This is a genomic window from Streptomyces sp. NPDC088197 (assembly GCF_044741185.1).
Lineage (GTDB): Bacteria > Actinomycetota > Actinomycetes > Streptomycetales > Streptomycetaceae > Actinacidiphila.
In genome coordinates this window covers 1-56058 of sequence record NZ_JBIUSD010000020.1, presented here as the reverse complement: position 1 = coordinate 56058, position 56058 = coordinate 1, and the positions used below count along the sequence as shown (strand labels likewise).

At 73.4% G+C, this 56058-nt stretch carries 48 protein-coding genes (1 of these 48 only partly in view); 26 read left to right on the top strand and 22 right to left on the bottom strand.

The window, feature by feature from the left end; all coding sequences use genetic code 11:
• Positions 1–212: the start of a nitroreductase family deazaflavin-dependent oxidoreductase gene (locus tag ACIOC1_RS31995; RefSeq protein WP_401314003.1), read on the bottom strand. The gene continues 253 nt to the left of window position 1, outside the view; 212 of the gene's 465 nt are visible here — the first part of the coding sequence; it begins with the start codon at positions 210–212; its stop codon lies off the left edge, out of view.
• Between the two features lie 150 nt (positions 213–362).
• Here ACIOC1_RS31995 and ACIOC1_RS31990 point away from each other — a divergent pair, with 150 nt between their 5' ends.
• From ACIOC1_RS31990 to ACIOC1_RS31980, 3 genes are read left to right on the top strand one after another with little or no spacing between them, the layout of a single operon-like run.
• Positions 363–1145, top strand: a complete 783-nt coding sequence (locus ACIOC1_RS31990; protein WP_401857595.1) for a TetR/AcrR family transcriptional regulator — start codon at positions 363–365, stop codon at positions 1143–1145.
• Between the two features lie 58 nt (positions 1146–1203).
• Positions 1204–2616, top strand: coding sequence for a sensor histidine kinase (locus ACIOC1_RS31985; protein WP_401857593.1), 1413 nt, complete (start codon positions 1204–1206; stop codon positions 2614–2616).
• The gene (locus ACIOC1_RS31980) at positions 2613–3278 is read left to right on the top strand and encodes a response regulator (protein ID WP_391050197.1); all 666 of its coding nucleotides are present in this window, start codon (positions 2613–2615) and stop codon (positions 3276–3278) included. The genes ACIOC1_RS31985 and ACIOC1_RS31980 overlap by 4 nt, the downstream gene beginning before the upstream one ends.
• On the opposite strand, the gene ACIOC1_RS31975 is transcribed toward ACIOC1_RS31980, so the two are convergent.
• Together ACIOC1_RS31975 and ACIOC1_RS31970 are read right to left on the bottom strand one after the other, a co-directional pair.
• Complete coding sequence (locus ACIOC1_RS31975) at positions 3239–3685, bottom strand: DUF6332 family protein (protein ID WP_355343859.1); 447 nt, start codon at positions 3683–3685, stop codon at positions 3239–3241. The genes ACIOC1_RS31980 and ACIOC1_RS31975 overlap by 40 nt on opposite strands.
• A gap of 184 nt (positions 3686–3869) precedes the next feature.
• The gene (locus ACIOC1_RS31970) at positions 3870–5447 is read right to left on the bottom strand and encodes an MFS transporter (RefSeq protein ID WP_401857589.1); all 1578 of its coding nucleotides are present in this window, start codon (positions 5445–5447) and stop codon (positions 3870–3872) included.
• Between the two features lie 87 nt (positions 5448–5534).
• On the opposite strand from ACIOC1_RS31970, the gene ACIOC1_RS31965 reads away from it, so the two are divergent.
• On the top strand, positions 5535–5930 hold the full coding sequence (locus ACIOC1_RS31965; protein WP_355343865.1) for a MarR family transcriptional regulator: 396 nt from the start codon (positions 5535–5537) through the stop codon (positions 5928–5930).
• A gap of 35 nt (positions 5931–5965) precedes the next feature.
• On the opposite strand, the gene ACIOC1_RS31960 is transcribed toward ACIOC1_RS31965, so the two are convergent.
• The 3 genes from ACIOC1_RS31960 to ACIOC1_RS31950 all read right to left on the bottom strand — a co-directional run bounded on the left by ACIOC1_RS31960 (position 5966) and on the right by ACIOC1_RS31950 (position 8728).
• The gene (locus ACIOC1_RS31960) at positions 5966–6709 is read right to left on the bottom strand and encodes a maleylpyruvate isomerase family mycothiol-dependent enzyme (protein ID WP_391164125.1); all 744 of its coding nucleotides are present in this window, start codon (positions 6707–6709) and stop codon (positions 5966–5968) included.
• Positions 6710–6810: 101 nt separating this feature from the next.
• Entirely contained in the window at positions 6811–7224 is a 414-nt protein-coding gene (locus ACIOC1_RS31955; protein ID WP_401857585.1) for an SCO4225 family membrane protein, read from the bottom strand.
• Positions 7225–7381: 157 nt separating this feature from the next.
• Positions 7382–8728: an MFS transporter gene (locus ACIOC1_RS31950; protein ID WP_401857582.1), complete on the bottom strand. Its 1347-nt coding sequence runs from the start codon at positions 8726–8728 to the stop codon at positions 7382–7384.
• A 17-nt stretch (positions 8729–8745) separates the two neighbouring features.
• Between ACIOC1_RS31950 and ACIOC1_RS31945 the strand changes: the two genes are divergently transcribed.
• On the top strand, positions 8746–9978 hold the full coding sequence (locus ACIOC1_RS31945) for an ROK family protein (protein WP_355343876.1): 1233 nt from the start codon (positions 8746–8748) through the stop codon (positions 9976–9978).
• A gap of 772 nt (positions 9979–10750) precedes the next feature.
• Here the strand turns inward: ACIOC1_RS31945 and ACIOC1_RS31940 are convergent.
• Positions 10751–11662, bottom strand: a complete 912-nt coding sequence (locus tag ACIOC1_RS31940; protein WP_401857579.1) for a DUF2797 domain-containing protein — start codon at positions 11660–11662, stop codon at positions 10751–10753.
• A gap of 228 nt (positions 11663–11890) precedes the next feature.
• Here ACIOC1_RS31940 and ACIOC1_RS31935 point away from each other — a divergent pair, with 228 nt between their 5' ends.
• Positions 11891–12211 (top strand): SHOCT domain-containing protein, encoded by a 321-nt coding sequence (locus ACIOC1_RS31935; protein ID WP_401857576.1) that lies wholly within the window; start codon positions 11891–11893, stop codon positions 12209–12211.
• Between the two features lie 286 nt (positions 12212–12497).
• On the opposite strand, the gene ACIOC1_RS31930 is transcribed toward ACIOC1_RS31935, so the two are convergent.
• Positions 12498–13007 (bottom strand): ATP-binding protein, encoded by a 510-nt coding sequence (locus ACIOC1_RS31930; RefSeq protein ID WP_391050183.1) that lies wholly within the window; start codon positions 13005–13007, stop codon positions 12498–12500.
• A gap of 250 nt (positions 13008–13257) precedes the next feature.
• Here ACIOC1_RS31930 and ACIOC1_RS31925 point away from each other — a divergent pair, with 250 nt between their 5' ends.
• Entirely contained in the window at positions 13258–14487 is a 1230-nt protein-coding gene (locus ACIOC1_RS31925; protein WP_401857573.1) for a PLP-dependent cysteine synthase family protein, read from the top strand.
• Positions 14488–14541: 54 nt separating this feature from the next.
• Here the strand turns inward: ACIOC1_RS31925 and ACIOC1_RS31920 are convergent, their stop codons facing one another.
• Complete coding sequence (locus tag ACIOC1_RS31920) at positions 14542–14949, bottom strand: RidA family protein (RefSeq protein WP_401857571.1); 408 nt, start codon at positions 14947–14949, stop codon at positions 14542–14544.
• Between the two features lie 349 nt (positions 14950–15298).
• Here ACIOC1_RS31920 and ACIOC1_RS31915 point away from each other — a divergent pair, with 349 nt between their 5' ends.
• From ACIOC1_RS31915 to ACIOC1_RS31905, 3 genes are all read left to right on the top strand, one after another.
• Entirely contained in the window at positions 15299–15988 is a 690-nt protein-coding gene (locus tag ACIOC1_RS31915; RefSeq protein ID WP_391164131.1) for a molybdopterin-dependent oxidoreductase, read from the top strand.
• On the top strand, positions 15969–16676 hold the full coding sequence (locus tag ACIOC1_RS31910; RefSeq protein WP_401857568.1) for a cytochrome b/b6 domain-containing protein: 708 nt from the start codon (positions 15969–15971) through the stop codon (positions 16674–16676). The genes ACIOC1_RS31915 and ACIOC1_RS31910 overlap by 20 nt, the downstream gene beginning before the upstream one ends.
• 126 nt (positions 16677–16802) lie before the next feature.
• Complete coding sequence (locus ACIOC1_RS31905; protein WP_401857565.1) at positions 16803–18206, top strand: hypothetical protein; 1404 nt, start codon at positions 16803–16805, stop codon at positions 18204–18206.
• A 136-nt stretch (positions 18207–18342) separates the two neighbouring features.
• Here the strand turns inward: ACIOC1_RS31905 and ACIOC1_RS31900 are convergent, their stop codons facing one another.
• Complete coding sequence (locus tag ACIOC1_RS31900) at positions 18343–19188, bottom strand: DeoR/GlpR family DNA-binding transcription regulator (RefSeq protein ID WP_188286022.1); 846 nt, start codon at positions 19186–19188, stop codon at positions 18343–18345.
• 218 nt (positions 19189–19406) lie between these two features.
• Between ACIOC1_RS31900 and ACIOC1_RS31895 the strand changes: the two genes are divergently transcribed.
• Positions 19407–21977, top strand: coding sequence for a hypothetical protein (locus tag ACIOC1_RS31895; protein ID WP_401857562.1), 2571 nt, complete (start codon positions 19407–19409; stop codon positions 21975–21977).
• Here the strand turns inward: ACIOC1_RS31895 and ACIOC1_RS31890 are convergent.
• The 4 genes from ACIOC1_RS31890 to ACIOC1_RS31875 all read right to left on the bottom strand — a co-directional run bounded on the left by ACIOC1_RS31890 (position 21947) and on the right by ACIOC1_RS31875 (position 26713).
• Complete coding sequence (locus ACIOC1_RS31890) at positions 21947–24358, bottom strand: right-handed parallel beta-helix repeat-containing protein (protein WP_355343896.1); 2412 nt, start codon at positions 24356–24358, stop codon at positions 21947–21949. The genes ACIOC1_RS31895 and ACIOC1_RS31890 overlap by 31 nt on opposite strands.
• A gap of 118 nt (positions 24359–24476) precedes the next feature.
• Positions 24477–25106, bottom strand: coding sequence for a hypothetical protein (locus tag ACIOC1_RS31885; RefSeq protein ID WP_355343899.1), 630 nt, complete (start codon positions 25104–25106; stop codon positions 24477–24479).
• A 93-nt stretch (positions 25107–25199) separates the two neighbouring features.
• Positions 25200–26027 carry an MOSC N-terminal beta barrel domain-containing protein gene (locus ACIOC1_RS31880; protein WP_355343902.1) on the bottom strand — a complete coding sequence of 276 codons (828 nt, stop codon included), beginning with the start codon at positions 26025–26027 and terminating at the stop codon, positions 25200–25202.
• A 53-nt stretch (positions 26028–26080) separates the two neighbouring features.
• Positions 26081–26713 (bottom strand): DUF6643 family protein, encoded by a 633-nt coding sequence (locus tag ACIOC1_RS31875; protein WP_355343905.1) that lies wholly within the window; start codon positions 26711–26713, stop codon positions 26081–26083.
• 195 nt (positions 26714–26908) lie between these two features.
• On the opposite strand from ACIOC1_RS31875, the gene ACIOC1_RS31870 reads away from it, so the two are divergent.
• The gene (locus tag ACIOC1_RS31870; protein ID WP_401857557.1) at positions 26909–28237 is read left to right on the top strand and encodes a TerD family protein; all 1329 of its coding nucleotides are present in this window, start codon (positions 26909–26911) and stop codon (positions 28235–28237) included.
• A 69-nt stretch (positions 28238–28306) separates the two neighbouring features.
• Here the strand turns inward: ACIOC1_RS31870 and ACIOC1_RS31865 are convergent, their stop codons facing one another.
• Positions 28307–29464, bottom strand: coding sequence for a glycosyltransferase (locus tag ACIOC1_RS31865; protein ID WP_401857669.1), 1158 nt, complete (start codon positions 29462–29464; stop codon positions 28307–28309).
• A 344-nt stretch (positions 29465–29808) separates the two neighbouring features.
• Here ACIOC1_RS31865 and ACIOC1_RS31860 point away from each other — a divergent pair, with 344 nt between their 5' ends.
• Together ACIOC1_RS31860 and ACIOC1_RS31855 are read left to right on the top strand one after the other, a co-directional pair.
• Complete coding sequence (locus tag ACIOC1_RS31860) at positions 29809–30570, top strand: aspartate/glutamate racemase family protein (RefSeq protein ID WP_391050165.1); 762 nt, start codon at positions 29809–29811, stop codon at positions 30568–30570.
• A 46-nt stretch (positions 30571–30616) separates the two neighbouring features.
• On the top strand, positions 30617–31168 hold the full coding sequence (locus ACIOC1_RS31855; protein ID WP_355343913.1) for a hypothetical protein: 552 nt from the start codon (positions 30617–30619) through the stop codon (positions 31166–31168).
• A gap of 106 nt (positions 31169–31274) precedes the next feature.
• Here the strand turns inward: ACIOC1_RS31855 and ACIOC1_RS31850 are convergent, their stop codons facing one another.
• Positions 31275–32417: an O-antigen ligase family protein gene (locus ACIOC1_RS31850; RefSeq protein ID WP_401857553.1), complete on the bottom strand. Its 1143-nt coding sequence runs from the start codon at positions 32415–32417 to the stop codon at positions 31275–31277.
• 188 nt (positions 32418–32605) lie between these two features.
• Between ACIOC1_RS31850 and ACIOC1_RS31845 the strand changes: the two genes are divergently transcribed.
• From ACIOC1_RS31845 to ACIOC1_RS31825, 5 genes are all read left to right on the top strand, one after another.
• Positions 32606–33115 carry an NUDIX hydrolase gene (locus ACIOC1_RS31845; RefSeq protein WP_401857550.1) on the top strand — a complete coding sequence of 170 codons (510 nt, stop codon included), beginning with the start codon at positions 32606–32608 and terminating at the stop codon, positions 33113–33115.
• A 384-nt stretch (positions 33116–33499) separates the two neighbouring features.
• Positions 33500–36277 carry an AfsR/SARP family transcriptional regulator gene (locus ACIOC1_RS31840; RefSeq protein ID WP_401857547.1) on the top strand — a complete coding sequence of 926 codons (2778 nt, stop codon included), beginning with the start codon at positions 33500–33502 and terminating at the stop codon, positions 36275–36277.
• 343 nt (positions 36278–36620) lie between these two features.
• Positions 36621–38276, top strand: a complete 1656-nt coding sequence (locus ACIOC1_RS31835) for an MFS transporter (RefSeq protein WP_355343925.1) — start codon at positions 36621–36623, stop codon at positions 38274–38276.
• A gap of 195 nt (positions 38277–38471) precedes the next feature.
• Positions 38472–39545, top strand: a complete 1074-nt coding sequence (locus ACIOC1_RS31830; RefSeq protein WP_401313963.1) for a hypothetical protein — start codon at positions 38472–38474, stop codon at positions 39543–39545.
• Between the two features lie 203 nt (positions 39546–39748).
• Complete coding sequence (locus tag ACIOC1_RS31825; protein ID WP_355343930.1) at positions 39749–40006, top strand: hypothetical protein; 258 nt, start codon at positions 39749–39751, stop codon at positions 40004–40006.
• 76 nt (positions 40007–40082) lie between these two features.
• Here ACIOC1_RS31825 and ACIOC1_RS31820 read toward each other — a convergent pair whose 3' ends face one another.
• The 4 genes from ACIOC1_RS31820 to ACIOC1_RS31805 form a co-directional block, all read right to left on the bottom strand.
• Entirely contained in the window at positions 40083–40487 is a 405-nt protein-coding gene (locus ACIOC1_RS31820) for a PTS-dependent dihydroxyacetone kinase phosphotransferase subunit DhaM (RefSeq protein WP_391050151.1), read from the bottom strand.
• Positions 40484–41158 (bottom strand): dihydroxyacetone kinase subunit DhaL, encoded by a 675-nt coding sequence (dhaL, locus tag ACIOC1_RS31815; protein WP_355343936.1) that lies wholly within the window; start codon positions 41156–41158, stop codon positions 40484–40486. Before dhaL ends, ACIOC1_RS31820 begins: the two co-directional genes overlap by 4 nt.
• A 73-nt stretch (positions 41159–41231) precedes the next feature.
• Complete coding sequence (gene dhaK, locus ACIOC1_RS31810; protein WP_401857542.1) at positions 41232–42224, bottom strand: dihydroxyacetone kinase subunit DhaK; 993 nt, start codon at positions 42222–42224, stop codon at positions 41232–41234.
• A gap of 197 nt (positions 42225–42421) precedes the next feature.
• Positions 42422–43909, bottom strand: a complete 1488-nt coding sequence (locus tag ACIOC1_RS31805; RefSeq protein WP_401857539.1) for an LCP family protein — start codon at positions 43907–43909, stop codon at positions 42422–42424.
• Between the two features lie 292 nt (positions 43910–44201).
• Here ACIOC1_RS31805 and ACIOC1_RS31800 point away from each other — a divergent pair, with 292 nt between their 5' ends.
• Together ACIOC1_RS31800 and ACIOC1_RS31795 are read left to right on the top strand one after the other, a co-directional pair.
• Positions 44202–45380, top strand: a complete 1179-nt coding sequence (locus ACIOC1_RS31800; protein ID WP_355343944.1) for an acyl-CoA dehydrogenase family protein — start codon at positions 44202–44204, stop codon at positions 45378–45380.
• Between the two features lie 254 nt (positions 45381–45634).
• Positions 45635–47926 (top strand): tetratricopeptide repeat protein, encoded by a 2292-nt coding sequence (locus tag ACIOC1_RS31795; protein WP_401857536.1) that lies wholly within the window; start codon positions 45635–45637, stop codon positions 47924–47926.
• A gap of 40 nt (positions 47927–47966) precedes the next feature.
• On the opposite strand, the gene ACIOC1_RS31790 is transcribed toward ACIOC1_RS31795, so the two are convergent.
• Complete coding sequence (locus ACIOC1_RS31790) at positions 47967–48950, bottom strand: Lrp/AsnC family transcriptional regulator (protein ID WP_401857533.1); 984 nt, start codon at positions 48948–48950, stop codon at positions 47967–47969.
• A gap of 163 nt (positions 48951–49113) precedes the next feature.
• On the opposite strand from ACIOC1_RS31790, the gene ACIOC1_RS31785 reads away from it, so the two are divergent.
• From ACIOC1_RS31785 to ACIOC1_RS31770, 4 genes are all read left to right on the top strand, one after another.
• The gene (locus tag ACIOC1_RS31785) at positions 49114–50619 is read left to right on the top strand and encodes an MFS transporter (protein ID WP_401857530.1); all 1506 of its coding nucleotides are present in this window, start codon (positions 49114–49116) and stop codon (positions 50617–50619) included.
• A 214-nt stretch (positions 50620–50833) separates the two neighbouring features.
• The gene (locus ACIOC1_RS31780; protein ID WP_401857527.1) at positions 50834–51979 is read left to right on the top strand and encodes an NAD(P)H-dependent flavin oxidoreductase; all 1146 of its coding nucleotides are present in this window, start codon (positions 50834–50836) and stop codon (positions 51977–51979) included.
• Positions 51980–52037: 58 nt separating this feature from the next.
• Entirely contained in the window at positions 52038–53591 is a 1554-nt protein-coding gene (locus ACIOC1_RS31775; RefSeq protein WP_401857524.1) for an acyl-CoA synthetase, read from the top strand.
• A 28-nt stretch (positions 53592–53619) separates the two neighbouring features.
• Positions 53620–54351: an alpha/beta fold hydrolase gene (locus ACIOC1_RS31770; RefSeq protein ID WP_401857521.1), complete on the top strand. Its 732-nt coding sequence runs from the start codon at positions 53620–53622 to the stop codon at positions 54349–54351.
• Positions 54352–54463: 112 nt separating this feature from the next.
• Here ACIOC1_RS31770 and cpt read toward each other — a convergent pair whose 3' ends face one another.
• On the bottom strand, positions 54464–55009 hold the full coding sequence (gene cpt / locus ACIOC1_RS31765; protein WP_401857519.1) for a chloramphenicol phosphotransferase CPT: 546 nt from the start codon (positions 55007–55009) through the stop codon (positions 54464–54466).
• 116 nt (positions 55010–55125) lie between these two features.
• Here cpt and ACIOC1_RS31760 point away from each other — a divergent pair, with 116 nt between their 5' ends.
• Entirely contained in the window at positions 55126–55968 is an 843-nt protein-coding gene (locus ACIOC1_RS31760; RefSeq protein WP_401857666.1) for an endonuclease/exonuclease/phosphatase family protein, read from the top strand.
• Positions 55969–56058 lie beyond the last annotated feature (90 nt).

Sequence of the window (56058 nt, the reverse complement as noted above, 5' to 3'; positions counted from 1 at the left end):
TGGCCTCGCGGGGCCACCAGATACCGCCGGCCCTCGAAGGTCAGCAGATTCACCGGGGTCTGCCGCCACTCACCGCTCTTGCGGCCCCGGACGGCCAGTACCCGCGAACCCCAGACGCTCAAGCCGCGCCGGGTCAGCCAGCCGACCGTGCGATTGAGGACGTTGACGGTGAACCAGCCGGGCTTCTTGACGTGTGCGACCTGCTCAGACATGGCGATCTCTCCGATTTCTCGACTGCTGTCGTGACCGCTGTTGTGAGCGGTGCTCTCGCTTGAGAACAGTGTGCCAGCGCCTCGTGAGAAAAAGCAAGAGCACTGCTCTCTTTCTTGGCTGATGCTCTTGAAGGTGGCACACTGACTGCCATGAGCGTGATCAGAGGAGCCAGGGAACGGGCGAGGATCGAAGTCACCGCGGCCATCAAGGAAGAGGCCAGACGCCAGCTCGCCGCCGAGGGAGCGGCGCGGCTCTCGCTGCGCGCGGTCGCACGCGAACTGGGCATGGTCTCATCCGCCCTCTACCGCTACTTCCCGAGCAGGGACGATCTGCTCACCGCTCTCATCATCGACGCCTACGACGCGATCGGCGCGGCGGCGGAGGACGCCCTGGCGAGCGCGGTGGAGCAGGGCGCGGCACCGGCCGACCGATGGGTCGCGATCTGCCGCGCCGCCGGCGAGTGGGCCGTCGCCCATCCGCACGAGTACGCGCTGATCTACGGCTCACCCGTACCCGGCTACACCGCGCCGCTCGACACCATCGGCCCCGCCTCCCGCGCCGCCCTGGCCCTGTTCTCCGTCGTCCGCGACGCCCACCGCGACGGCCTGCTCACGCAGCCGCCCGGCAATCCGCTCGCCGCCCCCGTCCGCGCCGACGCCGCCCGGCTCGCCGCGGAACTGGCCCCCGATCTGCCGGTGCGGACGGTCGCCGCGCTCGTCGCCGCCTGGGCGCAGCTCTTCGGGCTGATCAGCTTCGAGGTCTTCGGGCAGTTCAACCGGGTGGTCGAGGCCCGCCGTGAATTCCTCGAACTGGCAGCCGCGGGACTGGCCCGCCAGGTCGGCCTCGGCGCCGCCGCGAGCGCCTCGGCGGACACCTCTGACGACATACCCGCGGACGCGTCGGCGACGGACGGCGTACTCCCCGCGAAGTAGTCGCGGTGCCCCCGTACAGCGGACGCCGCCTCCCGGACCGCGGTCTAGCGTGGAACGCATGAGCCACGAGGAGCCGACAGGGCCGCCGCGCCACGGAATCCCGTTCGCGCGGCCCGTCTGGATCCCCGCACTCGCGCTGGCCTTCGTCCAGGTCGTCGGCACCCGCGTGGCATCGGGCCACCAGACCGGCCGGGTCGACCTGGACTGGCTCAGCTACCTGCTGCTGCTCGCGGGCCCGGCACTCCTGCTCCTCCGCCGCCGCGCACCGGTCGTCGTGGCCGCCGCGACCTGCGGCGCGACGCTGCTCTACATCACGCTCGGCTATCCCTACGGCCCGGTCTTCGCCAGCCTCGTCGTCGCCTTCTTCAGCGCCGTCGCCGCGGGCCACAGAAGGGCCGTGCCGGCCATCGCCCTGGTGTTCTTCGCCGGACACACGCTGATCGGCCAGTGGCTCTACCGCTATCTGCCGCCCTCCGGCGACGGCCGCGCGTCCTGGGCGGCGACCTCCGCGGCCGGTGCCTGGCTGCTCGCGGTGCTGGCCGCCGCCGAGCTGTACCGGGTACGGCGCGAGCAGATCGCCAGGGACCGCCGTGAGCGGGCCGAGGCCGAGCACCGCAAGGCCGACGAGGAGCGCATGCGGATCGCCCGCGAACTGCACGACGTGCTCGCGCACAGCATCTCGGTGATCAATGTGCAGGCGGGCGTGGCCCTCGCGTTGATGGACGAGCGGCCGGAGCAGGCGCGGACGGCGCTGGTCACCATCAAGGCCGCCAGCAAGGAAGCGCTGGGCGAGGTACGGCAGGTGCTCAGTACGCTCCGCGCCCCCGGCGAGGCACCGCGCTCGCCCGCACCGGGCCTCGACCGCCTGCCCGAACTGGTCGAACAGGCGGGCTCCGCGGGCCTGAAGGCCGAGGTCACCGTCGACGGCGCACCGGCCCCGCTGCCGCCCGGCGTCGACCTCGCCGCCTTCCGTATCGTGCAGGAGGCGCTGACGAACATCGTGCGGCACTCCGGCTCCCGCGCCGCCCGTATCCGCCTCGGCTACCGGTCCGGCAGCGTGGAAGTGACGGTCGACGACGACGGACCCGCCGTCGCGGGCGGCGAGAGCGGCGGGGGCAACGGCCTGGTCGGCATGCGCGAGCGGAGCGTCGCGCTGGGCGGCACGCTGGAGGCGGGCCCGCGCCCCGACGGCGGCTTCCGGATCCGCGCGCTGCTGCCGATCGTCGCGCCGGGCGTACCGGGCGGCGGCACCGAGGCTCCAATCGGCCCGACGCCCGGACCCTCCGCCCCGGCCGACCGGTCCGAGGGCCCGACCCCACCGGCCGCCCCGCCGACGCCACGCGCCGTACGATCGGGCACGGCCGAGCCGCTAGCGGGGGACCACCGCGCCGACCGGCCCACCCCCGCCGACGGAGCCGCTGAGGCGACCGAGTCCACCAAGGCCGTCGAGGCCACCGAGGAGCGTTCGTGATCCGCGTGCTGCTGGCCGACGACCAGGTGCTGGTCCGCGCCGGATTCCGCGCGCTGCTGGACGCGCAGAGCGACATCGAGGTGGTGGGGGAGGCGGCCGACGGCGAGGAGGCGCTGCGGCTGGTCCGCGACATGACCCCCGACGCCGTGCTGATGGACATCCGCATGCCGCTGACGGACGGTCTCGCCGCCACCCGCCGGATTACCGACGACCCGGCGTTGTCCGAGGTCAAGGTGGTCATCCTCACCACCTTCGAACTCGACGAATACGTCTTCGAGGCGATCCGCGCCGGAGCCTCCGGCTTCCTGGTGAAGGACACCGAGCCGGAGGAACTGCTGCGCGCGGTAAGGGCGGTGGTGGAGGGCGACGCGCTGCTGTCGCCCGGTGTGACCCGACGGCTGATCGCCGAATTCGCCGCTCGTTCCAAGGAGCCCGCGCAGGCGGTCGGCCTGGACCAACTCACCGAGCGGGAAAGGGAAGTGATGGCGCTGGTCGGCATCGGGCTGTCCAACGACGAGATCGCACGTCGCCTCGTCGTGAGCCCGCTCACCGCCAAGACGCACGTCAGCCGCGCGATGGTGAAACTCGGGGCGCGCGACCGGGCCCAACTGGTCGTGATGGCCTACGAGTCCGGGCTCGTCCGGCCCGGCTGGCTGGGCTGACCCGACGTCACCGACCCACCGCCCGAAGGCGAACGGCCGGCCTCCGTACCCCACTGGGCCCCCGTATCAGGACCGGTTCCGGTGCCCGACTCGGCGCCCGCGCCCCTCTCGGCGCCCGCGTCCGCGCCGACCGGTGCCCCGGGTAACGGAATCCGCTCGTGCAGCGCGTGCCCCCGCTGCTCGAAGCGGCGGAGCGTCAGGGCGACGCGCCCGCAGAAGGCGGCCGCCGCGACGATCACCGCGGCGGTGAACCACCCTTCGCGGGCCGTGCCGTGGGCCTCGTCCGCCATGACCGGGCTCACCACCGCCAGAAATCCGACCGCCGCCAGCACGGCGCCCGACACCATGGCGAAGACCATTTCGACTGTGATGGCGTCGCGTTCCGCTTGCGTACGGCTTCCGCGCATCCCCCGCCCCTCCCGTCGCAATCGCGATGCGGCCAAGTCTGCCATGGCACGACCGGCCCCGCGCGATGCCTTTTCGCGCGGGGCCGGTCGTCAAGTGCCCGGATCACCATGGGAGTCGGAGGACGCCGGAAGGGACGCGGGATGGGAATCGGACAGTCGGCCGAGCGGTCGGCCGACCGGGTGATCAGTCGCGCACGGCGACCTGTTCCGATTCGTCGGCCGCCTTGGCGGAGCCCGCGGAACCGGCAGACCCCGTGGCAGCCGCGGAACCGGCGGCGCCGGACCGTCCCGCGCCCCCGTTCTCGAAGTCGGCCGAGGACGCGACCAGGATGCCGTAGGACGCCTTCCTGCGGGTGAACAGCCCGGACAGGGTCAGCAGCAGGCCCACGAGACCGATGCCGGTGACGACCCACAGGCCGGGCCGGTAACTGTCGAGAATGGCCTGCTTGTTCGCCGGGTGATCGCCGCCGGCTGCGGTGACCACCGCGGTGACCACGGCCAGGAAGATGGCGCCGCCGACCTGGAAGGAGGTGTTGAGCAGCCCGGAGACCATGCCCTGCTCATGGTCCTTGACGCCGTTGGTGGCCTGGATGTTGAGGGACGGGAAGGCCAGCGCGAAGGCGGCGCCGAGCAGCAGCATCGACGGCAGGATGGCCGCCGCGTAGTTCGGGTCCAGATTGATCCGGAGGAAGAGGATGTAGCCGATGACCAGCGAGGTGAAGCCGACGGCGATCACCCGTGGCGTGCCGAACCGGTCCACGATCGGGCCCATCCGGGTGGACAGGACGGCCACCAGTGAGCCCGCGGGCAGGAAGGCGAGCGCGGTGTGCAGGGCGCTCCAGCCCAGCACGTTCTGCATGTACTGCGTGACGAGGAACTGGAAGGCGACGTACGAGCCGAAGAAGGTGGCGCCGCCGAGGTTGGCCCTGATCTGGCTGGACGAGCGCAGGACGCCGAGCCGGATCAGCGGGGACGAGGAGCGGTGTTCGATGGCGACGAAGGACGCCAGCAGGACGGCGACGGCGGCGAAGGAGACCAGCGTGCGGGCCGAGGCCCAGCCCGCCTCGGACGCCGAGACCACGGTGAACACCAGCAACAGCATCGAGGCCGTGCCGGTGACGGCGCCCGGCAGGTCGTATCCGCGGCCCTTGCCGCTCTCGCGCGGGCTCTTCGGGATGAGCTTCAGACCGGCGGCGAGGGCGATCAGCGCGACCGGCGCGGGCAGCAGCATCGTCCAGCGCCAGCCCGCCTCGGTGAGGAAGCCGGAGAGCACCAGACCCATGGAGAAGCCGGTGGCGCCGCAGCTCGAGTAGATGGTGAGGGCGCGGTTGCGGACCGGGCCCTCGGCGAAGGTCGTGGTGATGATCGACAGTCCGGCGGGCGCGGTGAACGCGGCGCTGAGGCCCTTGATGAAGCGGGTCGCGATCAGCAGTTCACCTGAGTCGACCAGGCCGCCGAGCAGTGAGGCGACGGCGAAGACGCCGAGCGCGATGAGGAAGACGCGGCGCCTGCCGAGCAGGTCGGCCGCGCGGCCGCCGAGCAGCAGCAGGCCGCCGTAGCCGAGGATGTAACCGCTGACGACCCACTGGAGCGAGGACGTGGAGAGGTCGAGGTCGTGGGCGATCGAAGGCAGCGCCACGCCGACCATCGACACATCGAGTGCGTCGAGGAAGAGCGCCGCGCAGAGCACCAGGAGCGTGCCCCACTGCAGGGCACTCCATCGCTCCTCGGTGCGGGGGACGGTAGGAGACGGAGAGGTCATGGAGGCGAGACTTACATGCGCACGCATTCAATGCAAGCGCATTTAATGTCCGTGCATGAAGGGTTCGCTTTCTGCTACCGTGCAGACATGACCGGCGACAAGGGTGAGCGGGCGCTCGTGGACGAGTGGCGGCAGATCCTTGCCGTGCACGCGCGCACGGCATGTGAACTCGACCGTGCGCTGCACCAGTACGGGCTCGGCGCCAGCGACTTCGAGGTGCTGGACCTGCTCGCCTCCGGCGACCCCCAGGACGGCGGCTGCACCTTCCGCGTCCAGGAGCTGGCCGACCGCGTCCACCTCAGCCAGAGCGCGCTGTCCCGGCTCGTCGCCCGGCTGGAGAAGGACGGTCTCGTCGACCGCGGCATCTGTAGCGAGGACCGCCGGGGCGTACGCGTCGGCCTCACCGAGACCGGCCGCGCCCGTTACGAACAGGCCCGCCCCTGCCACCGCGCCGTGCTGGAACGGATGCTCGTCCAGAGCTGACCCCGTTCGTCAATCCGCGGGCCCCGGTCCGTTCGTCAGGTGATCTTCGCCGTCCGACGCCACAGCTCCACCAGCGCGTCGTCACCCGTCACCGACAGCCGCTCGTACGGCCCGCGGTTCCACAGCGCCAGATAGAGGTCGGCCGCCGAGCCGGTGACGGTGCAGTCCGCCTCACCGGGCGCGTCGCGCTCCGCGGTCGGGGCCTCGGACGAGAGCCGCAGCAGCCACTCGCGGGCGCCGCCCGGCACGTCGGCCGCCCGGACCCGCAGCGTGCGCGGCCGGTCGGTGCGGAGCCTGGCCCGCCGCCTGGCCTGGAAGCCGGTCAGCAGCTCGTCCACGCCGTCCGCCGCGAAGCCGGTGGCCACCGGGGACGGGTCGCGGCCCAGCGCCGCCTCCGCGTCGATCCGGTGGATCGTCGTCTCATGGGCCTGGCGCCGCGCCCAGAAGGCCAGCGGCGAGGGCGCCGCCAGGAAGAACCAGCACGTCAGATCGGCGGGGGCGGCGACCAGCGCTTCCGTCAGCCGCCGATGCGTACCCCGGTACCAGTCCACCAGCTCCGGGTCGTCGGGCACCGCCGGGTCCAACGGCTCGCGTTCCATGCGGCCTTCGGCGACGTACCCGGTGGCCCAACGGTGCACCGCGCCGGTGTGCGCCAGCAGGTCGCGCACCCGCCAGCCGGGACACGGCGGCACGGGCGCGTCGAGACCGGCGCCGCCCGCCGCGTCGGCGAGCAGCGTGCCCTCGTCGCGCAGCGTGTCGATGAACTCGGCTGTCTCCATGCTCCCCGTCCGCCTCCCCGTCCGCTGATCGCTCTCCATGCGCGGATTCTCGCAGGACGGTCACCGTGCGGGCGAGGGAGTAAACGGGGCCGGCGGCCCGCTCAGCGGGTGGGCCGGGCGCCCGTCTCCGCGGGCGTCGAGCCGTCGGCGGAGCGCTCGCCCCTGGTGTCGGCGTGGCGGCGGGCGTACCGGGCCGCGTAGCCGAGCAGTACGGCGTTGAGCGCCGCGGAGACCAGCGCGGCCACGACGGTCAGCGTCCAGCCGGACCAGCCGAAGGCGGTGCCGCGGGTGTCCATGCCGCCGACCGCGGCGAAGGGCGCCCAGATCAGCGGCGTCCACGGCAGGGTCAGCAGCACCAGCAGGACGGCGGTGAGCGAGGCGTTGCGGTGCGAGAAGACCGCCGTGTCCAGCAGCATCAGCGCCAGCGCGGCGCCGACGACGTACAGATAGCCGCGGGAGATCCGTTCCCGGTGCAGCGGGCCGGTGGCGGTGGTCAGCCAGGACGGTATGCGCATCGCTCCTCCTTGCGGTTCCGAACCCGTACGGTTCCGGCCCGTGAGGCTCCGACGCCTTCGCCCCGCCCGGTCTCCGGGCCCTACGCTTCCGGCAGTGGATCTCGCGGCCGGGGACCAGCATGCCGTGATACGTGGCGGTGAGCGCCTGTTCCGTCGGTCACTTCTCGGCGCGCGCGGCGCTGTTCCGTACGCCGTAGGCGATGGCCGCCGCGACCGCGGCCAGGGCGGAGACGGTGGTCAGCGCGGTGGGCAGGCCGACGGCGTCGGTGAGGAAACCGATCGAGGGCGGGCCGAGCAGCATGCCGCCGTAGCCGAGGGTGGAGGCCGCCGCGACGCCGCCGGGGCCGGTCAGTTCGCCCGCCCTGGCCATGGCGGTGGGGAAGAGGTTGGCCAGGCCGAGCCCGGTGACGGCGAAACCGGCCACCACGACCGGGGTCGACGGCGCCAGCGCGCCGATCAGCATCCCCGCGGAGGCGGTGAGGCCGCCCAGCACCAACGCCCGTGTCTGTCCGAGGCGTTCGATCAGCGCGGTACCGGAAAGGCGGCCGAGCATCATCGCGCCCGCGACCGCCGCGTAACCGGCCGCCGCGATGCTCGACCCGCCATGCAGATCCTGCTCGATGTGCAGCGGCCCCCACTCGGCGAGCGCGCCCTCGCCGTACGCGGAACACGCCGCGATCAGCCCGAAGAGGAGGACGATCAGCCCCGTCCTGGCAGGCTTGCCGGGCGCGGTCTTCGCGACGGGCGCGTGCACCGGGTCCGTCGCCGTCGCGGTGACCGCGTCGGCAGGTGCCGCGACCGTACGGGCCGGGCCGTCCGCGAGCGGCGGTTCCGTACGGGCCTGTACGGGTCCGACCGTCTGGCGTGCCGCGACCGCCGACGGCTGCCGCAGCGGGTGCGCCAGCAGGACGCGTCCGGCGAGGAAGACCGTCAGCAGGCCGATCGGGGTGAGCAGCAGCAGGTGCGTGGCGGCCGACAGGTGCGGTGCCAGCAGGCCGCCGAGCCCCGCGCCGAGCAGGCCGCCCATGCTGTATGCCGCGTGGAAGCTGGACATGACCGGGCGGCGCATGGCCGCGACCAGGTCGACGGCGACGCTGTTGATCGCCACGTTCATGCCGCCGTAGGCCACCCCGAACAGCAGCAGGACGAGGCCGAGGGCGAGTGCCGAGTGCGTCCTCGGGGGCAGGGCGATGCTCAGGGAGAGGAGGATGCCGGTCAGCACCGTCACCCGGCGGCTGCCGAAGCGGCGGCAGAGCCGTCCGGTGAGCACCATTGTGGCGATGGCGCCGACGGAGACACCGAGCAGCGCGAGGCCCAACTGACCGGCGGTCGCGCCGGTCTGGGCCTTGATCGCGGGAATGCGGACGACCCACCCGGCGAAGAGGAAGCCGTCGACGGCGAAGAAGACGGTCAGGGCGACGCGCAGGCGGCGTAGGGCAGGAGAGGGTGGGGGAGTGTGGTGGGATCGGCCGAGGGCCGTCCCTATTTTGTTTAGCGTCGGCACAAAGTCAGAATAGAGGGGTGACACAGATTCGGACAAGGCTTGAGAGGGGTCGGGGCGCGCTCGGCCCGGCACTCTCCCTCGTGCACACCGGCCGCGCGGCGACCCGCGCCCTGCTCACCGCGGAGCTCGGAGTGACCCGCGCCACCGCCGGGGCGGTGGCCGCGGAGCTGGAGGCGCTGGGACTGATCCGGGTCGACACCCGGCCCACCGGCCCCTCCGGCGCCCAGGGCCGTCCCTCGCACCGGCTCGACGTGGCCCCCGGCGGACCGGTCGCGCTCGCCGCCCAGGTGCACGCCGACGGATTCCGGGCCGCGCTGGTCGGACTCGGCGGCGAGATCGTCGCCACCGCGCCCGGCTCCATGACCGTGCACGCCGACCCCGCGCATGTGCTCGCCGCGGTCGTGGAGGCCGGAGCGGAGCTGCTGAGCGCGTCGGGACGGGTCTGCGTCGGCGCGGGCCTCGCCGTACCGTCCGCCGTCGCGGAGCCCGAGGGCACCGCACTCAACCCGCTGCACCTCGCGTGGCCCGCGGGCGCCCCCGTACGGCAGGTGTTCGCGAGCCAGATCGCCCGCGTCGGCATCACGGGACCCGACGGCGACCCCGTCCCCTCCTTCATCGGCAACGACGTCAACGTCGCCGCGCTCGCCGAGCACCGGCACGGCGCGGGACGCGACGCCCAGCACCTGCTCGTCGTCGCCTCCGGACACCGCGGTGTCGGTGGCGCCCTGGTCCTCGACGGCCGTCTGCACACCGGCAGTTCAGGGCTCGCCCTGGAGGTCGGCCACCTCACCGTGCTGCCCGACGGACGCCCATGCCACTGCGGCAGCCGCGGCTGTCTCGACGTCGAGGCCGACCCGCTGGCCTTCCTCGAAGCGGCCGGTCGCGCGCCGGGGCCCGAGGGCTCGCTGCTCCAGCAGTCCATCGACCTGCTCCGCAGGGAGTACGACGACCCGTCCGACCCTTCCGTCCGCGACGCCGCGCACACCCTCATCGACCGCCTCGGCCGCGGTCTGGCCGGACTCGTCAACGTCCTCAACCCCGATCGCATCCTTCTCGGCGGCCTGCACCGGTATCTGCTGGACGCTGATCCGGAGCGTTTGCGGGCTGTTGTCGCCGATCACAGCCTTTGGGGGCGCAGCGGTAGTGTGCCGCTGCTCGCTTGTGCTCTGGACCACAACAGCCTTGTCGGGGCGGCGGAGTTGGCGTGGCAGCCGGTGCTGGATGATCCGCTGGCGCTGCTGGGCGGGTGAGGGGTGCCCGTTGGTTTGAGGGTTCGCCGCTGTGTGCCTTGTCTTTCCCGCCCGCCCACCCGTGCGGGTGCTTTCTTCGTCTGCGGGTGCCGCTTGTGCCTGGGTCGGTGCCGGTCCGGGGCACCTCCTCGGGCGACGAACGTGCCCGCACTTCGATGACGTCCAGCCCTTGTCCGTTCGTCCCCCTGCGGGGGCACCCCGGCCCGTCCCCTCCCGGTACGTCGGCGTCCGCCTGTCCGGTGGGGGTTGCCGGGGAAGGGGGGTGGGTGGGTGCCGGGGCCCTGCGCCCCCCGACCTCCCGGCGGGGTGGGCGAAAGGGGGTGGGTGGGCTCGGGTATGTCGGCGTCCGCCTGTCCGTGGGGTGCCGGGGTGGGTGTCCAAGATCGTGAGGGTGCCCCCGGTGTCTTCCGCCCTGAAGGGGCGCTCTCCGTCGATCCCATGGTGGAGGAACGGCCGGGCGCCGTCGCCGGTCTTTGGGACTTCCTCAGCCACAGCGGACCGTCGGACGCCGACGTGCCCGAGCCCCCGCCCACCCCCATTCCCCGGCAACCCCCACCGGCAGGCGGACGCCGATGGGCGAGGAGGGGACGGGGCGGGGTGCCCCCGCAGAAATACGTTGACGGCCGGGTGCCGGATTTGCAGAGGCCAGGTGATACGGATTTCGAGGAGGTGCCCCGGCCCGGCACCGACCAGGCACAGGCGGCACCCGCAGACGAAAAAACACCCGCACGGGCGGGCGGGCGGGCAAGACAGGCCGCGCAGCGGCGAGCCCTCAGAAGAGCGGCGGCGGGGCTTGCTTGGCCGGCGCGGTGACGGCCGTCGGGACGTCCGTTGGCGCGCCGTGCGGCGCGCGCAGCAGAGGCCAGCCCTGGGCGAGCCGGGTGTCGAGCAGTAGAAGGCGGCCCGAGTCTTCCGCCCCCTCCGGCTCCGAGACCCGCACGTAGACGTCGTAACCGGCCGCCGCCCTGACCGTCCCGGTGACCGTGCTGCCCGGCGGCAGCGCGGTGATGCGGGCGGCCGGAGGCGGGAGTTGACCGGGGGAGAGGCCGAACAGGACGGCGTGGTCGACGACTTCGCAGGGCCGAGCCCGCAAGGTGTCGGGCAGCAGGCCGGCCACCGAGGCGTGCAGGCCGCGCAGTTCGGCCGCGCGGGCCTCCGCGTCGGGCAGCGCGTGGCGGGCGGCGCGCTTGGCCGGAGCGGAGACGCGGTCGGGGACGCCGAGGGCCGCGCCCAGGATCGCCTCGGTACGGCGGGCCGTCATCAGGGGCCCCTTGCCGAGGAAGGTGAAGCAGACGGCGGCCTGCTCCCGCAGCCTGGCCGCGCCGCGTTCGGCCGCCGTGATGCCCACCTTGAGCAGTCCGGGGCCGAACCAGGCCAGATAGACGGCGTACGGCCGCGGATCGTCCGCCTTGGTGTCGGCCGCCACCGAATACGAACGGTCCAGCGCGGCGCACCGCTCGCACTGGTCGCGCCGTACGTCGGGAGGCAGCCGCGCGCCGTAAGGACACGTCACGTACCGGCCACCGCGCCACACCCCCGCGCAGGTGCGTACCGCTTCCGCGCCGACGGCCAGGGACAGCGGTCCGCCGAGCCGCAGCGGGCTTGACCGGCCGCGGTGCACCGGATGCCACCACGTCCACTCGGGACCGCCCTGACCCCAGCCCAGTCCCGTGCAGCGCCACATGTCCCCGACCCTAGGGCAGGGGTACGACAGCGCCCGCCCTCGACCGCCGGCGCCGGTGCCCGCACCGCCGGGAGCAGCGCCGGGAGCAGCGCCGGGACCGCCGCGTACTGCGCGGGTGGTAGCGCGGGTGCCGCTGGCCGTACGACGACGGGCGGCCCGTGGAGGACGAGGCTCGGTGGTGTCGGAAGAAGCCTCCCGACCCGGCATCCACCGAGGAGTTGACGAGCGATGAACACCCTGGCTTGGCATGACGGCGGGCCCGGCCCGTGGATTCTGTTCCTGCCCCTGATCTGGGCGGCCGCGGTCGTCACCGTGATCACCGTGCTGCGCCGCACCGTCTGGCGCGGACGCGGGCGCGGCGGCCCCTGGCGGGCAGCGCCGTGGCGGTCGGAGGTGGTCAGCGAGGCCGCGGAGAACTCGCCGGTCACCCTGCTCGGCCGCCGCTTCGCCGCGGGCGAGATCGACGAGGACGAGTACTGGCGCCGGCTGTCGGTCCTGGACGAGCGCTTCGGCCGTGACCTGCGCGAGGGCAAGGGCGGTACGGCGTGAGCGCGCTGCCCAGCGGCCCGAACGACGGGCGGCCCGGCTGGACGTCCTGCGGGCCGTCACCACCGAGTGAGCCAGCGGGACACGGCGGCCCGGCACGACAGCGGGACACGACAGCGGGACACGACAGCGGGACACGACAGCGGGGCACGGCGGAGGAGCGCGCGCACAGACGGACCGGCCGTCGTATCCGCACGGGGGGATACGACGGCCGGTTCCGTGGCCTCGCGGATCGCCGGGCAGGCACCGTACGGGATCGCCGTGACGGGCGGCCTGCGCACCGGGTCGGTCAGGCGACCGGTACGGCGATACTGGCGGCGACGGCGGCGATGCGCTCACGCGGGGGCTCGAAGGCCACAGCGGCACGCAGCGGGACCAGCGACGGCCGCGGCATCGGTGTGCGGAGCACGAACCACACGACCTTGCCGCCGTCCTCGGGCAGCAGATCGGTGCCCCAGCTGTCGCTCACCGCCTCCACCATGGCCAGCCCGCGACCGGCGGTCGCCAGCGGCTCCGCGGCGGCCGGTGCCAGCTTCGGCAGCCTCGGGTCGTTGTCGGTGACGGCCACCGTGAGGCGGTCGGACGCGTGCGACAGACGCACCGAGCAGTGCTTGTCGGGCTTGGCGTGGCGGTGGACGTTCGCGAGCAGTTCGCTGATGCCGAGCGACGCCGCGTCGATCAGCGGGTCGAGACGCCAGTAGCGAAGCTGGGCGGACACGATGCGCCGGATCTGCTGGATCCGGTACGGATGCGCGTCGAGTTCGAGCGCACACTCTCTGTCGGTTTGGTCGGCTTGCATGATCACGGCTGCGACTCCCTCCGCGGCGGGGGCCGGAACACCGCGGGGCGGGTCCGGGACGTACGCCGCTCCGATGGGAACACCTGAGCGAAAATGCGTAGAGTGACTGCTACAGCACTCCGTGATGCGATTTCAGAGTCTCCCCAGGTGGCCGAATCCGCAACTTCCGGGACCGTCGCCCGCCTGCGCAAAGGCCGACGGGCCAGTGCTGGACCGCTTTCCGGTGGTTTAGACGCTTATGATCCACGGCATGGACGCGAACGATTCGGACGAGACCGGCGAGCGATCGGACGGGGCGAGCGGCGAGGGAAGAACCGCCGAGGGGGCCGGAGCGGCGGGGGCGACCGGAGTGGCCGGGGCGGGTGACCGGGCGGGCGGCCGTACCGGCACGGTGGACGTCGACCGCACTGACACCGGCTACCGCGCCTGGCTGAAGGAAGCCGTCCGCAAGGTCCAGGCCGACGCCAACCGGTCCGCCGACACCCACCTGCTGCGCTTCCCGCTGCCCGAGTCGTGGGGCATCGACCTCTACCTCAAGGACGAGTCCACCCACCCGACCGGCTCGCTCAAGCACCGCCTCGCCCGCTCGCTCTTCCTCTACGGGCTGTGCAACGGCTGGATCCGCCCCGGCAAGCCGGTCATCGAGGCGTCCAGCGGCTCAACCGCCGTGTCCGAGGCCTATTTCGCGGGTCTCATCGGCGTGCCCTTCGTCGCGGTCCTCCCGCGCACCACCGCGCACGAGAAGCAGCGGCTGATCGAATTCCACGGCGGCCGGTGTCATCTCGTGGACGACCCGCGCACGGTCTACGAGGTCTCCGCGCGGCTCGCGGCCGAGACCGGCGGTCACTACATGGACCAGTTCACGTACGCCGAGCGCGCCACCGACTGGCGCGGCAACAACAACATCGCCGAGTCGATGTTCCAGCAGCTCCGCCGTGAGCGGTACCCGGACCCGGCCTGGATCGTCGCCACCGCGGGGACCGGCGGCACCTCGGCGACCATCGCCCGCTATGTGCACTACATGCAGCACGACACGCGGATCTGCGTCGCCGACCCGGAGAACTCCTGCTTCTTCGACGGCTGGCTGACCGGTGACAAGTCCGTTTCCTGCGAGCGGGGTTCACGGATCGAGGGGATCGGACGGCCGCGCATGGAGCCGAGCTTCGTGCCCGGCGCGATCGACCGCATGATGAAGGTCCCGGACGCCGCCTCGGTCGCGGCCGTACGCGCCCTCGACACGGCCATCGGCCGCAAGGCGGGCGGTTCCACCGGCACCGGGCTGTGGAGCGCCTTCAAGATCATCGCCGAGATGGTCGCGGAGGGTCGCACCGGCAGCGTCGTCACGCTGATCTGCGATCCGGGCGACCGCTACCTCGACAAGTACTACTCCGACGCCTGGCTCGCGGCGCAGGGCCTGGACATCGCGCCGTACGCGGCGGCGATCGACGCCTTTCTGGCGGACGGCAGTCGGCCGGATTGACGCCACGTCAGATACGAGGTCGGCGCGCGGTCCGGCGCCGGACCCAGTGCCTGATCAGATCGCCGCCAGCGCGTCGATCTCCACCCGGAACGCGGGGTTGACCAGCCCGGCGACCCGTACCAGGGAACACGCGGGGAGCCTCTGCGGGGCCAGGAATTCGTCCCGCACCCGCCGGAAGGCGGCGAGGTCGGCGAGATCGGTGAGGAAGACGGTGAGCTTCACGATCCGGTCCGGCGTCGCGCCCGCGGCGGCCAGCGCCGCCACGAGATTGACGAACACCTGCCGGATCTGGGCCTCGGCGTCGTCCTCGCCGACCAGCGTGCCGTCCGCGTCGAGCGGCACCTGACCCGACACCGCGACCATGCGCCCGGTGAACGCCACCGCGTGGCTGTACCCGTTGACCGGCGGCAGCCCCTCCGGCCGCTCGTAGTGCGCGATGTCCGACTGATCCTTGTCACCCATGACGGGCATGGTGGCACAGCCGTGTGCCGGTCCCCGCACCCGCACCCGCCGCGACCTCGCGGAACGCACAGCGGACGCGGATAAACGGACCCGGATGTGACGAAACTCTGACGGAGTGCCGCCGACCCTGGCCAGCGGGCCTCCGGCGTGCTCGAATCGAGGAATGGAAGACAGCACGTCCCACCCGGTGAGGTCACCGGAACCGCTTCCGCCGGCGGCAGTCCCGCACACCCCGAAATCGCCGGACACCCCCAGAACGCCGGACACCCCCCAACCGCGGGACACCCCGGACTCGCAGGACGCTCAGGACTCCCCGGAAGGCGCGGAATCGGAAGGGCGCGGCACCCCCGTGGGTCGCCGAGTCATCCTCGGCATGCTGGGACTCGGCGCCGTCGGCGTCGGCGTGGGCAGCGCCGTCCAGGGCAAGCTCGACACGATCCTGGCGTCGGTCAGCGCCAAGGACCCCACCGGGGTGACCGGACTGCTGCCCGGCGGCGGCGGTTTCCGCTTCTACTCGGTGTCCAACTCCATCCCGCACCGGGGAGAGAACGACTACCGGCTGACCGTCGGCGGCCTCGTCGACAAGCCCGCCTCGTACCGCCTCGCCGATCTGCGGGCGCTGCCGCAGGTGCGGATGGTGCACGACGTGCAGTGCGTCACCGGCTGGCGGGTGCCGAGCACCGCATTCTCCGGGGTGCGGCTGTCCACCCTGCTCGACGCGGCGGGCGTCCAGGCCAAGGGCGGGGCGATCCGCTTCAACTGCTTCGACGGCGTCTACACCGAGAGCCTCACCATGGAGCAGGCCAGGCGGCCCGACATGCTGGTGGCGCTCACCATGAACGACAAGCCCGTCACCGACGCGCACGGCGGACCCGTACGGCTCTACGCCGCGCCCATGTACTTCTACAAGTCCGCCAAGTGGCTGTCCGGAATCACGGTCACCAAGGACGTCCAACCCGGCTACTGGGAGCACTACGGCTATGACGTGGACGGATGGGTCGGCACGTCGAACGGCCGCCATGATGACCCGACTACGTGAGGCACGGGCCGTCACCGGGCTGCGCCGCTTCACCCGCGCCGAGACCTGGGTGCACCGCTCACTGGCCTGGCTGATGGGCGTGTGCGTGTTCACCGCCGCCTGTCTGTACTTCCCGCCGCTGTCGGAGATCGTCGGCCGCAGACGGCTGGTCGTCACCGTCCACGAGTGGTCCGGCATCCTGCTCCCGGTACCGGTGATCCTGGGACTGGCCTCGCGCGCCTTCCGCCGGGACGCGAGCGGGCTCGGCCGGTTCTTCCCGCACGACTGGCGCTGGCTGCGCGCCGCGCTGCGCACCCGCAGGCGCGAGCCGAGCCTGGCGGGCAAGTTCAACGCGGGCCAGAAGCTCTTCGCGGCCTTCAGCGTCGGCGCGGTGCTGGTGATGATCGGCAGCGGGCTGATCATGTGGTTCCCCCGGATGTCCCCGCTGCTCTACCGCACCGGCGCCACCTTCGTGCACGACTGGCTGGCGCTCCTGCTGGCCGCGGGGATCACCGGACACGTGTGGTTCGCCAGCAAGGACCCCGAGGCGCGGCGCGGCCTGCGCACCGGCTACGTACCGCGCTGGTGGATCAAGGAGGAACACCCGCTGTGGCAGCCGGAATCCCCGACCGAGGGTGACGGGGAGGGGAGCGGCGGCGGCCGTGCTCCGGGGAGGACGGGGAAGACCACGGCGCGCGGGCCGCGCTGAACTCCGGTGCGCCCGCGGCCGGTTCGCGGTCGCACGTACCTTTCGCGGCAGTTCTGTTACGGGCCGGACACCGGGCGGTCGCTCCGGGGCCACCGGGGTTTCGCGGGACGCGCCTAGCGTCGCCGCATGACGACGTCTCAGGTGACGCGGCCCCCGGCGGGCGACCCGCCGGCGGTGGTGGCCGTAACGGTCAGGCAACCGGAGACGATACGCGCGCCGCGGCGCGGCCTTCGACGGGGGAAGGCCGGGCCGCGGCGGCTCGGTACCAGGGCCGTGACGGCGCTGGCGCTGCTGGCCGCGCTGTGCGCCGTCGCGGTCGCCGGGGCGATCGGCGTACGGTCGGACACCGCGGGGCTGCGGGACGCGGTGACCCAACGGGCCGCCGTGGCGGGTCAGTTGCGCTTCGCCCTGGCCGACCTGGACGCCCAGCGGGCCGACACCCTCGCACCGGGCAGATCCGCCACCGACGCACAGGTCGAGGTCGGCAACCAGCTCATCGCGCTGATCACCGCGCAGCAGCGGCGCGCCGAGATCAGCGACCTGCTGCGGCAGCTCGCCGCCGACCGCTCGCAGAGCGTCCGGGTGCGGGACCTGCTCGACGGGCTCGGCCGTTACGACGACCTCAGCGGCCGGGCCGCCTACGTGGACGAGCAGCAGCCCGACCGCACCGCGGGCCACCCGCCGCCGCGCGCCGTGGCGATGAACGTCCAGGCCGGGCAGATCATGCACGACCAGCTCCTGCCCGAGGCCACGGAGCTGTCCGCCGGGTACGAGGCGAAAGCGGCGCAGTTGGAGTCCGCGGCCCACTCGGCCGCGCTGCGCTGGGCCCTGGTCATCGGTGCCGTCGGCCTGCTGACGCTCGGCTTCCTCCTGTGGTGGCAGTGGGAACTGGCCACCGACTACCGGCGGTTGTTCAACCCGGCGCTGGTCGCGGCCACCGTCGCCGCGCTGCTCGTCACCCTCGTGGGCACTCTCGCCCTCACCTCGTCCGCCGACGCCGTGACCGCGGCCGGCCGCGAAGGGCTGCGCCCCTGGTCCCGGCTGGCCGAGGCCCGCGCCACCGCCGCGCAGGCCGCCGCGAGCGAGAGCCGCTGGTTCGTCCACGACGCCGCCTACGGGGTCGCCGACCAGCGGCAGTTCGACGGTCTGGTCAAGCGACTCGACGCACTGGTCAGCCCCGACGGATACGCCACCGCGGCCGAACGCGCCGCGTACGAGGACGTTCTCACCCGCTACGGCCACTTCCTCGCCGACGACAAGCGGCTGCGGTCACTGAAGTCGCGGGGCAGGACGGACGAGGCCGCGGTTGTCCTGACCAACGTCGGACGCGGTGACGTGGCCTTCGACTTCTGGGACTTCGCCACCACCCTGGACGCCCTCGCGGGCCGTCAGCTCGACGACTTCGACACGCACGCGAAGGCCGCCCACGACGACCTGGCGGGCTGGCCCCAGATCCCGGCGGGCGCGCTCGGCGCGGCCGGTGTGCTGGTGCTCCTCGCCGTGCGCGCACGCTTCGCCGAATACCGCTGAGCCGCTGGACGGACTGAGCCGAGGACCTGGACGGCCTGAGCCGAGTCCCTGGACGACCGGAGCCGAAGCCCTGGGCGACCGGAGCCGAAGCCCTGTACGAACTGAGCCGAGGTCCTGAACACCCTTAGCCGGGCGGTCAGTTGTCGGCCGCGCCCGTCGAGCCCTCCGGCTCCTCGGCGACCATCAGCTCCGACAGGTGCTCGGCGATCTCCGCGCGCAGCACCTCGGGAATGCCCGCGTCCGTCACGAGAGTGTCCACGTCCTCCAGCGAGGCGAAGGAACTCAGGCCCACCGTGCCCCACTTGGTGTGGTCGGCGATCACCACGACGCGGCGGGCGGACCGTACGAACTGCCGGTTGGTCTCGGCCTCCGCGAGGTTCGGCGTCGACAGGCCCGCCTCCACGGAGATGCCGTGCACGCCGAGGAAGAGCAGGTCGAAGTGGAGGGACTGGATCGCCCGGTCCGCGACAGGGCCGACCAGCGTCTCCGACGGGGTGCGCACACCACCGGTGATGACCACGGTCGCGCTCGCCTCGCCGCTGTGGGCGCCGGTCCGCCGCTGCCCCGACTGGAAGACGTCCGCGACCCGCACCGAGTTGGTGACCACGGTCAGATCCGGCACGTCCAGCAGATGGTGGGCCAGCGCGAAGGTGGTCGTGCCGCCCGCCAGCGCGATGGCGCTGCCCGGCGTGACCAGGGTCGCCGCCGCCCGCGCGATGGCCTCCTTCGCGCCCAGCTCAAGCGCCGACTTCGCCTCGAAGCCCGGCTCGTGGCTGCTGGCCTCGACGACCGGCACCGCGCCGCCGTGCACCTTCTCCACGACACCCTGCCGGGCCAGCGCGTCGAGATCGCGCCGCACCGTCATGTCGGAGACGTTCAGCCGCCGCGTCAGCTCGTTGACCCGGACACCGCCGCGCCGCCGCACCTCGTCGAGGATCAGGGCCCGCCGCTGCTCCGCGAGCAGGTTCTGGTTGTCGCTCACCCGTGACCCCGTCCCGTCCGTCTCGTTGTCCGCGATGCCGTCCACCGACGTGCTGCGGTCATCTTTCCATGAGCGGCGACATCGCGTGTACGTCAGATGACCGGACCGGTACGACTTCCGACCATCGACATCACGATTACGGCACGGCTGCCGGGCTGACGGCTGCCCGCGGGCCGGGCGGGCACCACCGGAGGGAACAGCGAGGGACGGGGGACGCAGTGTCACCACGAACGGGAGCGGGAGCGGGAGGCGGAACGGACGCGCGGGCGGCGGAAGCGGAGGCGAGAGCCGAAGCGGAACCCGAGGCGAACACCGGACCCGAAGCCGGTACGTGCGAGACGCTCGCGCTGGAACTCCTCGTCCACGGAGTCGGCGGCACCACCCCCGCCCTCATGCTCGACGACTCCCGTATCGTCTGCGTCGCGGGCGACGACATCGCCGGGATACACCGCCGCGTCCGCGACGCCGACGCCGAGGAGCACCCCGAGGAACACCGCGACGGCCCGGTGGCCGAGGCGTACTGCTGGTCCAACCTCACCTCGGGCAACGGCAGCCGCGCGCTGTGGCTGCTGCTCCTGCCGTTCATGATCGCCAACCTGGCGCACTGGATGCGCCCGCCGTCCACCCGGCACCGGCTGTGCCGCGCCTACGACGTCCTCGTCCGGCTGATCGCGCTGACCCTCACCGTGCTGCTGGTCGCCGCCGCCTGCGAAGTCGCCCTCGACATCGTCGCGTGGCAGTGCGCGGGCCGGGCCGCCTGCGCCCGCGACAAGGCGTGGCTCGGCTTCGCGGCCGTCGAGCGCGGCGGCTGGTGGAGCGAGCCCGGCCGCCGCCTCGCACTGGCCGCCACCGCACCGCTCGCCCTGACCTGCCTGCTGTGGTGGCTGTCCCACCGCACCTGGTACGCGTACGAGTCGCAGCGCCCGAACGACCGGCAGGCCCCGCCGCCCGGCTCCGGCACCCCCGCCCTCGCGCTGCCCGGATTCTGGTACGGCCGCCGGTCCGTCGCCCGGCTGCGCACCGCCCACACCGCCGCCGGCCTGCTCACCGTCGCCGCCGCCCTGTGCGTCCCGGCCCTGCGCTACGACCACGGGCACGGCGGGCGGGCGCTCCCGGCGGTCGGCTGGACGCTCGCCGGGCTGCTCGCTGTCCTCGGCACGGCGGCCGTCGTCGCCGCGTGCCGGGCCCGCCGTACCGAGAACGACGTGGACGACACCACCGACCGGCTCACCACGCGGGTCCTGCTCAACGGCACGGCGGCGGCACTGACCGCGGCCGTCGTCTACGGCGCCTGGCACCGGCCCGGCTGGACCTCCGCCGGACGGCTGCCCGCCGCCCAGACGTTCACCGTGCTCACCGTGCTCCAGGGCGCGCTGATCGCCGCGCTCGCGGTGACGGCGCTGCTCCTGCACCGCTCGCCTCCGCCGGAGTACGCGCCGACGTCCGCGACCCCTCGCGGGTCCGACGACGCGCCCGACGACGCGCCCGACGATTCACCTGACGACGACGCCCCCGACGGCCTGCCCGCCGACCGCGGGGTCGCGCTGCGCGGGCTCGCCGGGCCCGCCGTCGCGCTGCTGGCCTGCGCGATGGGCGGAGTGCTGACCGGCGGGGTGGCGCAGCGGTGCGCGGACTGGCTGGACCGGGGTCCGACGCCCGGCGAGAAGGGCAGCTCGCTGGCCGGGCCGCCCGCCGTGCTGACCTGGGAGGCGTCCGTGATCCCCGCCGTGCTCGCGGTGCTCCTGCTGTGCGCCGCCGCGGTGATGTGGCGGCTGCGGCGCCGGGAGCGGGAGCTGCGCGCGGAGGTCGAGCGGATGTACCCGGACGAGCCGCACCACAGGACCAGGACCCGGCAGATCGCCGGGACCGTCGCCCGCGCCGGGCTGACCGACAGCGCGCCGATGCTGATCGCCGTGGTGTGCGCGGCGTCGTTCGCCCTGGGCGCCGGGGCTCTCGTGGGCGCCCTGCGCTCGGGCCGCACACCGGGGGAGACCGCCGCCGGGGCGCCGGGCGTCCTCGACGCGGTCGCCGGCACCGCGCAGGCGCTCGGCTCCTGGATGGTCGGCGCCGGAGTGGTGGCACTGATCGCGCTGGGACGGCGGGCGTACCGCGACGCCTCCGCGCGCCGCACGGTCGGCATCCTGTGGGACGTCGGCACCTTCTGGCCGCGCGCCGCGCACCCCTTCGCGCCGCCCTGCTACGCCGAGCGCGCGGTGCCCGACCTGAGCTGGCGGATCCAGACCTGGACGCGGCGCACCGGCGGCCGGATCATCCTGTCCGGCCACTCGCAGGGCAGCGTCCTGGCCGCCGCCGCGGTCTGGCAGCTCGACCCGGCCACCCGCGCCCGCGTCGCCCTGCTCACCTACGGCTGTCCGCTGGCCCGGCTCTACGGCCGCTGGTTCCCCGCCCACTTCGGGCCCGGCCGGCTGCGCGCACTGCACGACGACATGCACGCCTGGCGCAATCTGTGGCGCCGCACCGACCCGATCGGCGGCCCCGTCCACCTCGGCGCCCGCTCCAACGCACAGGGCGAGCACGGCAGTTCGGCCGGGCCGTACGTCGACCGGGGTCCGCTGCTCGACCCCGTCGCGTACGGCCGCAGTCTGTACCACCCGCTGCCGGAACCGGTGCTCGGGCACTCGGACTTCCAGGCCGACCCGGCCTTCGCCGAGGAACGCACGGCGCTGCTCGCCGAGTTGGCGCGGTCAGGGCCGGAGCGGGCCGTACAGTCCGCCCCGGCGCCGACCGCGCTGCCCGCTCAGGGCAGCTCCGGCAGATCCTCCGGGTAGAGCAACTGGAGCTCCTCGTGCGTGGGTTCCTCGACCTGCGCGAGCCGTCCCGCGTGCCGCTCGACCATCGCCTCGAACGTCTGCCGGGCCGCGCGGCCGTTGCCGAACCCCGGACCCTTCGGGATCGCGGTGAAGTACTTGAGCAGCGCCTCGCCCGCGTCGTCCGCGAGTTGGTACTCCTGCTCCAGGACCTGCGACTCCACGATCCGCAGCAGCTCCTCCGCGGTGTAGTCGCCGAAGGTGATGGTCCGTGAGAAACGCGACGCCACACCGGGGTTGGAGGCGAGGAAGCGCTCCATCTCCGCGGTGTACCCGGCGACGATCACCACCACCGCGTCCCGGTGGTCCTCCATCAGCTTCACCAGCGTGTCGATCGCCTCGCGTCCGAAGTCCCGCCCGGAGTCCTCGGGGGCCAGCGCGTACGCCTCGTCGATGAACAGCACACCGCCGCGGGCCCGTTCGAACGCCTCCTGGGTACGGATCGCCGTCGACCCGATGTGCTCGCCCACCAGGTCCACCCGCGCCACCTCGACGAGATGGCCGCGCTGGAGCACACCGAGCGACGCCAGGATCTCCCCGTACAGCCGGGCCACCGTGGTCTTGCCGGTGCCGGGGGAGCCGGTGAAGACCAGGTGGCGGCGGAGCGAGGGCGCCTTCAGACCGGCCTCCTGGCGGCGGCGGCCGACCGCGATCAGGTCGATCAGCGTGCGCACCTCGCGCTTGACGCTGTCCAGGCCGACCAGCGCGTCCAGGTCGCCGAGCACGTCGTCGCTGTCCCGCGCGACCTGCTCGGGCGGCGCGGTCTCGGCCACCGGACGCTGCTCCGGAACACCGCCGAGCAGCCCGTACGACTGTGTCGCCGCGGCCTGCTGCACGGTCGCGGCGCCCGAGGGCACCGGCACCGGATCGGCCTCCGTCGCCGCCCGGTCGCTGGTGCAGTCCTCGGTGACCGGGCCCGGCTCGGCGAATTCGTAACCGCCGCGCGCGCAGCGCTCGGTACGGCAGCGGGTCAGCGTGGACCGGCAGCCGTCGATGATGTGGAAGCCGTAGCCGCGGCTGCCGGTGACCCGGACGGCGGTGAAGGTGCCGCGGCCCTCGGCCGAGACGTAGATGCCGGACTCGGCCGCGTTGGTGACCGTGCAGCGGTCGAGCGCCGGGTCGGCGCCCTTGGTGACGATCACCCCGGTCGCGGTGTCGTCGATGGTGACCTGCGCGAGCGTGCCGCCGCTGCCGTGGTCGCGGAACCAGGCGCCGGTGGCGGCCTCCCGGATCCGGCAGTCGTCGAGCTGGACGTTCGCGCCGTCGCTCACCGACACCGCGGTGTTGCGGATCTGCGAGAAGTCGGTGTCCACGACATCGGCGCGCGAGCCCCGGTCCAGGACGAAGAGCGCGTCCGGCACGTCGTGGACCCGGCAGGAATCCAGTATGGCCACGGCGCCGTCGCTCACCCAGACCGCCGGGTAGTCGCCCGTACTGTCGTGGATCTCGCACTGGTTGGCGTCCACGCGGGTGCCCGGGTCCCACACCGACAGGCCGTTGCGGCCGAAGCGGCGGACCTGGCAGCGGGTCAGCGTCAGCACCGAACGCGCCCGCAGGTCGACCGCGTTCTCCGGGATGTCGTGGATGTCGCAGTCCGCCATCGCCAGCACCCCGTCGGTGTCCAGCGAGATGCCGTCGCCGGTCGTGCGGTGCACCTGGCAGTCGGTGAAGTGCGCGGAGGCGCGCGCGGAGACCTGCACACCGCTGCCGCGGATCTCGTACACCTCGCAGCCCACCGCCTCCAGGGCGCTGCCCTCGCCGGTCACCGACAGGCCGGAGCCCGAGGTGTTGTGCACCCGGCAGCGCTCGAGGCGCGGCGCGGCCCCGCCGCGTACGGCGATCCCGCTCTGGCCCGCGGCGACCACCTCGCACTCCTCGAACAGCCCGCCCGCGGCGTCCAGCACGCTGATCCCGAGGCCGCCCGGATTGTCCACCGTGCACTGCCGCACCGTGGGCCGGGCGCCGTCGCGCACCTCAAGGCCCACGGCGGAACGGGTGTTGATCCGCAGGCCCGTCAGCTCGGGCGCGCACGCCTCGACGAGCAGCGCGGCGGCCGAGATGTCCTGGCCCTCGACCACGAGGTCCTGGACGGTCGCGGCGGCCCGTACGGTCAGCGCCACGCCCGAGGCCGGGGCGATCCGTACCGTCCCGGCGCCGTCGGCGCAGCGCAGTGTCACCGCGCGGTCCAGCACCAGATTCTCCCGGTAGGTGCCTGAACTCACCGAGAGGATGTCACCGTCCGCCGCCGCTTCGACCGCGGCGGCCAGGGACTCGTACTCGCCCGTGCGGCGGCGCCACCGCGAGCTGTTCGGATTGGTCACCTGGACCACGCCATGTGCCATCGGGCTGCTGTGCCCCCACCTCTTGCATCTGCTGACCGGGGACCCACCGTAGCGTGCGTGGAAGGCGGCTGTTGACGAACACCGGTCCGCCCGCGGTCCCGCCCGGTCGTCGCGCCGCTCAGCCGCCCGCTCCCGCGCGGCCCCAGTCCTGGCCGACGCGGGCCCAGTCCCGCTCCCAGCTCGTCAGCCGGCGGCTCATCAGCCGCCACATCACCAACTGCCGTACGATCATCAGGAATCCGGCGGCGGACGTCGCGGCCGCGGTGCCCGCCAGCACGGAGTGCGTGGCGGCGGTGGCCGAATCCAGCGGTGGCGCGACCAGTTCGCCCGAGCGGTCCGTCCACAGCCAGATACCGCCCTTGCGCCAGACCTCGATGTCGCCGGGCACCGTCGCGCTGTAGACGGATTCGCCGTCCGGGGACTTCCAGCGCAGCAGATCGCCGCGGCGCGGATCGGCGGTGCCGACCTTGTCGGCGACCACGGGCGTCGTCGTGTCCGGCGGATCCAGCACGGTGGCGGGGACCAGCCGCCGCTGCGCGTTCTCGGTGCGCACCACCCGCTGGAGGGCCCGGTCCACCGAACTGCCCGCCCACCAGCCGAGCGCGGGGGTCGCGCAGAGCAGCACCACGGTGGCCACGCCGAGCCATGCCTCGACGAGATCGGAGCGGCGCCGCAGCGGATTGCGCCGCCACCGCCAGCCGAACTTCCTGAGCCGTGTGCGGTGACGCTGCCGACTCTGGCGATTCATGGACGGACCCCCTTCACACCCGTTCAACTACCGCAAACGGCGCGACTCATGCGTGTGGATCCGCGGGGGTCGCGGGAGCGCCGCGGCGACGCGTTACTCCACGATGGTCAACGGGTCGCCGACCCGTAGGGTTCCGGGGTTCTCGGGGATCAGATTCTGGCCGAAAACAAGACTCGAACCGATCCTGCGGTACTTGCCGAGGGTGTGCAGCGGCTCCTTGCCGCGCCCGGCGCTGCCCTGGTCGGTGGTGGTGATCACGCACCGCCCGCAGGGTTTGGGGACGCGGAAGGTGACCTCGCCGATCCGTACCCGCCGCCAGTCGTCCTCGGCCCACGCCTCGGTGCCGTCCACGACCGCGTTCGGCCTGAAGCGGTTCATCGGCAGCGGGCCCTCCTCGGCCCGCTCGCCCTGCGCGATCAGCGAGTTGAGGGCGGCGAGCGAGGCGGTCGTGGTCACCAGCAGCGGAAAGCCGTCGGCGAGGCTGACCATGTCGCCCGGCGCGGAGAAATCGGGGTCGACCGGCCGCCGGACCGCGGGGTCGTCCATGTGCATCAGCCGCACCGGGCGGCCGAGATACCCGCTGAACCAGTCGTCGGCCGCCTGCCCCGCGGGCACGACCTCGATCTTGTGGGCGAAGAGCGTCACCGTCTCCAGCGGACCCGGTTCAGGCACGGCGACATCGAGCGGCGGCAGCCCGGGACCGGTCAGCCGCAGACCGCCACCCCCCACGGGTTCGGCGGCCAGCAGCGCCATACGCGGCTGTTCCCGCTGTGTCACGGCCTTGCCCCGCTCGCGGTCGACCAGCATCCAACGGCGGTCAGCGGTGAGCCCCCACGGCTCCACGACCGCCGTCCGCATGCTGATTCCACGCAGCGACTTGACCGGGTAGATGTGCAGCGCGCTGAGGACGGTCGAGGTCATACCGCCATCCTGCCAGCACGCGCGCCGGGCCGATCGGCCCGGGAGGTACCTGATCAGCCCTGGTAGTAACCGCCTCCGGCGGCCGGGGGAACACCCTGGCCGAGATTGCGCCGCGGATACTGCTCCTCCGGGTGGCCGCCGGGCGCCTGCCGCGGCGGTACGGGACGCGGCGGCACCGGCCGCGCGGCCTCGTAGCCGGAGGGGGAGGGCTGCGGCGGCTGCGCCGGGTACCCGCCGCCGTTGCTGTAACCGTTGCCGGTGCCCGTACCGTTGGAGCCGCCGCCGTTGAAAGCGCCGCCGTTGCCGCCGTTGAAGGCGTTCCCGTTGAAGCCGCCGCGCGGGGCGGCGGTCTGCTGCGGGATGTACGGCGCGGGCGGCGGCTGGTACGCGGGCGTCGGGTAGCCGTTCTGCGCGGCGGGCTGCGGCTGGGTGTACTGCGGCGAGGGGGCCGACGGCCCCGACGGCAGAGCCGGGAGGGCGGGCAGCGCGGGAAGGTTGCTGCCGGGGTAGCCGCTGTATCCGGTGCCTGTCTCGTACGGGGTGTAGGACGGCACGCGGATGGGGGCGATCTGCGGTGTGCCTCGCTCGGCCACGAGGCTGTCGTAGATCGGGGTGTCCGGGAAGGACGAGGACGAGGGGTAGTAGCCGCTGTAGCCGCCACCATAAGAACCGCGGGGGGAGCTCATGAGCCATAAGTTAAGCCCACGATGTGGTCGTTGGGGAGACCGATTAGCGGGTTGTTTGTGCTGCGTGTTGCGCGGTCCTGTCCCCAATATGAGCGAATCCGGGGAAAACGGTCAGCGTCTCATGATGTGATCAGGTAAAAGCCGTGCGTCCTTGGTGTTACCGGGCGTCTCGGCGCACGTGCGAGGGGGCATCCGATGACGCTGCGCAAGGGCGAGAACATGCCGCTGCCCACGGCGGTCCTCCAGGTGGAGTTCACCAGGCGGGCGGGTACGGGCATCCCGCGCGCCGACGTCTGCGCGCTGCTCGTGGCGGACACCGGGGCCCGCGATGCGGACGATCTGGTGCACGCCGCCGCACCCGTGCACCCCTCCGGCGCGGTGCGCTACGCGGCTGGTGGAACGCCGGATCCGGACCCGGCCGCAGGCACGGTCACTGACACTCTTTCGGTTGACCTCGCGTCCGTCGAAACGGCCGTCACCTCCGTGCTGATCGTCGCCCGCTCCGACGGCGGCACCTTCGGCCGGATCCCCGGACTGCGGCTGCGCGTCACCGACGGGGGAGCGGAGGTCGCGCGCTTCGACTGCGAGGGGGCCACGGCGGAGACGGCGTACGTCCTCGGCGAGTGTTACCGGCGCGGCGGCGGCTGGAAATTCCGGGCGGTCGGGCAGGGGTACGGCTCCGGGCTCGCGGGGCTGGGCGCCGCGTACGGGCTGCGGGCGGATCAACTGCCGGAGCGGCTGCCGGAGGTGGTGCCAGAGCCCGAACCCGAGCCCGTACCTGAGCCCATGTCCGAGCCTCTGCCCGAGGCGACGCGTGCCGTCGCTCCGGAGCCGACCGTTGTCGTACCCGTCGCACCACCCGCCCCGATGGCGCCGCCCGTTCCGGCTTCGGCACCCGCGCCGGTACGGCTGTCCAAGGTCACGCTCACCAAGGACGCGCCGGCGGTCTCGCTCACCAAACAGGGCGGCGCGACGGGCGCGTTGCGGGTCAATCTGAGCTGGCGGGTCGACCCGGCCCGCGGCGGCGGGCGGTTCCGCAAGGGCGGCGGCGTCGACCTCGACCTGTGCGCGCTCTTCGAACTCTCCGACGGCAGCAAGGGTGTGGTGCAGGCCCTCGGCAACGCCTTCGGCTCGCTCTACCAGCCGCCGTTCATCCTGCTCGACGGCGACGACCGCACCGGCGGCAGCGCGTCCGGCGAGAATCTGACCGTCAACCTCGACCACACCGCCCACTTCCGGCGGATCCTCGTCTTCGTCACGATCTACGAAGGCGCCCGCAGCTTCGCGGGACTGCACGCCACCGTCACGCTCCAGCCGCAGTACGGCGCCCCGGTCGACTTCGTCCTCGACGAGTGCACCGTGCAGTCCAACGTCTGCGCCCTCGCGCTGCTGGTCCGCGAGGGCGACGACCTCGTCGTACGGCGCGAGGCGCGCTATCTGGTGCCCAGGCGCGGCGTGAGCCCGCAGCGCACGACGGACTACGCGTACGGCTGGGGCCTGAACTGGACGCCGGGCCGCAAGTGAGGCGTGGCTGAAGGGACTTGGTGCGGGCCTCGACGGGCTCCGTGCCGACGGGCTGGGCGCCGACGCGCCCTAGACGGAGGCGTCGGGCCGCGCGTAGGTGCGGCCCTTCCAGGCCGCGCCCCGGCCGCGGTAGTGCTCGACCGCGGAGTCGACGGTCATCAGCAGATACAGCGCCGCCGTGTACGGCAGGGTCGGCGCCAGCCACCACGGCTGACCGTAGTACCGCAGCATCGGTACGTAACTGGCCGCCATCGCCGCCCACGCCGCGAGCCCCAGCGCGCACAGCGGCCAGGCCCCGGCGATCGCGCCGCCGACCGCCGCGAGCGGCGGCACCAGATAGATCAGCGCGAGCCCGAGCACCGTGCCGAGCAACACCGCCGGATTGTGCCGGAGTTGCGCGTACGCGCTGCGCGAGACCATCCGCCACAGCTCGCCCAGGTCCGGGTAGGCCCGCACGCTGTCCACGCGTTCGGCGAGCCCGAGCCAGATCCTGCCGCCCGAACGCTTCACCGCGCGGGCGAGCGCCACGTCGTCGATCACCGACTGCCGGATGGAGTCGGGCACGCGGGCGGCGGCCACGGCCGACGCGCGGATCAGCACGCAGCCGCCCGCGGCGGCGGCCGTACGGGAGCGGGCCTTGTTGATCCAGCGGAAGGGGTAGAGCTGCGCGAAGAAGTACACGAAGGCCGGGACGATGAGCTTCTCCCAGCCCGTCTCCACGCGCAGGCGTGCCATGAGCGAGACCATGTCGAGGTCGCGGGAGACCGCGGCGGCCGTCAACTCGCGCAGACTGTCCGGCCGGTGGGCGATGTCGGCGTCCGTCAGCAGCAGGTAGTCGGGGCCGCTGCGCTCGGCGGCCAGCGTGATGCCGTGCCGGACCGCCCACAGCTTGCCCGTCCAGCCGGGCGGCGGCTCGCCGGGCGAGGAGACCGTCAGCGGCAGACCTCCGTGCCGGTCGTGCAGCGCGCGGGCCAGGTCCCCGGTGCCGTCGGTGCTGCCGTCGTCGATCAGGAAGACCTCGGCGTGGCCCGGATACTCCTGGGCCAGCAGCGACGGCAGGCTCACCCCGATCACCTCGGCCTCGTCGCGCGCGGGCACGACGATCGCGATCGACGGCCACTCGTCCAGCGCGCCCCGCCGCGGCAGCCGCACATCGGTCCGCCAGAAACCCCCCTGCCCGACCACCAGCCACACCCAGGCCAGCAACGACACCCCTGCGATCACCATCAACACCGTCACGCCCCGCAGTCTGCCGCACCCACCCCCCACCACCCGCCGCGCCCCGCCCTCCCCGAAGCCCGATCGGACCGCCTCCCTGCCCGCCGACGGCCGCCCGGCGACTGCGATACCCACCGCCTGCGGCGGCGACGGCCTCGGTCCGGGCCGCGGCCTCATCCGCCCGGGCGCGGCCCCCTGCCACCCGGCGCGCCCCTCCTCGACGCGGATCGGGCCGACCCCCCCCGACCGACGCGCGGCGGCGGCTCCGGCGGTGCGGGGATCGGCATCGGGGCGTGGGCGGGTCGGGGGTGGTGACGCGGCAGCGGGGCGGGGGGCGTCGCTAGAGTGGCGGGGTGAAGATCGCACTGGTGGACTCCGGGATCGGACTGCTCGCGGCGGCGGCGGCCGTACGGCGGCTGCGGGTGGACGCGGATCTGGTGCTGTCGTCCGACCCCGAGGGAATGCCGTGGGGTCCGCGCGGCGCGGAGGACGTGACCGGGCGGGCGCTGGAGTGCGCGCGGGCCGCGGTCGCGCACCGGCCCGACGCGCTGATCGTCGCCTGCAACACCGCGACCGTGCACGCGCTGCCCGCGCTGCGGGCCGCCTTCGAACCGGCGGTGCCGGTCGTCGGCACCGTGCCCGCGATCAAGCCCGCGGCGGCGGCCGGCGGCTCCCTCGCCATCTGGGCGACGCCCGCGACGACGGGCAGCGCGTACCAGCGCGGACTGATCGCGGAATTCGGCAACGGCGCGCACATCACCGAGGTGCCCTGCCCCGGTCTCGCGGACGCCGTGCAGCACGGCGACACCGCGGCCGTGGCCGCCGCGGTCGCCGCCGCCGCGGCGCTGACCCCCGCCGGAGCGCGGGCCATCGTGCTCGGCTGCACGCACTACGAACTCGTCGCCGACCGGATCGCCGCGGCCGTCCCCGGCGCCGTGCTGTACGGCTCGGCGGACGCCGTCGCCGCGCAGGCGCTGCGCCGTGCGGGGTCCGCCGCCCGGGCGACCGGCGGCGGCCGGATCGAGGTCGTCCTCAACGGCCGGTCGGCCCCCCTCCCCGCGGCGGCGCTGGCGTACGCCGAAGGCGCCTCATTGGTGACACCCGCCACCGCCTGAGTGCATAGGGCTGCCTTCTGGTGGGTATCCCAGTACCCTTCACAGCATGACGCACCCTCCTCGGCCGGAGAGCGGCGCGCCCCAGGTCTGGACGGGGCGGGCCCGTAACCGCATGCAATGGGTGCTCGCCGCCTGTGGCGCCGCCTGCATGGCGCTGGGCATCGAGCTGGCCGTGGAAGGCCCCGACGCCGCCTCGGGCCTGGCCCCGCTGGTGATGTCCGTGGTGGGCTGCGTGGCCGTCGGACTGCTGGTGCTGTTCGGCACGGTCGCCTTCACGCACGTCAGGGTCCGGGTCGACCACGACGCGGTCGACGTGCGCTGCGGCCACATCGGAGTGCCGCGCCGCCGTATCCCGCTGGAGCAGGTCAGCGGCGCCCAGCTCGCGCCCCTGGTCAGCCCGCGCAACTGGGGCGGCTGGGGTTACCGCTGGCGCCCCGAGGAGGGCACCGCGGTCGTCGTCCGCCGTGGCCAGGGCCTGGTCATCGACCTCGGCAGCGGGCGCCGCTTCACGGTCACCGTCGACGACGCGCAGGGCGCCGTGGACACCATCCGCGACCTGCTGACGCTGCGCACCGCCCGCCACACCTCCGGCGCCTGACCCGCGTCCCGCGGGCCGGAGACGCCCAGGCCCGCACACCCGTATCCGGGGCGGGCCCCGAGGCCGCACCCGTATTCGGGGCGGGCCCCGAGGCCGCGCCACCCGGTCAGCGCAGTGGACCGAATCCGTCGTCCGGCAGCAAGAGGCCGGACGCCGACCCGGCCACCGGCGGGCAGCCGTCGTCCGGCAGAGGGCGGGCCGTGGCCATGCCCGCGAGGAAACCGGCTCCCGCCGTGACCACGGCGTAGCTGAGCACGTGGTCGACGGTGGCGAGCAGGGCGAGCCCGGTGAGGGCGGCGCCCGCGGTGAGGACGACGGGGGTGGGGCGCGGCGAGCGCCACAGGGCGTACAGCAGCCAGCCGAAGGCGACGGCGAGCAGCGCCGCGCCCGGAATGCCCTGCTCGGCGGCGAGCTGGAGCGGCGCGGACGGCGGTGAGGCGGCGACGGCGGTGGTGGCGTCCGCGGGCGGACCGGCGTTCTCCTCGGTGAACCGCTCGGGCCCGACCCCGCGCAGCGGGTGCCGCTCGGCCAGGTCGATCGCCTCGTGCCACAGCTCGACCCGCGGCTGGGTGAGCTGGCCGGTCAGCGATTCGGACAGACCCGACGGCAGGGCGTCGACCGCGACGGCGTAGCTGCCGCCGACGGCGAGCGCGGCGGCCAGCGCCAGTCCGCACAGGCCGAGCAGCCGTCGCCGCATCCGGGCGGCGGCCAGCGAGTACAGGACGACGGCGATCCCCGCCGCGAAGCCCGCCGCCGAGCCCAGCGCGAGCGCGGTGACGGCGGCGCCCGCCGCCACGAGCCGCAGCCCGAGCCGCCACCCCTTGCCCCGGACCGCCCACGCGGCGCAGCAGGCGGCGCCGACCGCGAGGACCAGCAGCGCGGCGTCGGCGTTCGGATAGCCGAGCGGCGGCGCGTCGGGGTGCGCGGACAGCCGGCTCGGCGGGACGAGGACCAGGGCGAGTACCGCCACGGCCGCGACGGCGGGCGCGAGCACCGGCAGCAGCGCGCCGAGGATGCGGCCGGCCGCGTATCCGGCGCTGACCGCGAGGATGGCGAGCAGGGTGCCCTCGGGGCGGGCGGCGCGGCCCGCGGCGGCGATCAGCGTCCAGACGCCGCAGCAGACGAGGAGGGCGATGCCGACGGCGTCGGTGGTGCCGCTGTACGGACGCGGTTCGCGCCGCGGCGGGCGCGGCGCTCCGGCCGGCTTCGTACGCGTGGCGCCCGGCGTCCCGCCGGCCGTCGTGTCCATCCCCCGGTACCCCCTGCCACCCGGGCGCGACGGGGTACCGTCACACCCGCGTTCCCCGCGTGGGCGCTGTCTGTCGCCACCGTAACGGGTGACACCCCGACCTGTGGATACGTCGTACGGGAACCCGGCACCACGTGGGAAACCTGGTGCTGGTGTGGCGTTCACCGTCGTTCTCGTACGCTCTGGGCATGGCGATTCCCGAATTCATCCGAGACATCCGCGCGAAGGCGGGGGACACCCTGCTGCTCCTGCCGGGTGTGGTGACCGTCGTCTTCGACGACCGCGGCCGGATCCTGCTCAACCGCCGTACGGACACCGGAAAATGGGCGCTCATCAGTGGCATCCCCGACCCGGGCGAGCAGCCCGCCGAGGCGGCCGTCCGGGAGATCGAGGAGGAGACCGGGGTGCACGCCGTCGTCGAGAAGGTGCTGAGCGTCTTCACCAACGAGCCGGTGAGGTACGACAACGGCGACCGCGCCCAGTACATCGACATCGTGCTGCGCTGTCGGGCCGTCGGCGGCGAGGCACGGGTGAACGACGACGAATCGCTCGACGTGCGCTGGTTCGCGCTGGACGAACTGCCGCCGCTCGGCCCGATCGCCCGCGGCCGGATCGACATGGCGCTGCGCGACGACCCCACGTGGTTCGCGCCCGCCACCGCTCCGGGAGCGGCGCACACCGGATACCCGGCCCCGTAACAGCCGCACCGAGGACACCGGCCCGCGCGGGGGTACGAACGAGGCCCAGGTGCGGAGCCGCCCCGTGCCGGTTCCGAACCCGGGCCTCGCCCAGGGGAGGCACCGCGCGTGTCCCGGCCATCGGCCGCCGGGACCCGAGGCGTATGCCATCGAGCCGATCTTCACGCCACACCCCCGTTGGGTGGCGGAAGACCGCCAAGCTTGTTTGCCTTCACCGCACTGATCGACTAATCAATCGACTACATCGACTACTCAGCTGAAGGGCCTGGCTCAAGCATTGGGCACGGCGGCCTCAACTCGTCCTCAACTGGTCCTCATTGGAGCCCGCGGTCTATGATGCAGTTTCCGATCACAACGCCGGGCGAGCCCGGTAAGGGGGACGGCGTGAGGTTTCGGGTCCTCGGCGCCTTGGAGGCCTGGTCCGGTCGGACCCGAATACCCTTCGGCGGGCCCAGGGAACAGCGAGTCCTCGCGCTGCTGCTCCTCGAAGCCAACAGGACCGTATCGCTCAGCCACCTCGTCGACGCCCTCTGGGACGAGACTCCGCCCGCCACGGCCGGAAAGCAGATCCGCAACGCGGTGTCGCGACTGCGCTCGGCGCTGGTCGCCGCTCCCGGCGGGACCGGGGACATCACGGCCGTCGGAGACGCGGGATACCGGATGGCGGTGAGCGAAGGCGCGCTGGACAGTGCCGAATTCGACCGTCAGGTGGCCGCCGCGGAGTCGGCGCGCGTCGCGGGCGACCTCGCCGAGTGCGTGGAACTGCTGGGTGCGGCGCTGGAGTTGTGGCACGGACCCGCGCTCGCCGGGCTCTCGGGGCGGGTGATCGAGGCCAGGGCGGCGGCCTGGAACGAACGGCGGCTCGCGGTCCAGGAGACCTGTACCGACCACCAGTTGGCCCTCGGGCGGCATACGGAAGTGGTCCCCTCACTGTCCGCGATCGTCGCCGAGTACCCGCTGCGCGAGAAGCCGGTCAGCCAGCTCATGCTCGCACTGCACCGCGGTGGCAGACAGAGCGAGGCGCTCGCCGCCTTCCACGGGCTGCGCACCCGCCTGGCCGACGAGATGGGGCTGGACGTACCGCCCGCGCTCGACCTGCTGCACCAGCGGATTCTCGCCAATGATCCCTCGGTCGCCGCCCCCGAGAAGCCGCGCGCCACGGAGGGCGGACCGGTCGCCGCCCCGGCCCGCGTGCCCCGCCAACTCCCCGCCGCCTCACGGCACTTCACCGGCCGCCGCAGACAGCTCAAGCTGCTCGACGAACTCCTCGACCACGCCGTGCAGTTCGGCGGCACCGCCGTCATCTCGGCCATCGACGGCACCGCGGGCATCGGCAAGACGACGCTGGCCATCCACTGGGCGCAGCGCAACGCCGAGCGCTTCCCCGACGGCCAGCTCCACGTCAATCTGCGCGGATTCGCTCCCGGCTCCCGCCCGTTGGCGCCGGTCGAGGCGATCCGCGGCTTCCTCGACGCGCTCGGGGTGCCCGCCGAGAGCGTCCCCGAGGAACTGGACGCCCGTGCCGCGCTCTACCGCACCCTGCTGGCGGGCCGCCGGGTCCTGATCGTCCTGGACAACGCGCGCGACACCGACCAGGTCCGGCCGCTGCTGCCCGGCAGCACCTCCTGCGCCGTGGTGATCACCAGCCGCAATCAACTGGCCGGCCTGATCGCCGCCGAGGGCGCCACCCCCGTCACCCTCGACCTGCTCAGCGCGGTGGAGTCGCTGGACCTGCTGGCCCGCCGCCTCGGCCCCGAGCGCACCGCCGCGGAACCCGAGGCAGCCGCCGAACTGGTCGAGCTGTGCGCCCGGCTGCCGCTCGCCCTGAGCATCGCCGCCGCCCGCGCCCTCGTCTCGCCCCGGCTGTCGCTCGCCGACCTGGTCGCCGCGCTGCGCGACGTACGCCACCGGCTCGACACCCTCGACATCGGCGACGCCTCCACCGACCTGCGTGCGGTCTTCTCCTGGTCGTACGGGCACCTGTCGGAGTCCGCCCGGCGGATGTTCCGGCTGCTGTCGGTCCACCCGGGGCCCGACATCACCGTCCCGGCCGCGGCGAGCCTGACCGGGGTGACCGTCGCCGAGGCGCGCCGCGCGCTGTACGACCTGACCCGCGCCCACCTGGTGATGGAGCATGTGCCGGGCCGCTTCACCTTCCACGACCTGCTCCGCGCGTACGCCGGTGAGCTGACCGCCACGCACGACAGCGAGGCGGAGCGCCGTACGGTCCTGCTGCGGGTGCTCGACCACTACCTGCACACCGCCCACGCGGCGGCCAGGTTGCTGAGCCCGGTGCCGATCCCGCTGACGCTGGGGGACCCGGAGCCGGGCGCGGTGCCCGAGACGCTCGCCGACGCGCGGCGGGCTGCGGAGTGGATGGAGGCCGAGGAGCAGGTCCTGATGGCCACCGTCACGCAGGCCGATGTCAACGGCTTCGACGTGCACTCCGACCGGCTCGGCTGGATTCTGATGGGCGTCTCCGACCGGCGCGGCCCCAACCCGGCCTCGCCGCCCGACCCCTGGGGCCCCCGGCGCTCCGGCGTGCACCGGGGTCTCGGCACCAGCTACTCGTGGCTGGTCGCCTACCCGGCCGCCCTCACCCACCTCGAACACTGCGCCGGGGTCTACCGCGACCTCGACGACAGCACCGGTCTCGCGCACACCTACTTCGGCCTCAGCTCGGTGCTCGAACACCGGGGCCGCTACCAGGAAGCGCTCGAATACGCCCAGCAGGCAGCGGAGTTGTTCAACGTCGTCGCGCACCAGCACGGCGAGGCGCGGGCCCGGAACGCGGCGGGCTGGCTGCTGGGCAGGCTCGGCGACTTCGCCGCCTCCCTGACGCAGTGTCAGCAGGGGCTGGCGCTCTACAGCGTGCTCGGCGACCGGCCGATGCAGGCGGTCGCCTGGGACAATCTGGGCTACGCGCACCACGGGCTCGGGCAGTACGCGGAGGCCGTCGATGCCTTCGAACGGTCGCTGGAGATCACCCGGGCGTTGGGCGACCTCGCCGAGGAGGTCGTGACGCTCAGTTATCTGGGTGACACCCATCACGCCGCCGGTGACACGGCCGCCGCGACCGAGGTCCGCCGCACCGCCCTGACCATTCTCGAAGGGCTCGAACCGCGCGAGGTCGCCGTGCTGCGCGAGGTGACCCACCTGTAGTCGCCGGTTGACGGACCAGAAGGCGTCTGTCACGGTTTTCCCAGGGGCTTGTCCTGCCCCACAACAGCCTCCGTGGGGGAACTCCCCATCACACGGGGGCTTTTCGCCGCCCTGACCGCGCCGCGGGCGCCGGGCGAGCACACCCCCGCACCCGCGCGTTCACCTCGGCCATTCCCGCCGGTGGCCGCGCCGGTGTCACGCCTGTGATCCCTGCCTCACCGCCCGACGGCGATGTCACATCCGCTCGGGGAGGGCTCCTCTTGGGGCCGTAGAGCTGATCGTCGCCGCCTCGAACGACACACGCGACCGTGAGCGCCTGCCACGCCCACGGCAAGGAGGAATTGTGAACAAGTTGCGGGGCAACCCGTGGGCGATCCTGACGGTGCTGTCCATCGGGTTCTTCATGACACTGCTCGACCTGACGATCGTCAACATCGCCATTCCGGACATGGTGGAGCACCTGAACGCGTCACTCGACCAGATCCTGTGGATCACCAACGCGTACACCCTGGCGCTCGCCGTACTCCTGATCACCGCGGGCCGGATGGGCGATCTGACCGGCAAGAAGAACCTCTTCGTCTACGGCGTCGCGCTGTTCACCCTGGCGAGCCTGGCCTGCGGTCTGTCGCAGAACCCGTCGCAGCTCATCACCTTCCGCGCGATCCAGGGCATCGGCGCCGCGATGCTGCTGCCGCAGACCCTCTCCCTGATCATCGACGTCTTCCCGCACGAGAAGCGCGGTGTCGCGCTCGGCATCTGGGGCATCGTGGCCGGTGTGTCCGGCGCCGCGGGCCCGGCCGTCGGCGGTGTGCTCGTCACCAAGATCGACTGGCGCTGGATCTTCTTCGTCAACATCCCGCTCGGCGTCCTGGCGGTGGCCGGCGCCCTGCTGTTCATCCCCAACGCGGAACGAACGGTCAAGCACCGCTTCGACGTTCCAGGCGTCGTCCTGCTGTCGCTGACCCTCTTCCTGCTCTCCTTCGCGCTGATCGAGGGACAGAAGTACAACTGGAACGGCTGGATCTGGACGTCGATCGCCGCCTCCGCCGTGGTCTTCGCGGTCTTCCTGGTCTACCAGCGCGGCCAGCAGGACAACGAACCCCTCGTGCCGTTCTCGTTGTTCAAGGACCGCAACTTCACGATCATGAACTTCGTCGGCATCGCGATCTCGTTCGGCATCGTGGGCCTCTTCCTCCCGATCACCGTCTACCTCCAGTCCATCCTCGGCTACAGCGCCATGAAGTCCGGCATCGTGCTGCTGCCCCTGTCCGTCGGCACCTTCGTGATGGCCGGCCCCGCGGGTGTGCTCTCCGAGAAGCTGGGCGGCAAGTACATCCTGATGACCGGCCTCGTGCTGTACGGCGGCGGCCTGCTGTGGGTGATGTCCGTGGCCGACGTCGGCCAGAGCTGGACCGGCATCGTGGCACCGCTGTTCATCATGGGCATGGGCGCGGGCTGCACCTTCACCCCGATGGCCACCGAGGTCATGCGCAATGTGCCGCCCAAGCTCACCGGCGCCGCGTCCGGCGTCAACAACGCGCTGCGGCAGGTCGGTTCCGTGCTCGCGGGCGCCGTGGTCGGCGCGGTGCTCCAGGGCCAGCTCGCCTCCTCCCTCAAGGACCAGGCGGCGCAGCGGGCCGGGAGCGTACCCGCGGACTACCGCGAGGGGTTCGTGAAGAGCTTCGACAACGCGGGCAAGCACCTCGAAGTGGCGGGCAACACCTCGGGATTGAAGCTCCCCTCGGACGTCCCCGCCGACGCGGCGCACCGCATCCAGGACGCGGGCACCGCGGTCTTCGGGCACGGCTTCATCGACGCCATGCACCCGACGCTGCTGGTGTCCGTCGTGGTGATGGCGCTGGGCGCGCTGTCCTGCCTGCTCGTCAAGAAGATCGACGGCGCCTCGGCCAACCCGCACGGGCTGCCGCTCAGCGCGGACGAGATCGCCGCCGCGGAGGCCGCCGCCTCGCCCGCCGACCCGGCACCCGCCAGGGGCTGAACCGGTACAGGGCGACAGCGGTGCGCGGGCTCCGTTCCCCGGTTCGAGGGGGAGCGGGGCCCGTTTCCCGCACCGCGCCGCCCCGCCCCGCACCGCGCCGCCCGCGACTCGCCGCACCGTACTGCGACTCACCGCACCGCACCGCCCGCGCCCGACCCGCCGCTTCCGCGCAACCCCGAGGGGACCGTGCCCGCCATGCCCGACGCCACCCCCAGCCATGACGACGCGTACGACAGCACGCACGACGACACGTACGACACCGCCGTCAACGAGGCCCTGGAACGGCTCGGTCACGCCGGGTTCTTCCTCGGGTCCGGCAATCAGCTGCGCGGATTCGCGCTCCACGCCCCGATGGGAGCCGAGGCGCTGGCCGCCCTCGGCCACGGCGACCAGGTGCCGGACTGGGTCGAGTGGTACGCGGGCCACCGCGGCCTCGGCGCGCCGCCCGACCTCTTCGCCCCCATCGACGCGGCGGACCCCGACTCCTGGCGCGCCGCGCTCGGCGAGGCCCGGCGGCTCGCCGACTGGGCGACGCTGTTCCGGCGCGAGATCGACGGCGCGGGCTGGCGGGAGACCTTGGTCAAGTGGTGGCCCCGGCTGACTCCCGGCATGTTCGCCGGTCTGACCCACGGCGTGATCCGTACCGCGCACGCCGTACGCGGCATCACCGCCGTCGGCGCGCCCAGCACCGTACAACTCCATGAACTGGCCAACGGCCTCGCCTTCTGGGCCGCGCTCTACCAGCCGCCGGACGGCGCCCTCGCGCGCGGCGCGAAGGCCGTGGGCGCGGTCAGGACACTCGGCCGTCGACCGAAGTCCAAGCTGTTCGCCGCCGCCGACGCGCGGCTCGAACAGTCGGTGGACGCCGCGCTCGCCGAGCTGACCGCGATCGGCGCCGGGCGCTACACCCTGATGCGGCCGGGCGGCAATCCGGTGCCCGCCATCCACGCCGTCACCGCGCCCGCCGCGGTCCGGATGACGCTGCCGCACCTGCCGCCGCAACTCGCGCTGCCCTCCTACGAAGCGGTCCGCGACGTGTCGGGAACGCTGCTCAACATCTTCACCGGACGCGGCGAACCCGACCCCGCCGCACCGGCCGTGGACGCCCACGACCCCGCGGAGCGCCGCCGGATCGTCGAGGCCGCGGTCGAACTGCGCGACGAACACGCCATCAAGATCGCCGAGGTGGCGCGGCGCGAGTACGCGACCTACGAGGACCCGCGCTGCTTCGCCGCCGCCCACCACGCCGTACGGCTGCTCGGCGGCTAGGGCCTGTCCGGCGGATCACGAAGGCGCTCGGTGAAATGTCCTGCGAAGTGCCGCGAAGTGCCCCGCGAAGCGCCGTGTGGAGGGCCCTCGCGCGGGTCGGAAGAACCTCCCCCAACCCCCGTCTGAGCAGCGGCCTTTGTCAGTGCTTGGCGGTAAAATCGACAGTGTTCGAGAGGGTTGGCCGACGCCTCAGGAGGATGCCGATGGCCGTTGCCGCACTGCCCCTACTGTCCTTGCCGAAGAAGCCGCTTCCCGCCGGACGGCCGCGTGAGTGGTACATCGCGCACAACCGCCGGCTCAAGACGATGCGCCTGGTCATCGCCCTGCTCGACTCGGGCGTCTACGACCCGGCGCAGGCGAGCAACCGCCGGATCCACGACACCGCCGAGCGCATCGGCGTCCACCCGCCGTCCGACATCACCTGCCGCATGGTCCGCGCCCTGATCAGCTACGGACGCTGACCCGCAGCAGCCCGCGGGCCCCCGCCGTCACCCTTGTGGGACGGCGGGGGCCCGCGGTCTTCTCCGGCGCCTCAGCTCACAACTTGCGGTAGGTGTACGCGTCTTCGGCCGCCGCGGCCACCGCGTCCAGGTCCGCGCCGGTCGAGGCCGTGACGACCGCGGCGACCGCGCCTTCGAGGAAGGGGGCGTTCAACAACCGGCTGCCGGAGGGCAGTTCGTCGTCCGCGAGTAGCGCCTTGACGGTGAGTACGGCGCTGCCCAGGTCCGCGATGACGGCCACCCCCGCGCCCTGGTCGACCGTACGGGCGGCCGAGACGATCAGATCGGAGCTGGTGCCGAGCCCGCCGTCCGGGCCGCCGCCGGCCGCGACGACCGGCACATCGGCCGCGCCGCCGGTCAGTCCGGTGGCGAGCGCGACGACGGAGGCCGCGACGGAGGCGCTGTGCGACACGAGCACTATGCCGACTATCGGGGTGGTCACGCGGCACCGTCCCGCGCCGTGGCGGCCAGCGCGTCGACCAGGAGGGCCGCCGAGGTCGCGCCCGGGTCCTGGTGGCCGACGCTGCGCTCGCCGAGGTAGCTGGCCCGGCCCTTGCGGGCGCGCAGCGGCGTGGTGGCCTTCGCGCCCTCGTCGGCCGCGGAGGCCGCGGCGGCCAGGCCCTCGGCCAGCGAGCCGCCCGCGTCGAGCGCGCCGGTCAGCGCGTCCACCGCCGGGAGCAGCGCGTCCAGCATCGTCTTGTCACCGGCCGACGCGCCGCCCAGCTGGGCGACCCCGTCCACCCCCGCGCGCAGCGCGTCCCGCAGCCGGTCCGCGCCGACGGCCTCCTCGTCGCCCAGCTCCTTGCCCGCCTTGCGCAGCAGCGTGCCGTACAGCGGCCCCGACGCCCCGCCGACCGTGCTGATCAGCGTCCGGCCCACCAGCACCAGCACGCCGCCGGGCGTGCCGGGCGGTTCCTGCTCGACGGCGTCGCGCGCCGCGATGAAACCGCGCCGCATGTTGCTGCCGTGGTCGGCGTCGCCGATGGGCGAGTCGAGTTCGGTCAGCCGCTCGGACTCGCGGTCGACGGAGGCGGTGGCCGTGTCCAGCCAGCGCCGCACGAAGTCCGCGTCGACGGTGGAGCCGGCGGATCCGGGGGAGGGGAGGGCATTCATACGGTTGTACGGTCCTTTCGGCGGTGGCGGCCGGTGGCCGGGAGCGGTCGGTACGGCGCGGGAGAGCGGGCGCTCAGCAGCCCCAGCGCAGCGCGGGCGTCGAGACCGGCGCGTCCCACAGCCCCAGCAGCTCCTCGTCGACCTGGCAGATCGACACCGAGCAGCCCGCCATGTCGAGCGAGGTCACATAGTTACCGACCAGTGTGCGCGCGACCGGGACCTTGCGTTCGGTCAGGGCCCGGTGCACCTCGGCGTTGAAGCCGTACAGCTCCAGCAGCGGCGTCGCGCCCATCCCGTTGACCAGCACGATCACCGGTCCGTCCGGCTGAAGGTCCTCCACGACCGCGTCGACCGCCACATCGGCGATCTCGCCGGACGTCATCATGGCCCGGCGCTCGCGCCCCGGCTCGCCGTGGATGCCGATGCCCAGCTCCAGCTCGCCGCTGGGCAGGTCGAAGGTCGGGGTGCCCTTGGCGGGCGTGGTCACGGCGCTGAGCGCCACGCCGAAGCTGCGCGAGGACTCGTTGACCCGGCGGGCCACGGCCGCCACCCGGTCGAGCGGCGATCCCGCGTCGGCCGCGGCGCCCGCCAGCTTCTCCACGAAGAGCGTCGCACCGGTACCGCGCCGTCCCGCGGTGAAGAGGCTGTCGACCACCGCCACGTCGTCGTTGACCAGGACCTTGGCGACCTGCACGCCCTCGTCCTCCGCCAGCTCGGCGGCCATGTCGAAGTTGAGCACGTCACCGGTGTAGTTCTTCACGATGAACAGCACCCCGGCCCCGCTGTCGACCGCGGCGGCGGCCCGTACCATCTGGTCCGGCACGGGCGAGGTGAAGACCTCGCCGGGACAGGCGGCGTCCAGCATCCCGCGTCCGACGAATCCGCCGTGCAGCGGCTCGTGCCCGGAACCACCGCCGGACACCAGACCGACCTTCCCCTCGTACGGCGCCCCCCGCCGCACGATCACCCGCCGCTCGACGTCGACGGTCAGCTCCGGATGCGCCGCCGCCATCCCGCGCAGCGCGTCGGCGACCACGGTCTCGGCGACGTTGATCAGCATCTTCATCAGTACCTCCTGAGAAGGTCGGCAGTGCGGCGCCCGGGGGCCCTCGTCCAGGTCAAGGGGCCGGACGCGGTTCGGGGACCGCCTTGCCCGGTCGGCCCACGGCATGCTCCGGCCGGGCTGTCGCGTCTCCCCCCAGTATCGCCGCATACGCGCCGCACAGCGCGTTCCGCACCCGTGTGCTCAGGTGAGCGGGGCGGTCAGGGCGCGGAGACCGGGATCCAGGGGGTGGCGCGGAAGGCGGCGCTCGGGGTCAGGGTCTCGCCACGCACGGTGACCGCGGGTCCGGTGGCGACCCGCGCGCAGGCGGTCTTTCCGCCGGCGGTACGGCCGAAGGCGTGGGTCAGGGGCGGGGCCGGAGTCGGGCGCGGGGTGGCGGTGGCCGCCTCGCCGCCGTAGGGGTCCCGCGTCGCGTCCCCTGACGGGTCGCCGTCGTCACCACCCGTGACCCCCGCCGTGGAATCCGCGGAGTCCGTGGGGCCCGTGGCGTCCGTCGGATCGTCGGGCTTGCCGTCGATCGCCCGGGAGTCCGTGACGGTCAGCGGGAGGTCGGCCGCGATGGCGGCGAACAGGCGGCGGCCGGAGTGCGAGACGACCACGCGGTCGGGATCCTCCGGATCGGGCATGTTGGGCATGGTGACGAACGCGATCCGCGCCGACGGCACCTTGCGCAGGTCGTCGATCAGGCCGACCAGCCGGGAGACGCTCCCGAGCCGGGTGTCCACGGTCAGCGCCCGGGTGGCCGCGTCCGCGAGGTCCAGCAGCGAGGCCGGGTCGGTGAACGTGCTGTTCTCGCGCAGCCGGTGGGCGAGCGCGCCGAGGAAGAGATGCTGCGCGTCCGTACGGCCGAGGTCGCTGCCGTCGCCGAACGCGTGGCGCGAGCGCAGGAACTGGAGCGCGGCCGTGCCCTGGAGTTCGTGCCTGCCCTTGGCCAGCTTCAGGTGCGAGTAGGAGTCGTACACATTGCGGTCCACGCAGACCGGGACGCCGCCGACCGCGTCGGACATCCGGACCACGCCCGCGAAGTCGGCCATCACGAAGTGGTCGATGGGGATCCGCGTGAGCGCGTGCACGGCCGCGACCGTACAGCCGGGCCCGTAGCGCAGCGTGGAGTTGATCTGGGCGTGCCGGGGCTCGGTGACACCGCCGTGCGGGTCGCGGCAGGCGGGCAGGTCGGTCACCGTGTCGCGGGGGATGCTGAGCACCGAGGCGTGCGAGCGGTCGGCGGAGATGTGCAGCACCATGCCCACGTCCGCGTTCTGCCCCGGGCCGCAGTCGCCGCCGAGCCGGCAGTCCTCCGGGTCCGCGCGGGTGTCGGAGCCGATCACCAGCACATTGATCGGGGTCCTGCCGAAGGCGTCGGCCCGCTCGGTGCCCGCGTCGCCGCCGACCCCGCCGAACAGGGGCAGGTCGCGGATGTTGCCGTCCAGGCGGAGGTAGAGGAAGGCGCCGGTCGCGGCGGTCAGCAGGACCAGGACGGAGACGGCGAGCGCGGTCACCCGCATCGTCCGCCGCCCTCGGTACCGCCGGACGCCGAGGGCTGTGGCGCCCGGCGCGGACGGCATGTCCTCCTCGGGGGCTTCCCCGCCTTCGGCTCCCGGTTCCCCTCCTTCGGCCACCGGTTCCCCGCCGGCCCCCGGCGGCCCGGTCCGGTCGTCCTCGTGGGGGTCGTCCTGCCCGTCGGCCATACGTGTGTGCGTCCCTCGCGTCCGTCCACGGACCGGTGGACACGGCGCCCACCAGCGAAATTGCAGTATCACCCACGGCGGCGGCGAATCCCGGCTGCCCGCGGGCGGGGTGTCGTGGACCGTCGCGGCACCCGGCCGCCCCCGTTCCCGCGCCGGGCTATCGGCCGTCGCCGCCCCTCGCACGGCCCTTCCGAATTTCTGGAACGCGTTCTACTGTGTGCGCCGGTATCGGGGCAGCGGCCGGCACCGCCGGTGCGTCCCGACGGGAGTCCCGAAGAGTTCAGGAGGGGCCGTGGACCTGGAATACACGCCCGAACAGCGGCGGCTGCGCGCCGAGTTGCGCGACTACTTCGCCGGTCTCGTACCGGACAACGCCTACGCCCGGCACGACGACCCCGCCGCACGCAAGGACTTCTACCGGCGGACGATCCGCGAGCTCGGCGCCGACCGCTGGCTCGGGATCGGCTGGCCCACCGAGTTCGGCGGACGCGGGATGACGCCGATGGCGCAGTTCATCTTCTTCGACGAGGCCGCGCAGGCCGGGGTGCCACTGCCGCTGATGGCACTCAACACCGTCGGTCCGACGATCATGCAGTTCGGCACCGACGAGCAGAAGGCGTACTTCCTGCCGAAGATCGTCGCGGGCGAGATCGACTTCGCCATCGGCTACTCGGAGCCCGACGCGGGCACCGACCTCGCCGCGCTCAAGACCCGCGCGGTGCGCGACGGCGACACGTACGTGGTCAACGGCCAGAAGATCTGGACCACCAACGGCGACACCGCCGACTGGGTGTGGCTCGCGGTGCGCACCGATCCGGACGCGCCGCCGCACAAGGGCATCAGCATGCTGCTGGTGCCGACCACCGACCCCGGCTACTCCTGCACGGTGATCAACACCCTGGCCTCGCACGACACGACCGCCAGCTACTACGACGACGTCCGCGTGCCCGTCACCCGCAGGGTCGGCGAGGAGAACAAGGGCTGGCGGCTGATCACCACCCAGCTCAACCACGAGCGGGTCACGCTGGCCGCGCACGGCACCATGGCGATCCGCGCCCTGCACGACGTCCAGCGCTGGGCCGCCGACACCAAGCTCGACGACGGCCGCCGCGTCATCGACCTCGGCTGGGTCCGCGGCCGGCTGGCCCGCGCGCACACCCGGCTCGACGCCATGAAGCTGCTCAACTGGCAGATGGTGGACGCCCTCCAGCGCGGCACCCTCACCCCGCAGGACGCCTCCGCGGTCAAGGTCTACGGCAGCGAGGCCCGGCGGGACGCGTACGCCTGGCTGATGGAGGTGACCGCGGCGGCCGGACCGCTGAAGGAGGGCTCGGCGGGCGCCGTGCTCCACGGCGAGCTGGAACGCGGCTACCGCAGCGCCGTCATCTTCACCTTCGGCGGCGGCAACAACGAGATCCAGCGCGAGATCATCTCCTGGATCGGCCTGGGCATGCCGCGCGTCCGCCGCTAGGACCTGACCGGCGGGCGCCCGGCTGTTCGGCCCCCGTCGGGGCGCGTGCCCGTGGCGGTCCGGCGGGTCGGAGCCGTCACCCGGCCGTCGGTCCGACTGGTGGGGCCCGGCGCCCGTCACCCGTCACCCGCCCGGCGGGCCGCGGCTTCGCGAGTCCGCGGCCGTTTTGCCCTGATGCGCTGTGCCGCTTGTCGGCGGTCGCGGCCATACTGGGACCGGGGAAGCACCGAGGACCACGGGGGCGGCGGCACGCGATGGCGGCTGGACATCACGACGGACACGACCAGGGACATCCACAGGGACACGGCCAGGGACGCGAACAGACCTACCAGCAGGGGCGCGAGCAGGGACACGGACCGGGACGCGGGCAGGGGAACGGCCCCGAGGGACTGGGGACCCTCATCCAGGGGCGGTACCGGCTGCACGAACTGATCGGCCGCGGCGGCATGGGCGAGGTCTGGCGTGCGCTGGACGAGTCGCTGGGCCGCCGGGTCGCGGTGAAGTGCCTGAAACCGGTCGGCCACGCGGGCGACGCGGGATTCACCCGCGTCCTCCAGGAGCGCTTCCGCCGCGAGGCGCGCGTCGCGGCGTCCCTCCAGCACCGCGGGGTCACCGTCGTGCACGACTTCGGCGAACACGACGGCGTCCTCTACCTGGTGATGGAACTGCTCGACGGCCGCAATCTGCTCCAGGTGCTGGACGACGCGCGGCGCCATCCGCTGCCGGTCCCCGACATCACCGACATCGCTGAACAGGTCGCGGACGCCCTCGCGTACACGCACACCCAGGGCATCGTGCACCGCGACCTGAAACCGGCCAACATCATGCGGCTCAGCGACGGCGCGGTGAAGATCTGCGACTTCGGCATCGCCCGGCTCGGCCACGACATCGGCTTCACCTCCCGGCTCACCGGCACCGGCATGGCGATGGGCACCCCGCACTACATGTCGCCCGAGCAGATCGGCGCGGTCTCCGAGGTCGACCAGCGCAGCGACCTCTACTCGTTGGGCTGCGTGCTGTACGAACTGGCCACCGGACGGCCGCCGTTCGACCTGGAGGACGCCTGGTCGATCCTGGTCGGCCACCGCGACACCGCGCCCGACCCGCCGCGGATGACGCGGCCGGAACTCCCCGCCGAACTGGACCGGTTGATCCTCGACCTGCTCGCCAAGGACCCGGAGGACCGCCCGCAGGACGCCGCTGACGTCGGCGGCCGGCTCAAGGCCATGCGGGCGGCGGCGGGCGCGGCCGCCGCCGAGCGTCCCTCGGCGCTGCCGTCCTGGGCCAGCGGACTGACCACCGGCTCCGCCGCGCGCTCCACCCGCGCGCACCGCATCCCCGACGCGCCGCACCACGAACTCACCGGCGCCTGGTCCACCCGCGTGGTCGTCGCCGCCGCGGGCCCCGACACCCTGGCCGCGCTCGCCGCCCGGCACACCGAGGGCATCGACCTCGGCCGGGTCGGCAACTGGCGGCAGGCGTACGACCTGCACACCTCCGTCGCCGCCGCCCGCGACCGCGCGCTCGGCACCGAGCACCCCGACACCCTGGCCAGCCGCCACGAGGCCGCCTTCTGCCTGGGCAGGCTCGGCCGCACCGAGGAGTCGCTGCGGCTGTACGAGTACATCTCGGACGTACGCCGCCGGGTCCTCGGCCCCGACCACCCGGACACGCTGGTGGCCCGGCACGAGGCCGCGTACGCGCTGGGCAGCCTCGGCCGTTACCTGGAGGCCCACCAGATCTACTCGGCCGTGCTGGCGGCGCGCGAGCGCACGGTCGGCGCGGACCACCCCGACACCCTGCACTGCAAGCACAATCTGGCCTTCAACCTGGGCCGTCTCGGCCGGACGGACGAGTCGTACGCGATGGCCGTCGAGGTCGCCGACGCCCGCGCGCGGGTGCTGGGCGCCGATCACCCCGAGACGCTGGTGACCCGCTTCGAGGTCGGCTACGCGCAGGGCCGCGCGGGCCGCTGGGCCGAGGCGCTGGCCACCTACCGCGACGTGGCCGCCGCGCGCGCCCGGGTGCTGGGCGCCGACCACTCCGACACACTGGCCGCGCGCTACGAGACCGGCATCTGCCTCGGACGGCTCGGCCGCAGCGGCGACGCCCTCGCGCTGTACGAGGAGTTGGTCGACGCCAGGACCAGGACCGGGGGCTCCACCGACGCCGAGACGCTGCGGGCCCGGCACGCGCTCGGGGTCAATCTGGGACGGCTCGGCCACTGGGACCGGGCGCTGGCCGAGGCGCGCGACGTGGCGGCGGTGCGCGAGCGGGTGCTGGGCGCGGAGCACCCCGACACCCTCGTCAGCAAGCGGGAGATAGCGGTGGGGCTGGGCTGGCTGGGACGCTGGTCGACCGCGCTCGCGGTCTACCACGAGGTCGCCGAGGCGCGCGAGCGCGTGCTGGGCGCCGACCACTCCGACACCCTCACCAGTCGCAACGACGAGGCGCACTGCCTGGAACAGCTCGGCAGGACCGCCGAGGCGCAGGCCCTGTACCGCCGTGTCTCCGCCCAACAGCAGGGCGCGCCCGAGCGGTTGTGAGCGGCGGGTCCGATCCGGTCCCGGCCCCTCGGCCCCGTCCTCAGCCGATCCGGAGGGTCGCGGCGGCCTTGTAGGTGCGCAGGACGGGCGCCGTCTCGATCCGCGCGATCGGGTCGAGCGCGACCTCGCGGGTCAGATAGCGGTGCAGTTCCTCCGCGTCCGCGCACAGCGCCTGCGCGACCAGATTCGTCGGCCCGGTCGTCGCCGCGACCATCGCCAGTTCCCGGTGCCCCGCCAACTCCGTGGCGACCGCGTCCAGATGCGCGGGCTTCACCTGCATCCACAGCAGCGCCGACACGGTCACGCCCAGCACCGCGGGTTCGATGTCCACGTCGAGGAAGAGCGCGCCGCGCGTGCGCAGTTCGGCGAGTGTGCGGGCGACGGTGGCGGCCGTGGAGCCGGTCGCGGCGGCGAGTTCCGCGTAGCTGATCCGGGCGTCGTCGCGCAGCGCGTCCAGCAGGAGGCGGTCGGAGCCGGTGAGGAGATACGGCGAGGCGTCCGGCTCCTCGGCGGCGCTCTCGGCGCGCAGCCGCGCCCGCTGTGCGGCGTCCAGGACACCGACCCGTCCGTGCCAGGCGGTCGGTCCGCCGACGTAGGTGTGCAGGAGGTAGTGCGCGGACACCGCGGTGATCCCGGCGGTACGGGGGATGTCGCGCAGCAGCAGCGCGTGCGCGTCGGGGCCCGCGGGCTGGGTGTGGATGATCGCGACGATCTCGGTGCCGCCCGAGGTCAGCCGTACCCACGAGGTGTCGGGGCGCCGCGCGAGGGCGACCGCGATGTCGTGCGCGGCGCGCGTGGCGGCGGTCAGCCGTACGAACCACTGGTGGATACCGGCGCTGCGCGGCGCGGGCAGCGCGACCACCCGGAGGCCCGCGTGCGCGTACAGGCGGCGGTAGCGGCGTACGACGGTCTGGGTGGAGCAGCCGAGGACGTCCGCGACGAGCGTGAACGGCGCCCGGCCGTCCACTTGCAGGGCGTGGATCAGGCCGCGGTCCAGATCGTCGAGTGCGAGCGCCTTCGTCATATCAGCCGACCTCGATGGAAGTAATCATCGAATTCTGCCACGGAAATGGAAGCGGGTGCCGTACGGGCGGGACGGTGGTGGTCGTCGGTCACGGGGCCGGGGCGTCGCGAGACGGACCACGCGCACGGACGACCAACCGCGCACCCGTACGCAGGGGAGAGGCATGTCCCGCAGCACAGGACACGAGACGCACGACACGTACGACCCGCACGGCGCGCCCGCCGTGACCGGGGGTCCCGGCACAGGTGAGGGACCGGCGGCCGGTTCCGTACCGCCGTCCGCGTACCCCTGGCGGTGGATCGCGCTGGCCGCCGTGCTGGTCGCGGAGGCGATGAATCTGCTGGACGCCACGATCGTGCAGGTCGCGGGCCCGGTCATCCACACCGACCTCGGCGGCGCGGCAGCGGCCATCCCGTGGTTCAGCGCCGCCTACACCCTCGCGTTCGCGCTCGGGCTGCTGACCGGCGCCCGGCTCGGCGACATCGCGGGCCGCCGCCGGGTCTTCCGGATCGGGGTGACGGCCTTCGCCGTCACGTCGCTGGCGTGCGCGCTCGCGCCGACCCCCGAGACGCTGATCGGACTGCGGGCGCTGCAAGGCGCGGCGGCGGCGCTGATCATCCCGCAGACCTTCGGCCTGATCCGCGCGATGTTCGACGGCGACGAACTGGCCAAGGCGCTGGGCACGATCGGCCCGGTGATGGGCCTGTCCGCGGTCCTCGGCCCGGTGCTCGGCGGGGTCCTGACGCACGCCGACCTGTTCGGCTCGTCCTGGCGCGCCTGCTTCATGGTCAACGTCCCGCTCGCGGTCGTCGTGCTGGCCGTCGCGCGACGGCTGCGCGAGGACCGCGCCCCGGTCCGGCCGCGCCTCGACCCTGCGGGGACGGCGCTGGCCATGGCGGGCACCGCGCTGGTGGTGTGCCCGCTGGCCACCGGCTCGCCCGGAGCGGCCGGATGGGCGGTGGCGGCCGTCGGCGCCGCCGTACTGGCGCTGTTCGTCGTCCACCAGCGGCGCACCGCGCGCGGCGGCGGGGCGCCGCTGATCGAACCGGCCCTGCTGCGCGGCCGTGCCTTCCCCGCCGCGCTCGCCACCTCCACGCTGTTCTTCGCCGTCATGAACGGCGTCATGATCACCGTGGTCCTCCATCTCGAACTGGGCCTGCGCCGCGGCCCGCTCACCGCGGGACTGACCATGCTGCCCTGGTCGCTCGGGCTGTCCGCGGGGTCGGTGGCCGCGGGCGGCCGTCTGGTCCCGCGCTACGGGACCCGCGTCATGCACGCCGGGATCGCCTTCCTCGGCGTCGGGATCGGCGGCGCGGTCCTCGCCTACCGGTCCGCCGCGCCCGACGCGTACCCGACGGCGCTGCTGTTCGCGCTCGCCGTCGCGGGCCTGGGCACCGGGCTGTTCACCCCGCCGTTCTTCACCACCGCGCTGAGCGGCGTCGGCCGGCAGGAGACCGGCTCGGCCGCCGGGCTGCTCAACGCCGTCCAGCAACTCGGCGGCACCATCGGCGTCGCCGTCATCGGCGGCGTCTACCTCGCGGGGGACGGCACACCGCGCGCCGCCGCGCAGGCCGCCCTCGGCACGGCCGCCGCGATCCTGGCGGCGACCGCGGTCGCGGCGGCGGTGATGACGGTGCGGCGGGGCGGCGAGGGCGGCGACAGCCGCTGATGTGACGGGGGGCGGCCGGGAGTGTCGCCGACGTGACGGGGGGGGGCGGCGGCCGGGAGCGCCGCTGATGTGACTGGGGGCGGCCGGGAGTGTCGCCGACGTGTGGCGCGCTCGGGCGTCGCGGCCCCGCGTGACGGGCGCGGGGTCGCAGAAATCTGACACCGCGTCAGAAAATCTCTTCCCTCTCCACACCGGCTGCGGCATCCTGCCCCCCATGGAGACCGAGCTGAGCACACGGCTGGGCATCGAGTACCCCGTCTTCGGCTTCACGCCGTTCCCCGCGGTCGCCGCCGCGATCAGCCGCGCGGGCGGCATGGGCGTCCTGGGCGCGGTCCGCTACTCCGCCCCCGACGAACTCGCCCGCGACCTCGACTGGTTGGACGGGCACACCGACAAACTGCCGTACGGCCTCGACGTCGTGATGCCCGCGAAGAAGGTCGAGGGAGTCACCGAGGCGGACATCGAGGCGATGATCCCGCCGGAACACCGCGCCTACGTCGAGGCGTTGCTGACCAAACACGGCGTCCCCACACTCGCCGCCGACGAGCGCGCGGGCTGGCGGATCACCGGCTGGATGGAGAAGGTCGCCCGCGACCAGCTCGACGTCGCCTTCGACTACCCGATCAAGCTGCTCGCCAACGCGCTGGGCTCACCGCCCGCCGACGTCGTGCGCCGGGCCCACGACCACGGTGTGCTGGTCGCCGCGCTCGCCGGCAGCGCCCGGCACGCGCGGCACCATCAGGAGGCGGGCATCGACATCGTGGTCGCCCAGGGCTACGAGGCGGGCGGCCACACCGGGGAGATCGCGAGCATGGTGCTCGTCCCCGAAGTGGTGCGCGCCGTCGACCCGTTGCCGGTGCTCGCGGCAGGCGGCATCGGCACCGGCGAACAGGTCGCCGCCGGGCTGGCGTTGGGCGCGCAGGGCGTCTGGCTCGGCTCGGTCTGGCTCACCGCCGCCGAGGCCGATCTGCACTCGCCCGCCCTCACCCGCAAGCTGCTCGCCGCGGGCTCGGGCGACACCGTCCGCTCCCGCGCCCTCACCGGCAAACCCGCCCGCCAGCTCCGCACCGAGTGGACCGACGCCTGGGAGGACCCGGCAGGCCCCGGCACCCTGCCGATGCCGCTCCAGGGCCTGCTGGTCGCCGACGCCGTCTCCCGCATCCAGCGCTACGAGGTCGGCCCGCTGCTCGGCACACCGGTCGGCCAGATCGTCGGCGCGATGAACCAGGAGCGCCCCGTCCAGGCCGTCTTCGACGACCTCACGCGCGGCTTCGAGCGCGCGATGGACCGGCTGAACCGTATCGCCGGACGCGGCGCGCGGGACGGCGCCGCCCCCGGCCCAGGGCGTGACCGGCGCTGACCGCCCGCACGCGCAGAACAGATCTGCTCCGGCAGACACGACCGCTGAGGAGGACCGGATGAGCACGTCCACGCCCAACGGCTTCTGGGCACAGGCCGAACAGGACCCCGGCCGTACCGTTCTCACCGCGCCCGACGGCGAGCAGTGGAGCGCCGAGCGGCTGCACGCGACGTCCAACCGGCTCGTGCACGGGCTGCGCGCGGCCGGATTGGAGCCCGGCGACGCCTTCGCCGTCGTCCTGCCCAACGGCGTCGAGTTCTTCACCGCCTATCTCGCCGCCTTCCAGGCCGGTTTCTACCTGGTGCCCGTCAACCACCACTTCGTGGCCCCCGAGATCGGCTGGATACTCGCCGACTCCGGCGCCAAGGTGCTCATCGCGCACGAGCGCTTCGCCGAGGCCGCCCGCGAGGCGGCCGACGAGGCGGGGTTCGCCTCGGACCGGCGGTACGCGGTCGGCGACATCGACGGCTTCCGCCCCTTCGCCGACCTGCTCGCGGGACAGCCCGCCACCGCGCCCGACGCCAGGACCAGCGGCTGGGTCATGAACTACACCTCGGGCACCACCGGCCGCCCGCGCGGCATCCGCCGCCCGCTGTCGGGCAAGCCGCCCGAGGAGACGTATCTCGGCGGATTCCTCGGGATCTTCGGGATCAAGCCCTTCGACGGCAACGTCCACCTCGTCTGCTCACCGCTCTACCACACCGCCGTGCTCCAATTCGCGGGCGCCGCCCTGCACATCGGGCACCCGGTGGTGCTGATGGACAAGTGGACGCCGGAGGAGATGCTGCGCGTCATCGACCGCTACCACTGCACCCACACGCACATGGTCCCCACACAGTTCCACCGGCTGCTGGCCCTGCCGGAGGACGTACGGGGGCGCTACGACGTGACGTCCATGCGGCACGCGATCCACGGGGCCGCGCCCTGCCCCGACCACGTCAAGCGGGCGATGCTGGAGTGGTGGGGCCCGTGCGTGGAGGAGTACTACGCGGCCAGCGAGGGCGGCGGCACCTTCGCCACCGCGCGGGAGTGGCTGAAGAAACCCGGCACCGTGGGGCGGGCCTGGCCGATCAGCGAGATCGCCGTCCACGACGACGCCGGGAATCTGCTGCCGCCCGGCGAGGTCGGCACCGTCTACATCAACATGAAGACCGGCGGCTTCAGTTACCACAAGGACGCGGCCAAGACCCGGTCCAACCGGATCGGCGACTTCTTCACCGTCGGCGACCTCGGCTATCTCGACGAGGACGGCTACCTCTTCCTGCGCGACCGCAAGATCGATCTGATCATCTCCGGCGGCGTCAACATCTACCCCGCCGAGATCGAGGCCGCTCTCCTCACCCACCCCGCCGTCGCCGACGCCGCCGCTTTCGGCATCCCGCACGACGAGTGGGGCGAGGAGGTCAAGGCCGTGGTCGAGGCCGCCCCCGGACACGAGCCGGGACCGGCGCTCGCCGACGACATCCTCGAACACTGCGGCCGGAGACTGGCCGGGTACAAGCGGCCCAAGACCGTCGACTTCGTCGCCGAGATGCCCCGCGACCCCAACGGCAAGCTCTACAAGCGACGGCTCCGCGAGCCGTATTGGGCCGAGCGCGAACGCCCGCTGTGAGCGGCCCGCGGCACCGTAGCCTCGGCGTATGGGTGAGATTCTGAACGTCGAGGCGAACGGTGTGCGGCTCGCCTACGAGGTGGCCGGTCCGGCGGACGGGCCGCCGCTCCTGCTGCTGCACGCGCTGGGCGAGGACCGTACGTCCTGGCGCGCGGTGTCGGACGCGCTGGCCGCCGACGGCTGGCGCGCGTACGCGCCCGACCTGCGCGGCCACGGCGCGAGCGAACACCCCGGCGCGTACTCCTTCGAGCTGCTGCGGGAGGACGTGCTCGGCTTCCTCGACGCGCTGGGACTGCGGCGGGTGACGGTGGTCAGCCACTCGCTGGGCACGTTCGCCGCGTCGCTGGCGGCCATCGCGCGGCCGGACGCCGTACGGCGGCTCGTACTGGAGGAGGGCCCGCTGCCCTTCCCCGCCGACCCGCCGCGCCCCGTCCCGACCGAAGCCCCCGAGGAGCCGACCCCGTACGACTGGCGTCTGCTGCCCGCCGTCGCGGCGCAGCGCAACGACCCCGACCCGGCCTGGTGGCGCGACCTCACCGCGATCACCGCGCCCACCCTGCTCGTCGCGGGCGGCCCGAGCAGCCACCTGCGCCAGGACCAGCTCGCCCGGGTCGCGGGCCGCATCCCCGACTGCCGCCTGGTCACCATCGAGGCCGGTCACATGATCCACGACGACCGCCCGGCCGAATTCCTGCGCGAGGTGCGGGCCTTCCTGTCCCCGGTCCCGGCCGGTCGGCCGGCGGACGGGGCGCGGGGCTGAGGTCCGACGGGTACGGTCGGCGCCTTCCGGCGACGGGGGCCGCGCCGCCTGACACCGTGACCGACGGGCGGCGTGGCCGTCGTGGGTGCCCGGTGCCGTCGTCCGGCGGCGGTCAGCCGGTGACGCGGGCGGCGATCGTACGGGCGCAGGCCAGCGACGGCGTGCGGCTGGTGTCGACCTCCAGGTCGTAGCGCACACCGCGGTGGACGAGGTCGGCCTGGGAGCGGGCCATGCCGGTGACGCGGTCGCCGCGGGCGGCCTCGCGGGCCGCCGCCACCTCGGGGTCGCAGCGCACCCCGACCCACAGGACGTCGAGGCCGGTCAGGGCGGTGCGCCAGCGCTCCTGGGAGTCGGGCCCGCCGAGGAAAACCTCGTCCACGACGATCCTGGCCCCCGCGCGGGCCATCGCCCCGATGCCCCGCGCCCAGGCGATGTCCAGCAGCCGGAAGTCGTCGCCGACCGACACCGAGCCGTCGGGTCCGAAGCCGATGCCGCCCTCGGGGTCCTCCGAGGTGCGCATCGCGGCGGGCAGCGCGTCGACCAGGGTGTCGCAGCCGAAGGTCAGCCAGGGCCGCGGCAGCACATCTTGCAGGCAGCGGGCGATCCTGGACTTCCCGGAACTCGATCCGCCGTTGAGAATGATCACCTCAGTGGACATCCCGACACGGTAGGCGCGGCGAGGGGAACCGGCGAGTGGATATCGGCAGCGGCCCGGACACGGGCTTCGACGGCGGCTCCGGCAGCGGTTCCGGGTCGGCGGACACCACCCGCGTCATGACCTGGAATCTCTGGTGGCGGTTCGGGAACTGGCGCGAGCGGCGGGACGCGATCGTGCGGACGCTGGCCGACGTCCGGCCGGACGTCGTGGGCCTGCAGGAGGTGTGGGGGAGCGCGGACGAGAATCTGGCCGGGTGGCTGGCGGACGAGCTGGGCATGGAGTGGGCCTGGTCGCGCGCCCCGGTGCAGGACCGCTGGCACGGGCGCAACGGCGGTGACACCACCGTCGACGTCGGGGTCGCGGTGCTCAGCCGCCACCCGATCCTGGAGACCGCCGAGCGTCGGCTGCCCGCGGACGCCGCCGCCGACGACGGCAAGACGGCGCTGCACACGCTGATCGACGCGCCCGGCGGCCCGCTGCCCTTCTTCACCACCCACCTCAACTCCGGGGCCGCCGACTCCGCGGTCCGCTGCCTCCAGGTGCGGGAGCTGGCCGCCTTCGTGGCCGAGCGGTCGACCGGCGGGCATCCGCCCGTCGTCACCGGGGACTTCAACGCGGAACCGGACTTCGACGAGATCCGGCTGATGGGCGGCTACCGGACGGCGCCCGCCGTTCCGGGGCTCGTGCTGGTCGACGCCTGGCGGTTCGCCGACCCCGCCCTGCCGAACGGCACGTGGGACATCACCCAGCAGGACGCCGCCAACTTCGGCAACCGGCCCACCTGCCTCGACTACATCTTCGTCGGCATGCCGACGGCCGGGGGCACGCGCGGCGCCGTCCAGCGCGCCCACCGGGCCGGTGACCGTCCGGTCGACGGCGTCTGGCCCTCCGACCACGCGGCCGTGGTCGCCGACCTGGCCCAGGGCGCGGCGACCGGCGGCCGACCGGACCCGCGCTAGGTGTATTGACCTGGAGGGTTGTTGACGCGGGTGATGGGTGGCTGGCCGCCGAGTGCGGTGTGGGTGCGGTGGTGGTTGTAGGTGTGGAGG

Bases quoted from the DNA above. Each gene is read 5' to 3' on its own strand.
- ACIOC1_RS31795 (WP_401857536.1), top strand. From the start codon at position 45,635: ATGGCGGCTGGACATCACGACGGACACGACCAGGGACATCCACAGGGA.
- ACIOC1_RS31855 (WP_355343913.1), top strand. From the start codon at position 30,617: ATGACGCACCCTCCTCGGCCGGAGAGCGGCGCGCCCCAGGTCTGGACG.
- ACIOC1_RS31785 (WP_401857530.1), top strand. From the start codon at position 49,114: ATGTCCCGCAGCACAGGACACGAGACGCACGACACGTACGACCCGCAC.
- ACIOC1_RS31910 (WP_401857568.1), top strand. From the start codon at position 15,969: ATGATGACCCGACTACGTGAGGCACGGGCCGTCACCGGGCTGCGCCGC.
- ACIOC1_RS31905 (WP_401857565.1), top strand. From the start codon at position 16,803: ATGACGACGTCTCAGGTGACGCGGCCCCCGGCGGGCGACCCGCCGGCG.
- ACIOC1_RS31890 (WP_355343896.1), bottom strand. From the start codon at position 24,358: ATGGCACATGGCGTGGTCCAGGTGACCAATCCGAACAGCTCGCGGTGG.
- ACIOC1_RS31955 (WP_401857585.1), bottom strand. From the start codon at position 7,224: ATGCGCATACCGTCCTGGCTGACCACCGCCACCGGCCCGCTGCACCGG.
- cpt (WP_401857519.1), bottom strand. From the start codon at position 55,009: ATGTCCACTGAGGTGATCATTCTCAACGGCGGATCGAGTTCCGGGAAG.
- ACIOC1_RS31870 (WP_401857557.1), top strand. From the start codon at position 26,909: ATGACGCTGCGCAAGGGCGAGAACATGCCGCTGCCCACGGCGGTCCTC.
- ACIOC1_RS31985 (WP_401857593.1), top strand. From the start codon at position 1,204: ATGAGCCACGAGGAGCCGACAGGGCCGCCGCGCCACGGAATCCCGTTC.
- ACIOC1_RS31885 (WP_355343899.1), bottom strand. From the start codon at position 25,106: ATGAATCGCCAGAGTCGGCAGCGTCACCGCACACGGCTCAGGAAGTTC.
- ACIOC1_RS31850 (WP_401857553.1), bottom strand. From the start codon at position 32,417: ATGGACACGACGGCCGGCGGGACGCCGGGCGCCACGCGTACGAAGCCG.
- ACIOC1_RS31790 (WP_401857533.1), bottom strand. From the start codon at position 48,950: ATGACGAAGGCGCTCGCACTCGACGATCTGGACCGCGGCCTGATCCAC.
- ACIOC1_RS31965 (WP_355343865.1), top strand. From the start codon at position 5,535: ATGACCGGCGACAAGGGTGAGCGGGCGCTCGTGGACGAGTGGCGGCAG.
- ACIOC1_RS31880 (WP_355343902.1), bottom strand. From the start codon at position 26,027: ATGACCTCGACCGTCCTCAGCGCGCTGCACATCTACCCGGTCAAGTCG.
- ACIOC1_RS31875 (WP_355343905.1), bottom strand. From the start codon at position 26,713: ATGAGCTCCCCCCGCGGTTCTTATGGTGGCGGCTACAGCGGCTACTAC.
- ACIOC1_RS31770 (WP_401857521.1), top strand. From the start codon at position 53,620: ATGGGTGAGATTCTGAACGTCGAGGCGAACGGTGTGCGGCTCGCCTAC.
- dhaL (WP_355343936.1), bottom strand. From the start codon at position 41,158: ATGAATGCCCTCCCCTCCCCCGGATCCGCCGGCTCCACCGTCGACGCG.
- ACIOC1_RS31920 (WP_401857571.1), bottom strand. From the start codon at position 14,949: ATGGGTGACAAGGATCAGTCGGACATCGCGCACTACGAGCGGCCGGAG.
- ACIOC1_RS31775 (WP_401857524.1), top strand. From the start codon at position 52,038: ATGAGCACGTCCACGCCCAACGGCTTCTGGGCACAGGCCGAACAGGAC.
- ACIOC1_RS31780 (WP_401857527.1), top strand. From the start codon at position 50,834: ATGGAGACCGAGCTGAGCACACGGCTGGGCATCGAGTACCCCGTCTTC.
- ACIOC1_RS31845 (WP_401857550.1), top strand. From the start codon at position 32,606: ATGGCGATTCCCGAATTCATCCGAGACATCCGCGCGAAGGCGGGGGAC.
- ACIOC1_RS31925 (WP_401857573.1), top strand. From the start codon at position 13,258: ATGGACGCGAACGATTCGGACGAGACCGGCGAGCGATCGGACGGGGCG.
- dhaK (WP_401857542.1), bottom strand. From the start codon at position 42,224: ATGAAGATGCTGATCAACGTCGCCGAGACCGTGGTCGCCGACGCGCTG.
- ACIOC1_RS31830 (WP_401313963.1), top strand. From the start codon at position 38,472: ATGCCCGACGCCACCCCCAGCCATGACGACGCGTACGACAGCACGCAC.
- ACIOC1_RS31940 (WP_401857579.1), bottom strand. From the start codon at position 11,662: ATGTGGCGCTGCACGGGACTGGGCTGGGGTCAGGGCGGTCCCGAGTGG.
- ACIOC1_RS31970 (WP_401857589.1), bottom strand. From the start codon at position 5,447: ATGACCTCTCCGTCTCCTACCGTCCCCCGCACCGAGGAGCGATGGAGT.
- ACIOC1_RS31975 (WP_355343859.1), bottom strand. From the start codon at position 3,685: ATGCGCGGAAGCCGTACGCAAGCGGAACGCGACGCCATCACAGTCGAA.
- ACIOC1_RS31935 (WP_401857576.1), top strand. From the start codon at position 11,891: ATGAACACCCTGGCTTGGCATGACGGCGGGCCCGGCCCGTGGATTCTG.
- ACIOC1_RS31760 (WP_401857666.1), top strand. From the start codon at position 55,126: ATGACCTGGAATCTCTGGTGGCGGTTCGGGAACTGGCGCGAGCGGCGG.
- ACIOC1_RS31805 (WP_401857539.1), bottom strand. From the start codon at position 43,909: ATGGCCGACGGGCAGGACGACCCCCACGAGGACGACCGGACCGGGCCG.
- ACIOC1_RS31825 (WP_355343930.1), top strand. From the start codon at position 39,749: ATGGCCGTTGCCGCACTGCCCCTACTGTCCTTGCCGAAGAAGCCGCTT.
- ACIOC1_RS31865 (WP_401857669.1), bottom strand. From the start codon at position 29,464: ATGGTGATCGCAGGGGTGTCGTTGCTGGCCTGGGTGTGGCTGGTGGTC.
- ACIOC1_RS31960 (WP_391164125.1), bottom strand. From the start codon at position 6,709: ATGGAGACAGCCGAGTTCATCGACACGCTGCGCGACGAGGGCACGCTG.
- ACIOC1_RS31990 (WP_401857595.1), top strand. From the start codon at position 363: ATGAGCGTGATCAGAGGAGCCAGGGAACGGGCGAGGATCGAAGTCACC.
- ACIOC1_RS31930 (WP_391050183.1), bottom strand. From the start codon at position 13,007: ATGCAAGCCGACCAAACCGACAGAGAGTGTGCGCTCGAACTCGACGCG.